Origin of the sequence: Paenibacillus sp. 2TAB26, assembly GCF_052115145.1 — a bacterium.
Lineage (GTDB): Bacteria > Bacillota > Bacilli > Paenibacillales > Paenibacillaceae > Pristimantibacillus.
The window spans coordinates 57,672-115,342 of record NZ_JBFRGC010000008.1 but is presented as its reverse complement, the minus strand read 5'-3'; the positions used below and the strand labels follow the sequence as shown (position 1 = coordinate 115,342).

Genomic DNA, 57,671 nt, shown 5'->3' with positions numbered 1-57,671 from the left:
CGCTTGGCAGCGATCTCGAGATTAGCGGTAGAATCTACAATGACAGGGCTTTTTCCTCCGAGCTCAAGCGTGACAGGCACAAGGTTTTTGGCAGCCGCCTCCATAACGATTTTGCCCACCGCGATGCTGCCTGTGAAAAAAATATAATCAACCGGCGCGTGGATGAGCAATGAGGTCGTTTCCTTCTCCCCCTCCATGACTTTAATGTAGGTGGGATCAAAGGTTTCATTTATGATTTTACTTATTAAAGCTGAAACATGAGGCGAGCTTTCGGATGGTTTGAGAATGGCACAATTGCCTGCGGCAATGGCTCCGATAAGCGGCTCGATGACAAGCTGGAATGGATAGTTGAAGGGACCAATTATTAAAGCTGTGCCGTAGGGCTCCTTCATAATACGGCTGGAAGATGGAAACAGATAAATCGGTGTTTTCACCTTCTGCGGCTTCATCCACTTTTTGAGATGCTTAATGACATGTCGAATGCTATTGGTTACGATTATAATTTCTGTCATATGGGTCTCTAGTTCGCTTTTGCGAAGGTCTTGGTAAAGCGCCTCGACGATTTCCTGCTCATGACGCTGTATGGCTTGCAGCAATCGTTGCAATTGATTCAGCTTAAAGCGCAGCTCCTTGGTCTGGCCTTGTTCGAAAAATGTTTTTTGCTCTAGCACAATCTGTTCAATATCTTCTGCTCTTAATGAACTCATTCCGCAACCCTCCTTACCTATCCACATATTAACAGGTAATGAAACGAACTTCCACTTGGATATTGAGTTAGCGATCTCATTTTTTTTGCATATTAACACACAAAGAAAAACAGGGTACCCGTCCTCTGAAAATCAAAGAGGGATATCCTGTTTAGATGGTATTAAAGTGCTTCTTTAATGATCTTTTTGTAATAAGAGACGGAAAGAATTCCGAATATGGAGTAAAGGATGGTATATAGCAGCATGACTATAATCATCGGAGTTAAAAGCTCTGTTCCAAAGAAAAACCATCCGGATTTGACTGCAAAGTAGCTGTGAAGCAGCCCAACCACTAAGGGAATGCCAAAGTTGAACATTTGTTTTATTTTTATGCCCCTTAACAAATCAGCCCTTGTGAAGCCGAGCTTTCGAAGGATGGTATAGTTCGGCTTTTCCTCTTCGCTTTCTCCCATCTGCTTAAAATAGAGAATATTGCCGGATGTGATAAGAAAGGTTAATCCAAGGAAAGCAACGATAAACATAATCAAGCCCATCGTTTGTTTTTGCTGGTTGCTTGTATTAAGCTGAGAATCATTTCTGTTGTGCTCAGAGAACTTCATCTCATTGAATAGCTGAGTCGCTTCTTTTAGATCAGAACGATCTTTCATATTAATTCCGATATGCAGGGTAGAGTGTTTCTGAATAGCCGGATCAAGATGATTATTTAAGCGCTCAAAAACAGAATCATCGACGATAACTACAGGCAATCCGCCGCTTTTAAACCACCAAGAGACGATGGGCTGCTCCTTAAGTCCGATATATTGTTGTGGAATACTTTGAGTAGGATTCACTAGCTGTACAGGCCCTGAGTCCTTCAAAGACATGAATTGTTTGAGCATGCTGCTGTAACCAGAGAGATAGACCTCGTCTTGAGACAGTTTAATACCGTCAACAGATTTTTCGCTGACAACGGGCAAGGTCATAATACCCGTAGCCCCATTCACGCTTACCACTTCAAGATTGTTATTCATAATACTCTTCAAATTGACGTCTACCTGAATGACAGGAATCATTTTTTCGGTATGCGCCAGCTTGTTTTTGTTTAGCGCTTCTTTAAACTGCTCCGCGTCCTGAACGTTCATAAATGCAAAATGTTCGGGAACATTGTTTTTGGCTGTTTTTTCGGCAGAGTAATAAGAGATATAGCTTAAGGACAATAAGCCGATAGCAAGCGCCGACACGGTCGTAATGATGGTGAGCAGCAGCGCATTTGATTTCATCCGGAACATAATAGACGAGAGAGATAAGGTTTCATTTATGTTAAGGTAACCGTTTTTCTGCTTTCGGATCACGTTGAAAATAAAGCTGACCGATCCTTTATAGAAAAGGAAAGTTCCAAGGATAACCGAGCCGAGTATGCCGATCATGGCAGCAAAGAGCGCGGTCATCGTCACAAATTTACCTCCGAACAGTTCGGAAGAAATATAATAGCCAAGGGAAATGAGCAGCAGTCCGGCAATGCCGATTAGCATTTCCAGAATAGACACTCTTCTTGCTTTGCCTTCTGTGACGGAATTCACTCTAAACAGCGATAATATCGTTTGTTTTTTTATAAATAAATAATTCATCAACATAATCAGAAGATAAATAACTAAAAAAATAATTATAGTTTGCTTGAATGCTTGGGTGGAGAAATGGAGCTCTGCGGCCACCTCAACACCGATCGTTTTAAATAAAATCATAATAATTAATTTGGACACAGAGAAACCGACCAGAACCCCCAGCAGGATGGAGCCGAAATAAAGAAAAAAGTTTTCCAGCGTCAGAATGCGGAAAATTTTGTTTTTGGTCATTCCGATAAGCTGAAATAAGCCGATTTCCTTGCTGCGCCTTTTAATAAAGATGGTATTGGCGTACAGCAGAAAAATAGAAACGATTCCAACAAGCAAATAAGAAGCAGTCTTAATGGCGGCAGCCCCTTTAACAGAGCCTTTCGCCTCATCCATGGCAGGATCAAACTGCAGGGTGACAAAGGCGAAATAAAGAGCAGCGCTAAACACGAGAGCAAACACATAGAGATAATAATTTTTTAGATTCTTTTTTAGATTGCGGAAAATGAGTTGATTAATGCTCATGGTGCACCCCGCTTAGTACACTTTGTGTTGCCATAATATCGTTGAAGAATTTTTGCCGCGTTTGTTCTCCCTTATAAAGCTGAGAATAGATTTGTCCATCCTTGATGAAGATGACTCTGCTGCAATAGCTGGCAGCTACCGGATCGTGAGTGACCATGGCGATTGTAGCTTGTCTTTTTTGATTTAAACCACTCAGCTTGTTCAGTAAATCAGAGGCGGATTTGGAATCAAGGGCACCTGTCGGTTCGTCAGCGAAAATAATGCTTGGCTCATGAATGAAGGCTCTTGCAGCGGATGTACGTTGCTTTTGACCGCCAGATATTTCATTGGGATACTTATTGCGGAGCTCATAAATGCCAAGCTCGGTCGCTACCGCCTGAAAATTACGCTCGGCTTCTTTTTTTGGCGTCTTCGTAATTGACAGCGGCAATAAAATGTTTTCTTTGACCGTTAGCGTGTCTAACAAATTGTATTCCTGAAAAATAAAGCCTAAACGATTTTTACGAAATTCAGCCAATTGTTTTTCTTTTAACCCAGAAATAACTTTCCCTTCGATTTTAATCGAGCCGCTGCTAATGTGGTCAATCGATGAAAGCACGTTAAGCAAGGTTGTTTTTCCTGAGCCGGATGCGCCCATGATGCTGACGAATTCCCCTTTTTCAATGCTAATATCAAGCCCGCATAATACTTCCTGCTTATTGAATTTATTTCCATAAATTTTATGAATTTTGGTTGCTTCCAGAATGAACATGTGATTAACACTCTCCCTAGGTCTATTACTTGTATTGTAAATCGAATGTCCGATTAGTTCCTTCGAATGACCGAACAAATAATAGAAGCATGTGACAATGTTGTCACATGCTTGTGATACGAACGAATTCATTTCGTTGCGGGAAAGTTAAGGTGAACGCTGTTCCTGCTCCAAGCTCAGATTTGACATGGACACGGATCAACAGCGATTGAGCTGCTTTTTGAGCTAAATACAATCCCATGCCTGTTGCGGCGCTGTCTTGGTGCATCGTCGTCGATGTAAAGCCTTTATCGAAAATGCGAGGCAGATCCTTCGGGTCGATGCCGCGTCCATTATCAATAATTTCGAGGATAGTCTGCTGATTCCGCTGATAGCTCTTGATCACGATATCAGATGGCGGGCTATATTTTACAGCGTTGGTTAAAATCTGTCTGATGATAAAGGAAAGCCATTTCGCATCGCTCAGCGCTTTCGGTTCATCCAATTGAATATCAAATCCGATCCCCTTCTGAATACACCATGATTGCAGCGTCTTGATTTCATCGAAGATGATCGTTTCCAAATCGGTGTTTTCGATATAGATATCATTTTCAATAAACGGTATGCGTCTCTGATGGAGCTGCTGGTCGAGCAGGAGGTGAATCCGCAGCCATTCATACGTCAAATGCGTTTTCATTCCTTCATCCTGTATACGGTCTATCATGAGACGCATCGCGGTTAGCGGCGTTTTTACCTCGTGTATCCAAGATAACAGCTCATCCTTCTCATGCTCCAAAATCATCCGATTGTTCATTGCAGCGTGCTTCAGCAGTTCCGCTTGATTCGTCATGCTTTTTTCGATCACTTTCTCAAACGGGCTCTCCGGCTCAGCCATGCTCGTAGTATCCAGGCTGATGTCTCGCTCCTCTAAGCTTCTGATGAACCTTGTTTCTTTATGATACCGGATGACGAAATGGATGATAAAAATAATCGAAGATAAATAAAAGAGATAGATCATCGATTGCAGGGGAATCGTTGAATCTACATAAGCACAAACAAGAATCAGCAGCTGCAAAATAATAAACAACAGAATCCAGCTGCGCCGTTCCACTATATATTTTCTAATCATAATCATGCGCCACTTCAACAGCCATATAGCCTTGTCCAACCTTCGTTTCAACAAAACGGCCCAGTTCAATTTCATCGAGCCTTTTGCGCAGCCGGTTCACATTCACAGTAAGTGTGTTGTCACTGACAAACCGTTTATCATCCCATAAGCTATTAATCAATTCTTCCCGGCTAACAATCTTATTTTTACGGTCAATGAGCATTTTTAAAATAAAGATCTCATTTTTGGTAAGCTCAATGGAGCCTTTATGATTAGAGACCAGATTTTTCTCATAATCAACCGTTGCGTCGCACCAAGTTTTGAGCTCGATATTTTCGGTATTGTAATTGTATACCCGCCGAAGAATTGCTTGTATTTTGACGATGAGCACATCGAAGTGAAAGGGCTTTTGTATATAATCATCCGCTCCAAGCTGCATAGACATGACGATGTCCGTCGGGTGGTCTCGCGAGGATAGGAAGATGATCGGGACGTTGGAGTGGGAACGTATCATTCTGCACCAATGAAATCCATCGAATTTTGGAAGCTGAATATCGATGATCACGAGGTCCGGCTTAATCGCGGTAAATTGCTGAATCACTTTCTCAAAGTCCGAAATGCCATGTACTTCATATGACCACTGGGATAATCGGTCTTTTATCTCGTTAAATAACGTTGTGTCATCTTCAATTAACAATAGTTTAAACATACAGTCACCGCTTTTTTAAAAGTTTATTACTATGAATTGTATAGGAAAATCCCTATGTATGCCATAAATGGCACGGAACAAAGTGCTGAATAGAGAGAGGGGATGAGAAAAGAAGGTTGTGCAACATTTTGTGCAAACGTTGTCATTTTAGGAGAAAAAGGTGAATTTACGTGTCGAAATAGGTAAAAGGTGAGAAAAACAATTGACAGCGCTTTATTTTGAGTATTAATATGGGAATCAGCAAACGCTTTCATTGCGCTTTTATGACTGGAACAGCTGTTGTAGAAGAAGCGGTTAAAAAGTTTGCATTAATTATGTTATTTGTGCAAACGCTTGCATAAAATCTATAGCTGTTTAGACAGAAGTCAGGGGGTGTTGTTTTAACGAACTTTGGTGTAGTCAGAAGGTGCGAGTTGATGATTGAAAGGTGCAATGATCATAATTTGAGGAGGTTCATCCAAATGGGCTTTGCTTTAAAAGGAAAGAAAATGATGTCTATCATGCTTATTGCAGCTATGATCTGGTCGATAGTGGGCGCAATACCGCTACATACGAACGCCGCGGCGCCAACTCAGGTTGTTCTTGTCGGCGACTTGCAGAAGGGGCTCGGTAACAGCGAGAATTGGGACCCCAAAGCCGAGGTAACCAAGATGAGCGATAGCGGCAGCGGTTATTATACGTTTAAGGCTACGCTGCCAGCAGGCACATATGAATATAAAGTTGCTCTAAATGGAGGCTGGTTGGAAAGCTATGGCTTTGGTAATTATACGAATCCAAGCGGTGTGGATAGCGGCGGCAATATTAAACTGACACTCTCCGAAGAGAAAGAAGTGACTTTTTATTATAACCACGATACACATAAAATTGCGGATTCTACCTATTACACCCAGGTAGCCAGCGACAAGCTGCCTAGGATTGTTGGGACTTTGCAGGTTCCGCTAGGGGAACCAAGTAACTGGGCACCAGAAACGGCGCTGTCCCTTTTGACTGATAGCGATATGGATGGCATCTACACGATAACGAAAGATGTACCCAAAGGGGATTACAAATTCAAAATCGTGCTTGGATCGACTTGGGATGACCAGACGTATCCAAAGGATGATCAATTGCTTAGTCTTCCTGCCGATCTTCCAGTAACGTTTAAATATAATGCGAATACAGAAGTAGTATCAGCAGATTTCAAAGCGCCAGTTGAACCGAGTCCGAGTCCAGATCCGGTTGACCCGAACCTCGATCCGATTCCGGCTAACCACCTGCGCATTCATTACAATCGGGCAGATGCTCTTTATGAGAATCAAGGAATATGGACATGGGAGCAGGTTGCCGCTCCTTCAACAGGCTGGCCGGGTGGCGCAACAGCTTTTCCAGCAGATAAGATAGACAGCTATGGTGCTTATGTTGATATTCCGCTAGCTGTGAATGCCAAAAAAGTGGGCTTCCTTATCGTTAATCGATTAGATGGAGCTAAGGATGGCGGCGATAAAGCGGTAGCGATAAGCTCCCCTGCAGTAAATGAAATTTGGATTAAGGAGAACTCCGATAAAGTATCTTATTTCGAGCCGGTAGAGCTCCCAGCTAATACCGTTCGTATTCACTATGTAAGAGACGATAAAAAACAGAGTGCTTACGGTTTATGGCTGTGGGATCAGGTGGCAACTCCTTCGACAGGCTGGCCAACGGGCGCATTCGCTTTTACAGAGGAACAGGTTGACCGTTATGGCAGCTATGTCGATATTCCACTTCAAGAGAACGCGCAAAAAATTAGTTTTATTGTCGTTAATCGCACCTTGGGCGATGCGGATAAGGATGGAGGCAATCGCTCCTTCAGTCTTGTAAATCGTTACAATCAGCTCTGGATCAAGAAGGGAGATAATAATGTATACGTGTCCCCTTACTGGGAACTGCCTACAGCCCTTGAATCCGCAGAGATCTTATCCGAGAGCAAACTCCTTCTCGGATTTACGATGACCGACGGTCTTGCAGCAGAGGAATTGAAGAATGCCATTACAATTACGGATAAGAACGGTACAGCTGTATCGATTAATCAAGTGGTGTTGAACGTTGATAAAAAAACAGCAAATGTCTCGGCAAACATTCAGCTGGATCAAACGCCGCTGAACGTAACTTACCAAGGGAGAACCGTATCCGCAGCTGCAGGCTGGAGAATGCTTGATGAGCTTTACAACTACGAAGGCAATGATCTTGGGGCGAGCTATCATTCTGGCAGCGTCGTTCTGAAGCTGTGGGCGCCAAAAGCAAGCGCAGTCGTAGCCAATGTCTATGATAAAGCCGATTCCACTAAGCTAGTTGGCAGTGCTAGTTTGACGAAAGGCGACAAAGGCGTTTGGACGGCAGCTATCGCGCCAACTGATCTCACAGGTCAAGGCATAACCGATCTGAAGGGGTATTTTTATCAATATGAAGTGACGAATGATGGGGTTACGAAACAAGTACTCGACCCGTACGCGAAATCGATGGCGGAGTTTAGAGTGAATACGAAGGGTGAAACCGGTCCAGATGGCGATGCAGTTGGCAAAGCGGCAATCGTTGATCTAGATGCAACTAATCCTGCCGCAGACTATGATTTTGCCAAAATTGACGGCTATGAGAAACGAGAGGACGCTATTATTTGGGAGGCGCATATTAGAGACTTTACGTCCGATCCATCCGTAGCTGATGATCTTAATGCGAGATGGGGCTCTTATAACGCGTTCAAGGATAAGCTGTCTTATATTAAATCATTAGGCGTTACCCATATTCAGCTGCTTCCAGTTATGGCTTGGTATTACGGTGACGAAGCTCAGATGGGAACAAGAGAACTGGAATACTCTGCACAAAACAACGAATACAACTGGGGTTATGATCCGCATAGCTACTTCTCGCCGGATGGAGCTTATTCGGAGGATGCGGCAGATCCTGAGCTGAGAGTAAAGGAATTAAAAGGACTCATTGATGCGATTCATGATGAAGGTATGGGAGTCGTTCTTGATGTCGTCTACACCCATATGGCCAAAGCAAGTTTCTTAAACGATATCGTACCTAACTATTACGCATTCCAAGATGCAAATGGCAACAATATCGGCGGATTCGGCAACAACCTTGCTACCTCTCACAAAATGGCGGAGAAGCTAATGGTTGATTCGGTTAAGTACTGGTTTGATGAATATAAAATCGACGGCATGCGCTGGGATATGATGGGCGACGCTACCTATGATTCCGTGCAGAATGCTTACGATGCAGCAGCGAGTATTAATCCGAATGCCTTGTTTATCGGTGAAGGCTGGGTAACGTTCGGGGGCGATGCTTCTGATCCTGCTTTGAAGGGCAAAGGCGCAGACCAAAAATGGATGGATAAAACAGACAGCGTAGGCGTTTTCTCCGATGAGATTCGTAATGAATTGAAATCCGGTTTCGGCTCGGAGGGCGAGCCAAGATTTATAACAGGTGGAGCGAGAAGCGTGGCTACGATCCTGAATAATATCAAGGGGCAGCCAAGCAACACGCCTGCTGATGACCCGGGAGACATGGTGCAGTATATTGAAGCCCATGACAACTTGCCGCTGTATGATGTTATTGCCCAGTCGATTAAGAAAGACCCGGCTATAGCGGCTAATGATCTGGAAATTCATAAACGGATACGTCTGGGCAACTTGCTCATTCTAACCTCTCAAGGTACAGCTTTCCTTCATGCTGGTCAAGAATATGGCAGAACGAAGCAGTGGCTTGGGGCAGGAGTGCCAGAGCAGAAATACCACGAGCTTAAAGATGCAGCCGGAACCTCATTTGGTTATTTCATTCATGATTCCTATGATTCCTCCGATGCAATCAATAAATTTGACTGGCAGAAGGCGACGAATGCTGAGCAATATCCAGTCAATCATGTAACGAAGGAGTACACAGCAGGACTAATTGAACTTCGGAAACATACGGATGCCTTCCGTTTAGGCGAAAAGGACCTCGTTGATTCCAATGTCACGCTCATTCCTGCGAAGGAAATGAAAGATAACGATCTTGTGATTGGCTACAAAAATAAAGCAACAGACGGCACCGGCAATTATTATGTATTTATGAATGCTGATCGTACAGCAAGAACGCTAACGTTATCAGAGGATTTAACTACAGGCACAGTGCTCGTAGATAATGATGAGGCGGGGATTTCGGCGGTTTCTGCGCCATCCGGCTTTGAACTGACGGCGAGCTCGATTACGCTTGAGCCGTTGACTGCAGTCATTATTAAGATGGAAGCGGCAGCGCCTGTGCTAAATGCGCTTGAGCTGGATAGCGCTAACTATCCTTTGCAGGTTGGAACGACCCATCAAACGGTAGTTTATGCGAAATACAGTGACGGCAGTAAAAGAAAAGTAACGAGTGGTGTTGTATATTCTTCGAATAAGCCCGATATTGCTTCTGTAACAACAGGAGGCCTTGTTAAGGCTAACAGCTTAGGAAATGCAACAATCACAGCTACTTACAACGGAATATCCGTGAGTGCTGTAGTTGCTGTAAAAACGGAATCAGTCAAACGTTATGTTCAAATCAATTACATTCGTCCGGATAAAAACTATCAGGACTGGAATATGTGGATATGGAACACCGGTGTGAAAAATGATCAAATCAACTTTGATAAAATCGAAAATGGCATTGCAACAGTCATGCTTGAAATTTCGCAGGATGCGACCAATGTGGGCTTCGTGCTTCGTAAAGGAACAGACTGGAACACGGCGAAGCAGGATATACCAGACGATCGCGTGATTCCGATCTCGCCAGGGGCTGCTTTTACGAAAGTAAATATAACGAGTATGGTAAATCAGCTGGATATTTTGCCAACTATCACCGGACCAGTTCTAAAAGATGGTGGCATTACCTTCCTGTACCGGGATGATGCTCTATTTGAAAAAGGACGCTCAAGTGATTTGACCGGGGTTAAGGTAAAGGTGAATGGTGCAGAGCATGAAATGGTTTATGATGCTGCGAAGGAGTGGTTTACTTATTCACTTGCAAATGTAGAAGGCGGCACATACGAATATACCTTCCTTGTGAAGAAGAAAGACGAAGCAACCGTTGAAATAACCGATCCCAAAAATACGACCAATGGCAAATCAGTCATTACGTATCGGAAGCCTGTCGTAACGATGACGACATCGGTTCATCCAGCTGCGATTTCGTATAATGAAAGCGCGGTGCTCAAATTACAGGCATCAGCATCAGAAGAAGTCGTATTTACTGAAGGGTATATGGATTTAACGGCAGTAGGTGGATTAGCTAAAGTGCCTTTCGACACCAAGTTGTTTGCACAAACGATTGCCGTGAAAGACACAGTTACAGCGGGAGTAAAAGAAATACCCGTTACACTCATCGATGAGTACGGCAACAAGCACACGCATACAGCCACAATAACGGTAAAAGCTAGAACCTTTGCTGGCAATCTCGACTTTGATTGGGATGAGGCGCGTATCTATTTCGCGCTAACTGATCGGTTTGCGGATGGGGATTGGGCCAATAATGCGGATGTAGATAAAGATCATCTTGAAGCCTACCACGGCGGTGATTTCCAAGGCATGATCGACAAGCTGGATTATTTGCAGGAGCTGGGCATTAATACGCTGTGGATCACTCCGATTGTCGATAATATCGATTTCAACAAAGGCGTAGATTTTAACACCAAGCAGTACGGCTATCATGGCTACTGGGCTAAAGATTTCACGAAGCTTGATGAGCATCTGGGTGATATGGATACGTTTAAGGAACTAATTAACAAAGCTCACGACAAGGGCATCAAAATTATGGTCGACGTGGTGCTTAACCATACCGGCTACGGCTTAAAAGCTGAGGATAACCGTCCAGGCATTACGCCGGAGGACAAAGCTCGCTTTGAAGGGATGCTCAGAACAAATGGCGTTCAAGCCAGCACCAATCCAATTGAAGGAGAACTGGATGGTTTGCCGGACTTCAAGACAGAGGACCCTGCCGTTCGTGAGAAAATGATTGAATGGCAAGCAGGCTGGCTGGAGCGTGCTAGAACGGATCGCGGCGACACGATTGATTTCTTCCGCGTGGATACAGTGAAGCATGTAGAGAGCACAACGTGGAAAGCGTTCAAAAATGCGTTGACGACTATCGATCCAAGCTTCAAGCTGATCGGTGAAAATTTTGGCGCTTCAATCGACGGTGACGGCGGCATGCTGCGCAGCGGCCAAATGGACAGCTTGCTCGATTTTAGCTTTAATGACAGAGCCAAAGATTTTACAGATGGGAAGATTGATGCTGTCGATGCTTATCTAGCAGACCGGGAAACGAAGCTGGATAACACAGCAATGATGGGGCAGTTCCTAAGCAGCCACGATGAGGATGGTTTCCTGTCTGAGTTTGTGAAAGGAGACAAAGGCAAGCTGAAAATCGCAGCAGCCCTTCAAATCACGGCGAAAGGCCAGCCCGTCATTTATTACGGCGAGGAGCTTGGCCGCTCAGGTCCTAATGCTCGTGACTTGAAAGCAGGCTTGTTAAGCGAAAACCGTTCAGATATGCCATGGGATCAGTTGACGGCAGAACAAGCGCTGCATGATCACTACGAGAAGTTGCTCAATATTCGGGCGAAATTCTCGAAGGTTTATGCCAAAGGCTTGCGTACCAAGCTTGCTGGATCGGATGCATTGGCATATTTAGCATTTAATAAACAATTTAACGGCGTAAATATTGTAACGATCATTAACACTACCGTAGAGAGCAAGCAGGTTACGCTGGAAGTTCCTTTCGCAGCTGGAGCTAAGGCAAAGGATGAGTACAGTGGAACACTTTACACGGTGAAGGATAATGGACAGGTGACGGTTGAATTGCCGGGCAGAAATGAAGGAGGAACGGTTATTTTGAGTGAGGTTGCGGATAATGTTCCAACCCCTACAACGCCGAGTACACCACAGCCAGCAGACGTCCAAGTAATTGATAATGACATCTTGCGCAGCGGCAAGGATGGTAAAGTATCGGTGCAAATAACCGATGGAAAACATTCGGTACAATTGCCGCTTGATGCAGCAGCTGTATTGGCAGGCAATAACTTGGAGCTGAGGGCAGCTGGCATTACAATGACGCTGTCAAATGAACTATTGGCTTCTATTAAAGGACTTGTGTCTGTGAGTGAAGCGGATGGGGCTCGTATCGTAGTCGAGGCAAAACCGTTGAAGACAGCAGATGCGGACGCTTTGGTTGACCGAACCCAGGATGTTCAAGCTAAGCTGAAAGCGGGCTCTCTGGTTTATGATTTCAACTTAAGCATCGTAACGAAGGCTGGAAAAGTGATTCCGATTACGAAATTTGAGAAGCCGATCCTACTCAGCTTCCAGCTTAACCCGAACGCAAATCAAGACATCGTTGGTATCTATTATGTGAGTGATGATGGCAAGCTGGAATACATCGGTGGCACGCTTAAGGGCGAGATGATTACGGCGGAGGTATTCCATTTCAGCAAATATGCGGTTCTTGAGTACGATAAATCATTTACGGATGTGCCAACGAGTCACTGGGCTAACGCAGCGATTAAATCACTGGCTGCAAAGCACATTGTTTCGGGCATTAATGAGAAGCAGTTTGCACCACAAGCTAACGTAACGAGAGCAGAGTTTGCAGCTATGCTTATCCGTGCTCTTGGAGTGAAAGCAGAAGGCACGGCAAGCTATAGCGATGTAGAAGCGGGCAAATGGTATTCCGCTTATGTGGCGACAGCTAGCAAGCTGGGCATTATAAAAGGCCGCAGCAATTCGGCGTTTGCGCCAAATGAAACGATAAGCCGCGAGGAAATGGCTATCATGATCATGCGAGCGTATGAGGTTAGAAAGGGAGCAGCTGCAGCTTCGGCGGCAGAGGAAACAACATTCACAGACCGCAGCAAAATTAGCAAATGGGCGGAAGCATCGGTTGCGGCAGCTGCTAAGCTAGGGCTCGTTCAAGGCAGAGCAAACGATACATTTGCGCCGAAAGGAAAAATGACACGTGCAGAAAGCGCACAGGTCATCTATAAGCTTTTAGGGAAATGAGCATTTCTTCAATGTAAGGGTTAGAAAGATAGCAAATCATTATGTTTAACATGATGTAGTTGCTGAAACAGACAAAAGCCGGGCTTCTCCTTCTGGAGACCCGGCTTTTTTGGCTTTGTTGTATTGCCGAGTAGAGCAATCAATATCTTTACATCATGACTATAGTTACAGTATACTGTAACTGATATAGTGAACTGTAAATGGTATGGTTGTCGATAATGAGAAAGAGGTGAGACGATGGACACATTCACAGCGAAACAAGTTTCGGAAATTCTCCAGCAGGAAGATTCAGAGATGAATTTGAGAACCGTTAGGTATTATACCCAGATCGGGATCGTTCCCCCGTTAGAGCTTGTTGGAAACAAAAGAGTTTATACGAGCAACCATGTTAGTTACTTTCGTGCGATTCTCACGTTAATCCATAGCGGAGAAACGCTGGCTGCTATCCAAGAAAAGCTGAAGGAGCTCTCTATAGATGAGATTTCCAAAATTGGCGAGAATCTTCAGCTGTATCGCTCCAAAAAAATGCTAACCAACGATACCCATGTTATAAATGAGGACGTCATTCTTTCGATGAGCCCACGTATATCGGCGGAACTCCGTGTGAAAATGGTAGAGACGATCTCTCAAATGCTGAAGGGAGAAGTGAAGTGATGATCAAAACAAGGTTCACCAAATCCGTTATGGAAAATGAAGAAGGCATGAACCATCTATGGCTTCAGCTTTCTCCAATCCGTGATGCGGATGATGTTCGTGTTCAGCTTACGCTGCCAAGCGGCATTCATCGTCTGCACAATTTGAGCGGATATGAGGAGACGGATATTCAAGAGATCGTCGTATCCAATCCGATGATAATAAATAACATGATCGTTGAGCTATTTACGACAAGCCCAGTATCGTGCGGAGTGAAGACTATCATTGTTGATCACTTATAATGAAAAAGAAAAGCCTATTCGAATTGAACATGAAGTGCCATTAAGGATCGTATCTGAGGATGAAATGGACGGCTTGGTCGTTGATGAAGAAGCCGCAGCGTTTATGAAAGAACATCTGGCTCTGAAGAAATCTAATGAGCCATCTGAATATGAATTTATTGATCATTCCCAAACAAAAATCATTAGAATCGAATCGAATGAATATGCCGAATGGGAGAAAAAGTACCGAATTGAAGGGCTTGCACCACGTTAGGCATCCAAAATAATTAATGAGATAAACATTAATTAATCATACGTTTTCTGCCGAGCCAATACTGTTTCTTCAGCTCCGCCTTGTTCAGCTTTCCGACGGACGTTCTTGGGAGAGAAGCAACGATTTCCAATCTCGTTGGAATTTTAAATGGAGCAATTTGCTCATGGCAACATATTTTCAGATCAGCTAAAGTCAGCTCTGCATCGCCCTTAAGGGACACCACCGCAGTTACTTCTTCGCCATCCACTAATAAGGGCGTTCCAATTACAGCAACCTCACGAATAGACGCATGCTTGCTAAGTGCCTCCTCTACTTCTGAGCAGTAAACATTTGCACCGTCAACAATAATGATATCTTTTTTTCGATCCATGAGATACAAATAACCATCCTCATCAAACCTGCCTAAGTCACCCGTATAGAGCCACCCATCCTTCAGGGCATGGTTTGTTTCCACTGGATTATTCCAGTAGCCAAGCATGATTTGTTCTCCTTTGCATATAATTTCGCCAGTTTCTCCTTGTTCAACATCTTGGCCGAGCTCGTCAATAATACGAATTTGAAATGCTTTTTGCCCCCAATACGGCATGTTGGCTGGACTGCCAACGGATATTAATCGATTTAGCTTTCCTTCATGGAAACATTGGTTTATGTTTAAAAAACTAATAAATTGTCCGCTTTCTGTTTGAGAATATACTTCAGTAATTTGTGCATTCGGAAAAATAGTTAACGCTTGATGAAATACATTTTCGCTGATGGGCGCGCCGCCGCAAGAGATGCCTTCGATGGATTGCAGGCTGCGGGATTTGATATTTTCCATAAGGACAATATCTCGAAATAATAGCCCCACAGTACCCAAAAACTTAATTTGCTCCCGTTCAATGATATCTACGATTTCTTCAGCTCGAACGGGATATTCATTCGGATAAATAAGGCATCCGCCTTCAAATAAGGTCGTCCACAAAACAAACTGGCCGGTTAAATGGGCTTGATTCATCACGATCGATTTTTTAGAGGTGTTATGCCCGCCGCCCCTCTCTAGGTTCATAAAGGACCAATTGCGAATATGGCGATGAGAATGCATGACACCTTTGGATCGTCCTGTCGTACCTCCTGTATAAATAATAAGCGCCACGTCATCTGGTGCAGCTTCATGCCAATCCACGAGAGCGGGACAATGAACCATAAAGGACTGCAATGATAGGGGGGACTGATCTAAGGTGCATGAAATGAAATGCGCAATTGGCAGTGAAGATAAGGCTTCTAATAGCTGAGATTGTTCGGAGCTGTAGACTAGCGCAGTGGGAGCAGCATCTTGAACAATATTTTTGATTTCATTTGCGGCTAACCCGGGAAAAATCGTTACAGGAATGGCGCCAATGGCAACCGCAGCAAGTTCGGCAATAGCAAGCTGCGGTGATGGAGAACTAATCATTGCGATTCGTTCACCTGGCGTGATTGCGAGATTATGAAATCCTTGAGCGACACGGTTAACCTTATTAAATAACTGTTCATAAGTAAGGGTTTCATTCTTATCCTTCATTGCTTTTTTTGTTGGGTGCATCTGAGCAGTCTTCGGCAATATTTTGGAAAGCAGCATATCATAACCTCCCTAATTAAAATAAGATCAATAAAACCTATGGATTTATTGTGCTATTCAACCGTAACAGGAAGAAGCTGGGGCAGCAAATTGATTTTCCTTATGGAAAAATAATGTTTTTTTTATAAAATGACCAACCGATTGATTCGTGCAGCTACTTATATACCATACGACTGCCAAAGGAGGTGCCGCATGACAGCAAATATCCTGATCGATGAATCGCTTCTGCAAAGCTATTCGAGAAAGATATTCGGCTTTGCTCTCTCGAAAACGGGACATGAACAAAATGCAAAGGATTTGTCCCAAGAAATATGGTTAGCGCTCTATCGCTCGCTTCAGACAGGCAAGCAGGTGGACAACATGGACGCATGGGTTCACACGATCTGCTGCTACACATGGAGCAATTATTTGGCGAAGGAAAAACGGCATTGGAACCATGCAAATATCGATTATATATCATCCCTAGAGAACGGAAACAGAGAGCTTTTTACGGCGGATATGGAAGAGCTGCTGGAAAATATGCGGCTTGAAATCGCTTATTTGTCTCGTCTCCATCGTGACATTACGATTCAATATTATTATGAGAGGCAGAGTGTCGAGCAGATCGCGAAGCATTTGCAGATTGCGGCAGGGACGGTGAAGTGGCATCTCTTTGAAGTGCGTAAAAAGCTGAAGGAGGCAATGAAAATGGAGCAAGCTGCTGATCGATTAAGCTATAAACCGGTGAGGATGATGGTTGGCCACTGTGGAACACCAGGTCCAAATAATGAGCCGAATTGTTATTTCAACGCCATGCTAACATCGAATATCTGTGTTGCAATTTATGAAAAACCTTTGACCATTGAAGAGATCGCGCGCAAAATTGGGGTTGCCAGTGCCTATGTCGAAGATGAGCTTCAGAAGCTGGAGAAATCGGATTTAGTGCGGCAAGTAGGCAAAGGGAAGTACCAGACGAACTTTATTATTGAGACGATGAGAAGCTTGTCTGCGGAAACGAGTTATTTTAAATCGAAAGCCGAAGAGCTGGCGGAAGAAATTTACGCATGTGTAGCGGGAAAACTGGAAGAAATACGCACTTTAGATTTTCATGGGACGCATTTGAACGAAACGTTCCTTCTATGGGCTTTAATCCCTTATGCTATTTGGACGCAGTATTATCAAGTGAAAGATGAAGCCTATTATGTGCAATATCAGCCGGATGAAAGAAAAGATGGCGGGAAATATATTGTGACTGCTTCTATTCATTATAGCGATGAGGAGTATCGGAGCAGTTTGCCTAACCATGAGATTGTTCGCAAATATGCAACGAACGGCATTAAAACGCGCAACAGCCATAACCATGGCGGGCTTCAGATGGAATCGTGGTGGTCGGGTATGACGTGGAGAGACTTTAACGCGCCCGATCTGGATGACTTATCAAGGGTCGTAGAGCTTATAGAGAGCGGAGCTTCACACTCGGAATATGATCGAATCATAATTAGCAGACTCGTCGAAAAGGGTTTTGTATCCATGGAGAGCGGCAAGCTTGAATGTTTGGTTCCATACTTTAATGCCTCCCAGCATAAAGCGCTGAATCGTATATTGGATCAAGCATTTCATGAGAACAACTTCAAAAAGAAAGTAGATCAAATCTATGAGGATATGATATCCGTATGCAGAAAGGATGCGCCATCATTTATATCGGATAAAGAGATTGTGTACAAAGCAATGAATGATGGGATGACGCTTGTTTTTGCAGTAATGGAATATTTGGAGCGCAAACATTTTTTGGCAGTGCCAGCGGATACCGAGAAAAAACGACTTACTACAATGGTTTGGCAATTTCCTTCCAGCAACCAGTAGTTGATTAAAACAAAAGAGGCTGTTCCAAAAGTAGAGTATTCTACTTATGGAACAGCCTCTTGTTAAGACGGATAATAAATGACCATACTGATTCTCACAATACAATCACCTGAATTGTGATACACATGGGGAGTATCGGCTGTAAAACGTATGGAATCGCCCGTTTTCACTGTATATTCTTCATTATTTACACGAACGGTAAGCTCACCCTCAAACACGGTTAAAAACTCCTGTGTACCTTCTCTATGTGATTCAGAACTCAAATAAGCGCCTATTTCCATATCAACGGAATACATTTCAAATCGTCTGCCTTCTTCAAAGGGGAAAAACGGATAAAGCAGAAATCTACCGTTATCTTCTGTTAGTGTTTGTATTTCATTTTTGCGAACGATGACTGTATCGGATTGCGGCTCGTTAATGAGGGAAGTAAATGAAACTTTTAAACCATTAGCTATTTTCCAAACGGTTCCAATAGTAGGGTTGGATTCGCCGCGTTCGATTTGTCCTAACATCGTTTTGCTGACCCCTGTCATTTCTGCTACCTTATCAAGACTAAGTTTTTGTAGCTCCCGCAGGTGTTTTAGGTTATTGGCAAGTACATAATTGATGTCTTCCAAAATAATTAGCCTCCTCGATTGTGCTATATAACGTTCGTATTGTATAATCATAACGTACATGCGTTAAAGAGTACATCTTGATCAAGTATAGCACACGAGAGGCGGATTTAAATCATGGCTTTAGCTCCTTTTTTGATTTATGTTATTGTGAATACATTTACGCCAGGGCCAAATAACATCATGGCGATGTCTAATGCGAGCCGATATGGAATGAAGAAGTCTATTCGTTTTCTGTTTGGTGTAGCAACTGGTTTCTTACTATTAATGCTCTTATGTTGTTATTTTAATCTGCTATTATATAGCTTCGTTCCTAAAATGAAATTTGTCATGAATATATTAGGAAGCCTGTATATGACTTATCTTGCATTTAAAATAATGAAGAGTAAACCACACCGTAGTGATGGAGATAATCATGGGCAGCTGAATTCATTCTTATCGGGCATGCTGCTGCAGTTCGTTAATTTTAAGGTGATATTATACGGGATTACAGCGATTTCGACGTTCATCATGCCATTTTACAAATCAAATATAAGCTTATTATTGTTTTCGATGTTCCTTGCCTTTGTAGGACTGGTAGCCACATCCTGCTGGGCTGTTTTTGGTGCATTATTTCAAAAATTTCTCGCTGCACATGAGAAAAAGTTCAATATATTCATGGGATTATTATTGATTTATAGTGCAATTACCATGCATTTGTAGGGGATTGTTCAGACAGAAGGGCAGGATAGTTGAGCTGAAAAAGGAGCTGTTTGGCTTTGGCAGCAAGCTTTCTTATGGTTAAGTTAACGGAGCACTACAGCTTAATAAAACAGCGGCAGTCAGGACTTATTTTCTCGTCCAGATCTGCCGCTGTTTGTATTATGAGGATCTAATCCATTTTAAAAATTCGATAATTGCTGCAGCTCTTAGCTTCTACTCCTTGCCATGACGTATGAATAGCCACACGCCGAACAAGATAAGTACGCCGGCTGCCATTTGATAAGCCGTTAGTGCTTCCTTTAATAGAGCCCAAGCGAGCAAGGAGGCGATGACGGGTTCACCCAGTACAGCCATGGAAACGGCTGCTGCGCTCATATGCTTCAGCAGCCAATTGAACAAGTAATGCCCGAACAGCGTCGGTACGATCGCAAGCAGCAAGAAAATGCCCCATTCCTGTGGGCTGTAGCCTGTGAAGGAATTGCCGCGAACGAGATTGTAGACGGCGAGTGAAGTCGCAGCAAGTGCGAATACCCAGAAATTATAAGTAAATGCGCTCATATCCTTACGCAATTCCTTGCCGATCATCATATGAACAGCAACAGCAGCTGCGCCTAGAAAGGACAAAACGTCGCCGATCAACGCATCCCTTGAGAGGGAAAAGTCTCCCGATGCAATAACGATGGAGCCGATCAGCGCGATCCCCATCCCCCACAGCATCATGCGATTTGCTTTAATACGGAACAGCCAGTAGGAGCCGAGCATAACCATAACAGGCTCCAATGTCAAAATAACGGTAGAGCTTGCGACCGTGGTCAGCCGCAGAGAAGCCATCCATAACAAGAAGTGCAGCCCGAGCATGACGCCGGAGAGGGTGAGCAGTCTCCACTGCTTGGCACTGAGCTGGAACATTTCCGTGCGGTATTTAAAGACGAGCGGCAGCATGATCAGGTTAGTTAGATAGAGCCTGTACATGGCGATGACGGCAACGTCAGCATTTGACCAACGAACGAAAATGGAAGAAAAGGATATAGCGATAATACCAATAATGTATAACAATTCATAAGTAGCTAAAGACTTGGTGCTGCGGTTCATCGTTGTAATTTCTCCCATACTTATAAACCCCCTGAGTCCATTTGCAGCATCTGCGATGGAAGGATCAGGGGGCTTTATTATATTTATGACCAAACATAAACAGCTCTTGCGGCTATCCGGCTTGTCCAGCTGAAGTTTTCCCAGCCTTCTCGAGTTCTGCGTCAAAATACTGCTGAAGCTCCGTCACTTTTCTTACATCCTCGAATGAGGCTTTGCCTGCTAAATAACGTTCCGCGAAAACTTCCCATTGTGGAACGATCTTTTGCGCGTTCATAGAGCGAATCGCGTTTTTAACCATTCTGCGTTCCTTTGCATTCGTGTACATATCCTTGAACTGCTGCTTAAGCTCGAAATCCAGCTCGCCAAAAATTTTGCGGAATACCTCAGCCGTCATACGAGCATCGTCGAGTGCCCGGTGCGCCGAGCCTTCAGCTGTGATTTCAAGATCAATGAGCGCAGCTTCGACGCTGACATCGTTCGTTACGTTCTTATATCGAATGTAACCCTTCAAAAGGTCGAAATAATCGGCAGCCATCCAGAAGCTGTCATCGAGCTTATGCATGCGCGTATCATAGACGATCCTCTTCAAATCTTCGCCGCCCCAAGTGAACAGCAGGAAGGAGTCGCTTTTTTTGAGCCATGCGGTGAAATCCCCGATTACTTTCGGAAAACGGCTTGCTACGTCGATGTCTTCCTGTGGAATGCCTGTTTTTTTCTTAATGAAGCTGTTCAGCTTGGAGAAATAAATCGGTTTAATCAATGCGGAAAATTCATCTACCTGTTCAAGTGAACTATTGAGACGAACCGCGCCAATTTCAATAACCTCCATAGGTAATTCGCTTGCAAATTTTCGTCCGTTAAATTCAATATCCAATATAATGTAGTCCAAAATCTTAACCTCCGATAGATAGCCTGTGTTATTCATTCTATCAGAAAAAGTTATCCAGATGGAAACTACAATATGGTAGAACGCCGCAGCAGGTTTATTTTTTTGATTTCATCACATAAAAGACAATCGTGCCAATAAGAATGACGAGGATCACAGGAAGCAGCCATATGCCAAGCTTAGAGGCGCCTCCGGAAGCTACTTGAATGGCAGCCCATTGCACATAAGCGAATAAGGCTACAATCTCAAGCTTGATCCAGCTTAGCAGAAGGATGGAGGTTTTGTATTGGTATGGAGCATTTTGCTCTGTAATGGTGGTCATGTAATTGAATTCATGTGGAATTTTGCGTAAAAGCGCAAGCCCAGCAAATAATAGGAATGAGATTATCGGTAAAATGACGAGTGCTGCTTTGCTTCCCCATCCGTCAGCCTCGCCGCTCCCGTTAAAGTGAATGGCAATCGTTTGCGGAAGATCAGGCCATTTTACAATTAAATAGATGACGGACGAGAGCAGGAGTAGAACCGATATTCCATCATGCCATCTTTCAAGATTTGATTTTGCAATAGTAAGCCTAGGTAAATTCGCCATAGTGGCAGCACCGCCTTATCTCTAGTCATGTGCATACTCATTAATTATAGCGTATGGCGTTGCGGATAGTAACCTTTTTTACAGTAATTTTCCAAATAAGAAACTCCAGCCTAGGCCGGGGGAGGGCTAAGGCTGGAGTCGCTAGATCACTTATTTGTTTAAATATAAGATTTTATAAGTTTGATATTTATAGAAGGCTTATATTTCTCCGTCAAAGCTGCTTCAGCTTCCAAAGGACGCCGAAGGCGTTTTAGCTTGAGGCTCTTAGTTTTTTAAGAGCGTTTCATACGGCGGGAATTCAGCCAAAGCGGGATACGGAACACTAAGTTGATCAGCAGGACAACGAATACGAGCACGGCTGCCGCTTTTTGAGCAATCTCCTGAGCGTCGCCAACAATGGCTTCGGATTGTACATACCACAGATGAACGGCAAGTGTAGCACCAGGCGAGAAGAGACTGAAATCCCACATTTCACCGGATGTCGTAACACCAGCAGTTAGGATGATTACGGCGCTTTCGCCGAATGCGCGACCGGCAACAAGGCAGATCCCTGTGATGATGCCGTTAAGCGCAGCTGGAATAAGTGCACGAGTAATAGTCTGCAAATGCGTACCGCCAAGTGCAAAGGAAGCGCTCTTCAGCTCTTTCGGTACAGCGCGAATGGACTCCTCTGTTACGCGGGTTAGTACAGGCAAGTTAAGAAAAGCTAGACTGACTGCACCGCCAAGGATGGTCAAGCCAATCTCGAAGTATTCAACGAATAGAGCGATACCGAACAAGCCGAAAATGATAGACGGTACGGAAGCGAGTCCTTCCACGCAAATGCGTACGAAGCCGATTAGCTTATTGTCAGGCGCAAATTCGGCCAAATAAATGCCAGCTGCCATTCCGAGCGGAATAGAGATGAGCAAAGAGATAAATAAGATGTAGAAGGAGTTAAGAAGAGTAGGGCCGATACCGCCGCCTTCTTCAATTTCGCTCGGCAAGCCGAATATGAAATCCCATGTTATTTTTGGAAGACCGTCCTGCAGAATTAGAAAAAGAAGGCCAAATATAAAAGCGATGATTAAAATGCCTAACGACCAAACAACACCTGTAAACAGACGGTCTTTAAAGCGGTTAAGTCCTTTTTTGCTGCTAAAGGGGTTTGCTAATGGGTTCATATCTAATGCTTGTTTCATACTTGCGACCCCTTTCTTTGAAGCCAGCGAATGGCAACGATCATAAGCAGCGAAATAACGAGGAGCAAGAAGCCCATTAAGTAGAGCGCATAGTTCCAAGTTGAATCAAAAGGAACATTCGAAATTTGCATAACGATGTTGCTCGTAAGAACGGAGGTAGGCTTGAGCAAGCTGTCTGCCAATTGAGGCGTATTGCCAATAACCATAACGACAGCCATCGTCTCGCCGACTGCACGCGCCATGCCGAGAATGACGGCATACATGATTCCGCTTTTGGCCGAAGGAAGCAATACTCTCCATACGGTTTGAAAACGAGTAGCGCCTAGCGCATAGGAAGCGTCGCTGAATTTGGCTGGTACAGCGCTAATCGCGTCATCACTTATACGGCTTACAGTAGGCAGAACCATAATTGTAAGCACGAGCGCTGCCGCAAGCAGTCCATCGCCCATTCCGCTTCCGGTAACATTTCGAATCAGAGGAATAAGAACGGTCAAGCCTAAATAGCCATAAACGACGGACGGAATTCCGACGAGCAGGTCAAGAACCGGACGGAGCATGTTTTTAAGCCACGGCGGAACAAAGACAGACAGAAATACTGCAATGATTAAGGAAATAGGGACGCAGATTAATAGCGTCAAAGCGGTCAGGGCAAAGGTGCCGAATATGAAAATAAGCGCGCCGTATTGCTCATTTTCGGGATTCCATTCCGTGGAAAAGAAGAAATCTGCTAGTGAAATGTTGCCGAATGTCAAAACGCCGGTACGGAACATAAGCAGCAATATGAGTAAGAGGATGAGGCAAACAAAACCGGCTGCTGCTATGCACAAGTAACGAAACATACGATTCGTGAAAAACAAGCGCGATCTCCGGTCAAACGGCTTGCTGCTGCCAGTCAAGATCGCGCTGCCGAGCTCAGAAGAGAGACGCGGCTGCCTTGCAGCATGAGTGGACTCCAACATAAATTATAGGCTCCTCTGTGCGAAACCCGCCCTAGCTGTTTCTAGAGCAGCTAAGCTTGTTTCGCAATAAAATATAAATGGGGATAATGATTCATGCGATGAAAGAAAAGAACGATCGACTTAAGCGCTCTTGTGCGCAAGCCGACCGCTCCTCTTGTTTTTAACTATTTAATAGCTGAGATCGGAATGAATTTAAGCTTTTTAAGGGAACCATTTTGGAATTTTGTGCTTTGTACGTATTTAATAAATTCCTTTGTAGCGCCAGTTGGCTCGCCTTTTGTCATATAGTAGCCATAGCCCCATACATTGTATTTCCCGTTAATAACGTTAGCTTCAGTTGGTTCGATGTTGTTGATTTTTACAGCAGTCATTTTGTCTGTTACATAAGCAAGGTCCATGTAACCAATAGCGTTTGGTGTTGTTTCAATTGCGGACTTCATGTCGCCGCTTGTTTTTACTTCTTTGTAGTTGTCGCCTTTGCTCATGAAATCTGTTCCATCAAGCGCTTTGTCTTGGAAGTTAACACGAGTACCGGAACCGAAAGTACGGTTTACAACGATGATATCAGCATCCTTGCCGCCAACTTCTTTCCAGTTTTTGATTTTACCAGAGAAGATGCCTTGCAAGTCTTTAGTCGTTAGGTTTGTTGCAGTTACGTTTTTGTTAACAACAGCTGCGAAAGGAATGATAGCTACTTTATGTGCAACTTGGCCTTCGAATTTTTTGAAGCCTGGAACATCTTTGGATGCGTCCCAGTCAACTGCTCCGATGTCTGCGATGCCTTTGCGTACAGCTTGCGGTCCAGTAATCGATCCAGCAGCGGAAGCTGAGATTTTTACTTTTGGATTCAATTTTTTGAACTCGCTTGATGCTTGAAGTGTCAACGGCAGAAGAGCAGAGGAGCCGTTGATGACAATTTTGCCGCTAAGCTTGCTAGCTGCGGTAGCCGTAGGTGTTGATGCAGGAACGGAACTGAAGCCGATAACAGCGATAAGCGCTGCGATTGTTAATTGTTTAAACCATTTCATTAGGAATGACCTCCATTAATTAGTTTGTGATGTTTTTCCATTTGCCTTGAACGGATACTGCCAATTGACCATCAATAAGTGCTGCGAAATCGGAACTGCCCGATACGACTAATTCTGTTGCGCTGTCCGATACGGTTTGCACAAGTTTGTTCGTACCTGTAGCACTGTCAATCTCGTAGATTGCGTTAGTGCTGTTTCCGTCAGCTGTAAGCAGATAGAGCTTGCTTCCGCCTTGAACTAATTGGTAAACGTCTTTGTCAGCGAAGAGAGGCGTGCTTGCTTTGCCTGTATTGTCCACCGTTACGAGCTGACCAACGCTTGCTTCGTCTGAGCTTACGCTAACATAGCTTACTTTGGAGCCGTCTGCTGCCAGCTTAAGGAAAACTTTATCCGTTGCTTCTTTTGTCAGCTGTACAGGTTTATTATCACCAACTGTAGAATTATAGAAGTAGATTTGCGGCTCAGTGCCTGTTGCATCAATAGCAACATCATCAAGCTCAACGTCTTTGCTGCTGTCTGCCGTTACTTTCGGCTGCTTGAAGACGTAGAAAGCGAATTTAGTGCCGTCTGCAGATACTTCAAGGTTTGCCTTGTAATCTACTTTATCTTCCAATACTTTGGATACTTTGCCGTCAGCTATAGCAAGCTTAGCGATGACAGAGCTTTTGTCGCCTTGTAAGAAGAAGATGGAAGAACCGTCTTTTGACCATTGAAGCTCATTTTTGATCGAGTTGTCCGTACTTACTTGTTTCGCTTGTTTTGTGCTCAGATCGATTGTGAATACTGCACCGTTTGCATCGGAGTAAGCTACACTTTTGCCATCAGGAGACAAAATAAGATCGGAAGTGTCAGAGGATGCTAGAAGCAGCTCATATTTTCCAGTAACAGCATCAACTAAGAAATCTTCGCGGCCTTCGCCAGCCGTGTTCGATACGATAAGCTGTTTGGAGTTAACCCAGATTGCATGCTCAGCGCTATCAAGCAATTGAACCGTATGTATGTTGTTGTCTTCGTAATTGCCGCCAAGTGCCTCAACGAATGCAGTAGGCTCGATGAAAGTGGAGTAAGCCACTTCAATAGCTGGATGTTGAAGTGCAGTTGCAACACCGTTTATGTTCATTGTTTTTGCAGCGATTTTTAGCTTCAGCGTTTTGTCGCCAAACTTTACAACTACCGTATGATCGCTGTTGATGTGAAGAGTCGCGCCGATCGCGTTTGTCATGTCCCGAACAGAAGCGAGTGTAACGCCGCCGTCTACAACGGTACGAACAGTTACTGGATTAGCATTTACTAGAAAGCTTGCTGTGTTGATTTGTGCAGCTTGCTTTACTGAAGCGGTTTGTGCGAATACCGGAGTAACTGCTGATGCGCTAATTGCTGCTGCGATCATCGAGATTGCCATTGCTTTTTTCATTTGCATGGAATTGGGTCACCTTTCTCAAATGGGTATTTTTTTTTATTAATACAATCCAAGGCATACTCGGTCAGTATATACGGTTGGCTTGATCCCTCCCAGGCAGCGCTAGATCAATACATTTTGTAACGAATCGTTTATTTCTACCTGATCATAACAATCAATTATCATCCCAATATTTAGAAATTGTATCGAATTTGTAAAGATAGGAAAATTACCACCTAAATCCAATTCTCCTTCTTTTAAGAAGGAAATAGTAGAAATTTACCCCACTATAAGAAGAAAGTGCACCATGGTCTTTTTTGAACGAGGTTTATAATGGGGGTATGCTCGCAAATCTATTCACTTATAGGAGGACCAATCAATGAACATTTCAATCGGAGGTTATTCATTCAACAACACGTATTTAGAAGGAAAAATGGATATTTTCGGATATTTGGAAACGGTAAAATACCGGTATCGGATGGATGTGGTCGATTTGTGGAATGGCTTTTTTATAGATCGCAGCAGCAAGCCTATTATGAAGCTGGCCGATGAAAGCTATATTCGCAAAATACGTGAGGCGCTCGATGAAAAAGAAATGCGGGTCGTTAATTTTGCGATCGACGGTGCTCATTTGTGGGACCCAGACAAGGAAATGAGACAGCATTTGTATGATAATGCTCTCCTTCATTTGAAAGCTTCCGTTATTTTAGGTGCAGAAACCGTCCGTATTGATACGGGAGGCAGCTACGAGGATTGGGAAGCAATGAGCGACGAGCAATTTGAATATACGGTAAAAAGATACCAGGAATTTTCCCAATATGCGGCTGACCATGGCTTTCTAATTGGACCAGAGAACCATATGGGTGCGTCACTAAATCCAAATGAGATGAAGCGTCTCGCAGAGGCAGTTGATCATCCAGCCTTTGGTTTTCTTGTTCATTTAGGCCGTTGGAAGGAGAATCAAGCAGAAGGAGACAGCATCGTTGCGCCTTGGGCGTATCATACCCATTTTGACGAAGAAACTGCTGACGGTACTCATGCTTTGGAGACGATCCATATGCTGCAAGAATCAGGGTACAAGGGATATTGGGGAGTAGAATATAATGCGCCAAAAAATCAATACGTAGAAACGGAGCTGCTTATTACGAAGGTGAAGAAGCTTCTGATCGAGGCAGATCAGCAATCAGGCAGAGGGGCTCAGCACTATGAATAAAATACGAATTGGCATTATAGGCGTAGGACAAATTGGAAAAATGCATATCGAAAAATATAAAAATATCGCTGGCGCTGAGCTTGTTGCTGTATGCGACTTAAATGAAGTGGAAGCTAAACGAGTTGCTGAGCATTATGATATCCCTCATGCCTACTCTGATTTTAGAGAGCTGCTGAAGCGTGATGATTTGGACGCGGTCGACGTGTGCCTGCACAACAATTTCCATGCACCGGTAACGATCGCAGCGCTGCAGGCGGGCTTGCATGTCTATTGTGAGAAGCCGATTGCAGGAACCTATTCAGATGGCAAGGCTATGGTCGATGCTGCGAAGCTATGTGGAAAACAATTGCATGTGCAGCTCTACACGTTATATGGTAAAGATACGAAAGCTGCCAAAACATTAATTGATGGCGGCATGCTGGGCAAGCTGTACCATGCCCGCTCGTCAGGCTTTCGCCGAAGAAATCGACCGTTTGTTGATGGTTATGGCACGCCTTATTTTACGCGCAAGGAAACAGCGGCAGGCGGCGCGCTGCTCGACATGGGCGTCTATCACATTGCACAGCTGCTCTATTTATTAGGCAACCCGCAGGTTGAAAGAATTTCAGGGAAAGTTTATCAAGAGAYGGATATGCTGCAAGAGAGAAGGGAACAAAGCGGCTTTGATGTAGAGGAGCTGGCTACAGGCTTGATTCGGTTCAGCGGTGGTTTGACGCTTGATATCGTAGAAGCGTGGGCTGTTCATCTTGGCGGCTTCGAGGGCAGCAGTATCGCCGGTTCCAAGGGTGGCGTACGCTTGCCGAACGAGCAGACAGGACCGGGGGCTCAGTCCTTCAGCTTCCATAACACGGTTTGTGATATGGATATGGACAGTACGCTGGACCTTGATATGATGGACCTGCGCAGGAATCGCTTATATGAGAATGAGGATGCCTACAGCTCATCTCAGCATCACTGGATCGCAGCTCTGCAAGGCAGAGTGCCACTACTGCCAACAGCGGAAATCGCGCTGAATACGATGCTCATTAGCGAAGGCATTTATATGTCAGAGGAGCTTGGACGTGAGGTTAGCGCGGACGAAGTTATTGTACGCGCACGTACTTCTGCTGTAGAGCTTTAAAGAAGTGCTAAGCTAAAGAGCAAGACGAGGGACTTGGATATGAATCAGAATCAGAATCGTACATTTCATTTAATTAAAGCGTTTAACTTTTTTGTATATGGCGCGATTGCCGTCTACAGTACGTTTTTTGTTGTTTATTTGCAATCCATTGGAATGTCTACGCTTGAGATTGGTGCGTTAATGGCCGGCGGCCCGATTGTTTCCATCATCGCGAACCCGCTATGGGGTTATTTGAGCGATCGATTCCGCAATGTCAGGCTAATTCTGATCGTAATGCTTATTGGCAGCATGCTTGTCATGCAGCTCGTCTTTTTATATCAATCGTATACGATCATTTATGCCTGTATGCTGTTCTTTTTCTTTTTTCAAATGCCTTTATTTTCACAGAGCAACAGTCTCATTCTGAACAGCATTGAAGGAACGAACCATAAATTCGGCGCTTTTCGCTTGTTCGGCTCACTCGGCTGGGCGTTTATCGCTTTGGTGGCTGGTCCTGTGATCGGGCAAATTGGCATTGAGCGTCTCTGGATTATTTATTCGGTCATGATGCTTATCTCGCTTGCTTTTGCTTTTACGCTGCCAAAGGGCGAGGCGAAGGGTGCAGCCCCTGCCGGCAAAGTGAATTACCGTTCGATGTTCGTGAACCGTTCCTTCTTGTTGTTCTTAATCATAGGTCTAGTGATCTCCATTCCTAACTCTATGAATACGACATTTATCCCGCTGTATATTAAGGAATTGGGCGGAGAGGCTTCCTTAATCGGTTGGTCGGCCTTCTGGTCATCCATATTTGAAATTCCAGTCTTCTTGCTGCTTGATCGGTATTTGAAAAAAAATACAAAAACGATGGTATTATGCCTCGTTGTCATCAGTATCCTATTCGCCTTGCGCTGGTTCCTGATGTCAAACGCAGACACTGCTCAGCAAATTATTTATATCCAAGTGCTGCACTGCTTAACATTTGGCGGCTACTATTATATTGGCACGCAGCTGGCCGTACAGCTTGTGCCTGCTGAATTCAGAGCATCCGGACAAGCGCTTTATGCCCTTACTTGGGGAGGCTTGTCAGGTATTGCGGCGGGCTTTCTCGGAGGCTGGGTGTTTGAGCAAATGGGTCCGCAGGCGATGTATCAATTATGCAGCGTCATGGCTGCGCTCGGGATTGTTGGCTTCTTCTTGTTGTTTGCGCGGCTGCGCAGAGAAGTGGGCACGAGCAGCAAAATAAGCTCTCATGCTGGATAACTGCAACCTTTCTTGTCTTATGGTCGTTCGAATAAGAGAATGGACATCATCTTATAGGAGAGGTGAACGACCATGAGGAAACGACGGAGTTTAGCCATAACAGCAGTCGCGGTCATGCTTTCTACATCTATTGCAGCACAAGCCTTCGCGGCGGCTCCATTTGGCGATATCGCAAACATTGGCAGCAAAGTAAAGATTGAAGCTTTGCAGCAGCAAGGAATTATTAAAGGAGTGAGCGATACGGCATTCCATCCAGAGGATCATTTGACGGCAGCACAAGGCATTTCTTTGATCGTGAGAACGACGCAAATTAGCCTAGCAGCCATTGATTTTTCTAGTGCGCCTACCGCTGATGGTTTCTATACAAAGGTGAAAAACGATGCGTGGTACGCGGAGGATTTCATCATTGCACACTACAACGGTTTGGACATCCCGGCTGATATTGATCCGCAAGCGCCACTTACGAAAGAGCAGTTCACGCATTATCTTGTTCAAGCGTTAGAGCTTACCGGTCAATATCCGACGATCAAAATGTTTATTAATATCCAGGACGAAAAGGATATTACGACGGCATATCAAGGAACCATTCAGCGTTCACTGCTATACAAGATTGCGTCTCTAGATGAGAAGGGCAACTTTGATCCAGCGCATGTTTTAACCCGTGCTGAAGCGGCAGGAATGCTGTATGATACACAAAGCTTTATTGAGGCGCATAAGGAAAAGGCGGAACCCGAGCAGGGAGCAGCTGAATAAAAAATGAAATAGGGAAAGGCAGTTAATTGGGGGTTATTTCAGCCTCCTTAACTGCCTTTTTATTTTAAAATTATTTTTTCCTAGCAACGCGATAATTCCAAGCGGAGTAATAAGATATAAAAGGGTAATCTTTATTTATATCACATTTTATTTTGAAAAATTAATAAAAAATGTAAAAAAACCTTGAAATTAATTCAAGGCTGTAGTATCTTCTGTATAGGAAACTTTTGGGAGGTGAACGGTAATGGAAAAGATGGCAATGCAAATGATGATGAACATGTGCATGGATGAAATGATGTGCAAGATGAAATCCATGAATATGATGATGGACATGATGATGGAAATGAAAATGATGGACAACATGGATATGAACATGATGATGATGAAGATGCAGGAATGTGACGAAATGTCCACGATGATGATGCAAATGATGCGTGACATGGAGCAAGTATCGATGTAATCATCTATGAATCTGACCATTCATAGAGGTTAGAATAATCGGCAGAGCTGTTCGCGGCATGCCGTCGTATATCGTTTTTACCTACATAGCTAAGCAGAGCAGCCAACTGCATGCAGGCTTTTTTTTATTTCTAGACCTTCACCATTGCGCCTCGAACCTTTGCCTTATAACGCATAGTGGGCTTTCAGCTTGCTGGCGATCATAACCCGTTGAAGCTTAAACTCCCAAACCTTTTCTCTTAGCTGAATCTGCTGCTCCGAATTATGTGCATTCCGAAGCTGCTCGTAAATATCAAGCATTTTACGATTGATTTGATCGAAGCGAAGCCATAGATCGACACGAATGCCATGTTCGATTTCAAGGCGGATATGGTTATCTTTGGCGCGCAGGTTTTGAAGGATTTGTTGCTGCCACTCTGCATCTCCGATCATTACAGCAAAGTTATAAAGATCCAAATAATCATCAACCCATTTTGCTGCAATTTGTTTCTCGGAATAAGTCATGCTGGTCAGCTCCAATCTCCGTTTTGTTTATATACCTAGTATTATACTAGGAATTAAAGGGATTGCAAGCGATTTGTAATTATTGTGTTTTTGTCCTATTCGGTTAGGAACTGGTTTTATGTTTAAATGCTGCAAAAACAGCGAAGCCATTATTTTTATATACGCAGTCGGAATGAACAAAACCAGCCTCACTCAGCCATCTAAGCTGATCCTCTACAGTGGCATTAATGTCGACGCTTCGGCGCTGGATGGCCGCTTCGATTGCGCCTGTGGTTAAACCGCTTTGCCGGATGGCTGTTGTCCATTGCGACATATAATATTGATCCCAATAAGCGGTTGTGCCCGCTGCTTGATCAGCATTAACGAAGCTGCCGCCTTCTTTTAAAAGCTGATGAACGGAATGAAATAAGTCGCGTTTTGCTGGATGCGATAAGTGATGGATGGACAAGGAGGAGATGATGGCATCGTATTTTTCTGTGTAAGGGTAGCTTGAATAATCAGCAGCTATATAGCTGACTGATGGGTCAGCTCCGAAGCGAGATTGCGCCTCCTTTAGCATTTCTTCGCTCAAATCGATAAGAGTAAGATTGGCATTTGGGTATTTTTTTCGAATCATAGATGAGAAAAGCCCTGTTCCGGCACCTAAATCGAGTATGCGCGGGGCATCGCTATCACAGTGAACCAAGTTGGTTGCTATGCTGTAAAAATCATCAAAGCAGGGGATCAGTTGGCGGCGCTGACGGTCATATTCAGGCGCGACAGCATCAAACTGTTTTTTCACATTTTCATTCACAATAATGCCTCCTCGAATAGTGGGCTGAGTGCTGATTTTTCATTTTCACTTGAGTTAAACAGTATATTATAGATGATTGTTTCATAATGGAAATATATAATATAAATATACTCTATAGTTTTAAGCTATGAATGAATCGATTTCAATCCGTTAAAAAATGGGTATTGCGTATCCGAGTTTTTGATGGTACGATTGGTAAAATTTTAAGATCACTGATGAACACATATGGCAAGTTAAATAGCTTTTACATTCGATGACGAGAAAGAGTACGTTATGGGCCTGATCGAACAGAGAGTTGGGGCAGCTGAAAACCAACGTTCGGGTACTAGCGGAAAGCCATCTCCGAGAAGCAGGCTGAACGAGAGTAAGCTCTGCCGCATTTCCAGCGTTAACGGGAACATGTATTGCTAGATACATGAGCAGAGTGTCGCGCTTTTGGCGTGAAACTAGGGTGGTAACACGGGTAGAGACTCGTCCCTTTATAGGGATGGGTCTCTTTTTTTGTTTTTTATCCATATTTTAGGAGGAAAAGTAATGGAGACTTGGTCGATGAGCAAAATGATTTCACCAATGGTGCAGCAAATTCCGCCTTCGGGCATTCGTAAATTTTTTAGCTTGGCTGAAGGCAATAAGGATATTATTTCGCTTGGCGTTGGAGAGCCTGACTTCGTTACGCCTGAGCATGTAAGAGCAGCTTGCGTCCGTGCGCTAGAGCAGGGCAAAACCTCCTACACTTCAAATGCAGGGCTTATTGAGCTTAGAGAAGAAATCGCCAACTATTTATACAATGGGTTCCAAGTGAAATACGAACCATCGAATGAAGTGCTTGTTACCGTTGGAGGCAGTGAAGCCATTGATCTTGCACTGCGGGCGTTAATATCGCCAGAGGATGAAATTATTGTTCCTGTTCCTAGCTATATTGCCTACGCGCCGATCGCACAGTTAAATGGCGGCAAGGTCATTGAGGTTGAAACGTTCGCTGAGGATCATTTCAAGCTAACGGCAGAAGCCTTGAAAGCCGTCATTACTCCGCACTCGAAGGTGCTTATTTTAAACTATCCCAACAACCCGACAGGGGCTATCATGACCTATGAAGAGTGGCTTYCTGTTGCTAAGGTCGTGGAAGAAAATAATCTAATCGTTATATCCGATGAAATTTATGCGGAGCTGACCTACGATGCGAAACATGTAAGCTTCGCTTCACTGCCAGGCATGCGGGACAGAACGCTGCTTATAAGCGGCTTCTCCAAAGCTTTTGCAATGACAGGGTGGAGAATCGGTTATGCTTGCGGTCATCCGGAGCTGATCGCAGCGATGCTCAAAATTCATCAGTATACCGTCATGTGCGCACCGATTATTGGTCAGGTAGCGGCGATAGAATCACTTCGCAATGGATTAGATGAAAAGGATAGGATGATTGAGGCTTATGCGCAGCGCAGACGGATGTTTGTTAAGGGCCTAAGGGAAATTGGTCTGCCCTGCCATGAGCCGCTGGGCGCGTTTTATGCTTTCCCTTCTATTGCGCATACGGGACTTACTTCCGATGCATTTGCGCAAAAGCTATTGTTTGATGCCAGTGTTGCTACAGTGCCTGGGCATGTGTTCGGCCTTGGAGGAGAGGGCTTCATTCGCTGCTCCTATGCATCCTCTGTATCAAGGCTTAACGAAGCGCTTGAGCGTATGGATCGCTGCTTGAGGACACCCGGTATGTCTGGGAAATAAAGAAGGGAGCCAGCAGAGGCTCCCTTACGGCCCAAACGAGTGGATCAATCGCTTGGAAAATAAATACTGATCGAGGTGCCTTCACCAATCGCAGAACGCACCTCGATTCGGCCTTGATGTGCTTCTACGATCATTTTGGCGATACTCATGCCAAGGCCAGTACCACTGCTTGATTCTTCTGTATTCGTCCCGCGGTAATATCTTTCGAACAGCTTGTTGACAGTGGCCTCATCCATGCCTCTCCCGTTGTCGGAGACGCGGATGTAGGCATCATCATTCAGCATGCCGCAGGTTACCGTAACGGTTATGCCTGTAGGATTATGTTTCACGGCGTTCGAAAGCAGATTATCCATTAGCCGCTGCATCCACTTCGGATTGCCATAAAGGCTGACAGGCAGCTCGTCTCCCTCATAAAGGAAGTCTACCTCGGAAAGCGTAGCATCGTTCACATATTTGAGTACTGAGCGTCTAACCAGCTCGCCGAGCTCAAATTCATGTCGATCCATATGGACGGTTCCATGCTTTATTTGATAAATATGCGAGAAGTCATTCATAAGCTCCAGCATATAGCTGCTTTTTTCACGAATCATTTTGCCCATGTCCTGAAGCTCTTCATCACTCCACTGCGCAGGGGAGCTTTCCAATATATAGCCGTAGCCTTGAATGGTAGAGAGCGGCGTGCGCAAATCATGCGAAATGCCAGTCATCCATTCCTCTCTCGTTTTCTCAAGCTGGCGCCGATCCTTCTCCGTTTGCGCCAGCCGCTCGGCCATTTGGTAGAAAGCCGCAATCACTTCCCGGTAAAGGCGGTAGCGAATACGCAGCTTGCCACTGCGGCGGAATACCTTTTTGCGATCCTTTGGCGTAAGCACCTCATCATACCGTCCATTGCCCATCCGCTCGAACCAACCGGCGAATAGGATGAGCGGCTGACCATAGCGATAGCCATGCCAAATGGAGATAGCAAGGGAGAGTAAGAGCAGCGAGCCGCCTATCCAAATGAAGATACGTATAGCTTCCGATAGGATGGGCTGCTTCGTATACGTTATTTGTTCGTTTGGCGTGTGCAAAATCCAAGTCAAATCACTATTTTCAGGCTGGTACACAAAGATGTTCGTATCATAATCACCAGGCTTTTGCTGCATAGTCAGCACTTCCAACGGCTCATATACATCGATAGCTGAAGTCTGATCTCCAATCGTTTGAACACTTTTGCCAGCTTGGTCTACGATTAGCAAATAGCTCTTCGTTTTCCTTAGCTCGGTGAGCAGGTCATTCTTATATGCCTCATTTACTAGACCATTCTGCTGATATGCCATATACCATGCAGTCAGCTTCTCTTGCTGCGGATTTTTGTAACCAAGAAGAAAGAGCAGCGGAGTAGAATACGTCAGATCGAGCTCGTTATCGACGGTATAGATGCCGGATTTTTCGGATTGCTGGATGGCTAAAAGCTGCGTAATCGAATAAGAAGTCGGCTGCTCTTTCGGCGAATGGACGGAATAAATAACCTGCCCTTTGGAGTCCACGACTTGCAGCCACATATCACGCTCTTCAATGAGCTCCTTCCAGTGCGTCGACATCTTAATCTCTTTTTTCGAATAGTCGGTTTCCGCGACAATGGAGCTAAGCGCGCCGGCGGGAAAGTTCCGTTTGAGATCCTCGTTCGTAATTTTATTAATAAGGACAAGAAACAGCACGATCATCGCAACGAATATGAGAATCGAATATACGACGAGCTGATATGTAAAATGAAAGGCCATTCGGCGTTGAACCTTCATAGGCTTACAGGCTCCCTAACTAATTTGTAGCCGAGACCACGAACGGTAAGCAGATGCGTCGGTATACTGGGATCATACTCAATTCTCTCGCGAATTCGCCTGATGTGAACCATAACCGTGTTGTCGTCCCCTAATCCGTCAATGCCCCATACCGCTTCATAAAGCTGACCTTTCGAGAAGACGATGCCGGGGTTTTTGCAGAAATACAGCAGCAGCTGAAAAACCTGTGCAGGGCATGATACCGGCTGATTATCTACTAATAATTCCCCAGCTGCTTCATTTAACTGAAAACGGCCATAACGGTAGGTTTGATGGGGGGTAGAGGCAGCAGATATTGACGAAGCAAATGTTGAATGCGGTGGAGGTGATTCCGCCTCTTCCATGCGGCGCAGCCTTGCTTTAATGCGAGCGGCAATCTCCAATGGATTAAATGGTTTTGTGATATAGTCATCGCCGCCCATCGCAAATCCGGTCAGTATATCGAGATCGGATGCTTTGGCGGTTAAAAATAAGATATGCGGATTGCCCAGCTGTCTAATTTTTGAGCAAAGCTCAAATCCGCTGCCGTCAGGCAGCATCACATCCAGCAGCACGATATCGGCTCCGTAGCGAGCGATCGTATCGAGAGCTTCTTGGCAGGTTCCTGCTGTATGGATATGCTGGAAGCCTTCCTTTTGGAGCACCAGCTGCAGCATTTTTACAATAGAAGGTTCATCTTCCACTATGACAATTTTGTTCATGTTCATCACCCCGTTTTATGCTAGCACACCAACCTTAACATCTGTTGAACAAAATTGAAAAAAATTAAGCTGCTGTTATGATTCCGTTTGTTCGCTGTTCAATTGGAATCCTTATGATTGGGTAAGAGGTGATGGGAATGATAAATCAAAATGAAACGGGACAGCGAATTCGCGTTATTGATGCGATTAGAGGGTTCTGCTTGCTTGGCATCTTGCTGGCGAACATGCTTATTTTTCAATATGGCATTTATGGGAAAGAGGAAATGCAGCTATTTAATCCTACTTCTACTGATGAAGTGACGCATCAAGTTCTCAAGGTAGCGGTGGAAGGCAGCTTTATGCCTATCTTTATGTTTTTGTTCGGCTACAGCCTCTTTAAGCTGCGCGAAGGACTAGTCGCCAAGGGGCTTAAGCCAGCGAGGTATATGGTACGGCGCTTTTTTATGCTAATAGGGCTTGGGCTTATGCATAGCATGCTCCTTTGGGAGGGCGATATTCTACTTGCATATGGGATCGCCGGTTTTTGCTTATTGTTGTTTATCAAACGGAAGCCAAAGACGCTTATGATATGGGGAGTAATTTTGAGTGTCTTAATGGCTGGCATAAGCTTCGGAATGGAGAAGGATAAACCAGAAGAGAAAGCTCGCATGCAGGAATATGTGGTAGAATCCAAAATGGTGTACGGGGAAGGGACCTATCAAGAAATTATGAACTTCCGCCAAGATGAGGATCCATTAGAAATACCTGCGGCAGTCATGGCGGTGCTTGTAGTTATGATTCCATTTATGCTGCTGCCAATGTTTTTGTTTGGAATTGCAGCTGCGAATAAGCAATGGTTCCATAATCCGAAGCGAGAGAGACGCAGATATGCGTGGATCGGCGGTATTTTGCTGCCGCTGGGTCTATTATCGAAAGGCGTGGCAGTGCTTCAACCAGAGTGGGCTTGGAGCGGCGTATTATTGAGTTTGGGCGGACAATTGCTGGCCTTTGGGTATATTTTTGGTCTTGCGTTCGTCATGTCCTTTTTATCTAAACGATCCTATATCATTATGGCATTTGAATCGGTAGGACGAATGTCTATGACCAACTATTTAATGCAGACGGTGATTTGTACCACTATATTTTATGGATATGCGTTGGGCTGGTTTGGAGAAATCGGTGTGCTTAACGGCGTACTGCTTGGCATAGCCATTTATGCCGTTCAAGCCGTTGTGTCCAGCTTCATCCTGTTCTGGTTCAAAAATGGCCCATTTGAGCGACTGCTTCGCATTGCAACATATTGGTCGTTTAGCGGAAAAGCTCGCGTTTCGAAAAAAGCAGCAGATGCACAGGCTGCGGATCATACTTATTTTAGCGCTATGAACTGAATATCATGCGAGAGGGAGCTGCCTGCAGCGAATGTGAGCAGCTTTTGGCCTTCTTCCACTAAAGCATCATGATCTGCTGCGCTTAACTTCTCAAATGATTGCATGATGAGTGCAGCGGTTTCGTTGTTTTGTTCTATTTTCCACGTGCCGCGGACGAATCCGTCTATTAAAAACGTAGAGCGAATAATGCCGTTAATTGTGAACACGAGCGGTTTATACTTTTCATCCAAAATGCGGCTGCGGTCAGAGTAGGAGAGCAGCATATTATCGAACTCGGATAGAAAGCGCGGCGGAGCTATCGTGTCGCCGGGCGGCAAGGGAGCATCCGGCAAATCAAACAGCTCATTGCCCTTCTCATCGGAGAAGGTACGCAGGCTTGGACGCAGCTGTTCTATAGTCTCGCGGAGCTTGCTTAGCCCAGACCAAACTTGCATATCCTTAATGGTTGCGGGGCCAAAGGAGCCAAGGTAACGCAGCAGCATCGTCTTGAGGGAAGGAGAGTTCGCAAGCGATTGACCAAGCCAAGCTTCCGCAGATGTATGTGTTGCTTGACCACTAAGTCCCCATACACCGCGAGGCGGGATTTGGACGAGCGGGACGAGAGTACGAATGGCAGCGCTAAGGGCAGATGGGTCAACATTAGGCCACTCTAACGCGAGTAGATGGCCGAGTTCGTTGAATGTGCGAGGCTGCTCCTCCACTAAAGCGCGACCAGCTTCACGGATAGCTTCGAGGTCTACGTTTTGCAGCATCTTTCCGTATGTACTAAACATGCCTTTTTCTAAAGCAGGTTGAAGCAAGGGCCTCATTTCCAAACCGTCACGCGCACTGACCAGATGAATCGTAGAGCGCATGAGAGCAATGCGCACGACTTGACGCTCCGTGATGAGCCTAGAGAGCTGCTCCTGTCGGAAGTTCTCAAGCCGTGTCCATAACGCGAAATAGGGCGGGTTAGGCGCTTGTGACTGAATGGCAACCAAATGCTGGATGGCCTCCAGCACGGATATATTGGATCTTCGCAGCAGCATTTGCCGCTCAAGCAAAGCTCTGTTTAATTGGCGCGTTCCTAAAATAGGTCCTGCTGCATTCTTTGCTCGCTTAGATGAAGCCATGCAATGAATCCCCTCTCTATTTACGATTCGGTTATTTTTCATTGTTCACTTTATTATACAAAAAATCCCCCTCGACCGGTGCGAATGAAGCCTCGGCGAGGGGGATTTTCTTTTAACAGGTGATTAGTTCACTTTAGTAAAGCGGCCTTCAATTTTTGCCGAGATAGTACCGGTTGTGGATTTCGCATTAATATATGTGATCGTAGCGTCAAGATCTACAGGACCAGCCTCACGGTTTGTTCCTTTCAAGAGCACCGTGTAGCCGTCGCCGCCTGTTGCCATAAAATCGTTTACGACAATCGTATAGGCTGCTGCGTCATCTAGAACAGTGCCATCGGCTTTCTTGATTTCAACAATCTTTTGGCCGTCTGGCTTGCTATCGTCATACTTATATGTGAAACCGGAAATTTGGCCAATCTTCGGGCTTGTTCCTGCCCATTGCTGATTCATCAGCTCTTTCATTTGCGCGCCAGTCAGCGTCATCTTAATGAGCACATTGCCGAAAGGCTGTACGGAGAACATGTTTCCGTAAGTGACATTTCCTTGTGGAAGATCATTACGAATTCCGCCTGAATTCATGAATGCAAAGTCCGCTTTCATTACTTCGCGCATGCCATCGGCAATTAGGTTTCCTAGCGCTGATTCGCCGGAAGCGTTAGTTGTACGTGTAATGGCAGCATCCGTTTTAGTAACCGGTGCGTTCATAACTGGAGCGTTCAGCTCTTGGTACGATTTGATCATTTGTGCAATTTCTGCATCCGGCGTAACGCCTTCGCGTTTCACTTCAACGACTTCGCCTTTAGCGGAAATAACATTATGCGTTGCACGATCGATAACTAGATCCACATCAGAGAATGCCGTACCATAAGAAAAGGCTTCAATGACAAGTTTGCCGTCGATCATTTTGTTCAGGCCGCCATGGTTGTGGCCTGCGAAGATGACGTCTACATCATCATCAACGTTGTTAGCCAGATCGACAACTTCGCCAGTTGGAGCGTCGGCTTTGCCATCGAATGGATCATGCGCCAAAATAACGATGGTGTGCACGCCCTTCGCTTGCAGTTCTTTCACTGCTTTGTTAACCGCTGGAGCTTGCTCGATAAAGTTAAGGCCTTTAATGCTTTCAGCTTTTACGATAGAAGGCGTAATATTCGTTACGACCCCGATAAAACCGACTTTAACTCCGCCAACTTCAAGTACTTTGTAGGCGTCAAGCAGCGGCTTGCCGTTTGCATCCACTACGTTTGCAGCGACATAAGGGAAGTTTGCACCGGCGAAATCCTTGCCCGTTTTCGGGTTTTTGCCTCCGTTGATTAAGCGGAGTGCCTCAGCTGCGCCAGCGTCAAACTCATGGTTGCCGAGTGTGCCGATATCGAAGCCGAGACGGTTCAAGAAATCGATCGTCGGCTCATCCTGCAGCATCGCGGATACCGGTGCGCTAGCACCAACCGCATCGCCAGCATGCACAAGCAGCGTGTTCGGATTCGAAGCTTCGCGTTGTTTCAAATATGTGGCCAAATAATCCGCGCCTCCGAGTGTCGACACGACTTTGCCCGCTGCATCTTTTACATCTTTTTTGTAATCCAATTGTCCGTGGAAATCGTTAATGCCCAGCAATTGTACCGAAATATCGCTGATCAGCGTATGAACGACTTTCACCGCCTCCGCACGAGTCGATGACGCTTTAGGGACAAACTTGCCTTCGCCGCGTCCGTTCATAACCCCGCGGTCAACTACGATATTCACGCCAGCTTTTGCCCAAGCACTAATTTGAGCATCGTCGGCCATTTTTTTGCTTTCCGCTACGATCGTCTCTTTGCCTGCTTTGAGTTTCAATGCGTTGCTTGCCATTACTGCCATTTGCTCACGCGTAATTTTGTCGTTCGGAGCAAATTTGCCTTTGGAAACTCCGTTAACCAAGCCGTTCTCGCTTGCCGCTGCAACGGATTCCGCATACCATGCAGTCGCTGGAACATCGGTGAACGAGCCTTTGCTTTTCGCAGTCAATTTCAAAGCTTTCACGAGCAGTGTCGCGAATTCCGCGCGGGTAACGTTCGTGTTTGGCTCAAAAGTGGTATCGGTTTTGCCTGTAACGATTTGTTTTGCAACCAGCTCATTAATAGCAGGGGAAGCCCAGTGAGAAGCTGGTACATCAGTAAATAGCTTGTTTAGGTCGAGGGAGAAGATGCCGAAGCCCTTTTCATCGACTTTATCCAAGTAACGGATGTTGTTCGTCGTTTTAGCATACTCCGCCGCTTTTGGAGATGAAGTGAATGTAACCTTTACATCGCCCATAACTGGAGCAATCGACCAGTTGTTATCGATCGATGGGTTGATTTGCTTATTGGTGCTAATGTAATCCATTAAGATTTGGCGGTTTTCGTCCGGTGCGTCAATAATATATTTACTTCCTTTAACGCCTGGGAAGTTGCCGCCGCCGCCAGCACGGTAATTGTTAGTAATAACGATGAAATCTTGATTTGGATCTACCGGCTTGCCTTTGTAGTTTAACTTAATGATCCGGCTGGAAGCTGCATCATTAATCGTACCATCAACTTTATATTTAGCTGGTTTGGTAACGTCAACTTGGTAAGTTACGCCATCGATCACATCAAAGTTATACACTTGGAATGAAGGATTAAGCAGTTCTTGCTCTTCCGATTTGCTTGGATCGATTTGATTGAATTTGCCAGCAGACATTTCCAGCCATTCTTTCACAACAGAACCCTTAACCATGATCGCTTTAAGCGTGTTGTCGTAGAGATAGAGATCGCCTGCACTCTTAATCGCGAGCGGGCCGGCTTTAATTTCTGTGAATTCCTCAACGCCATTGCGTCCCGCCTTGAATGGAGCGCCTACGGACAAGATTGGCGTGTCCTTGTATTCTGGCAGGTTTTTCTTAATATAGTTTTCAACATACCATTTCTGTGCGTTCGTTACGATCTGAACAGAAGGGTCGTCTTGTACGAGCGCAAAATAGCTGTGAATCGGCGCTGTTGTTGTTCCGATAGGGTTGTTTGCGTATTTAATCGTTGCTTCGTGGTCACCATTCACGGCGTCGATGATCGCTTGATCGATTTCAACAAGCGGTTTCTTCGCTGCGCTATCGTAAATCGCTTTCGTGGAAGACTGGGAGCCAGCAACTTTCCATTTGCCATCCTGTTTCTCTAGCGACAAATCAATAATTCCTAGATTGCTTCCGCCGTATCCAGCTTGCACGGCTGGCACTCCATTAATCGTGCCCTTCGCATTGTCAACGCTTGCATATACTTTGCCAGAAGCATCCTTAAATAAAGCGTCGAGCGATTTCTCGTCAACTGCAGGGAATACTTTATGAGTATGAGAGAATGTAATTGCATCAATACCAGACACCTTGCTTAGAAGCAGTACAGCATCCTCCGCGTTAGTATTTGCTTGAGAGTTGGCATTAAAGCCCGTGTGCGCCATAGCAATAATAATGTCTGCGCCTTCCGCTCTCATTTTAGGTACAAATTTCTCAGCAGTTGCGGCAATATCCTTCGTAATGACTTTGCCTTCAAGCCAAGTTTTGTCCCACTGTGTAATTTGCGGAGGTACAAAGCCGATAACACCGATTTTCAGCGTCTGCTCCTGACCGGATTCATCAACGACTTTTTTCGTAATAATTTTGTAAGGCTCAAAGCGGTTCACATCGTTATCCGGATTCGAGTCCTTATCATCGATATATACGTTTGCGCTCACATAAGGGAAATTGGCGCCTTTAAGAGCGTTGTCCAAATAATCTAATCCATAGTTGAATTCATGGTTGCCAAGGGTAGCAACGTCGTAGTCAAGTTGATTCATGGCCTTATAAACGGGATGAATCTCTTTGTCTTTAATTGGAGCTACGACAGCCTTGTAAGTGCCAAGCGGCGTGCCTTGGATAAGGTCACCGTTGTCAACAAGGAATGTGTTCTTTGATTCTGCTCTAGCCGCTTTAATCAGATTTGAAGTTCTAGCAAATCCGACCGTATTGGAAACGGCATCTTTGTAATAATCGTACGGCACAAGATTGGTGTGAATGTCTGTTGTTTCCATAATTCTGAGTTTCACGCTGGACCCTGCATCCGCTGCTGCTGCGAACATACCGTTAAACGGCATCGACAGTACGAATAAAGTCAATGACGAGACAGCGAGCTTTCGTAAACCCTTTTTCCCCTTAAGCTGACCTTCTTGCATTCTACCAATCTTCCTCTCATGTCATAAATGTTAACATAAACATAATAGAGCAGAAGCTACTAAATTCCAATACTATCGTTTCGGAATTTAATAGAACCAAGCTTATAATAATGTATATTTTGAAAAAAGAACAAGAACAAAAAATGGAAGGCTTTGTATCGAAAAGCGTTCCACTTAGCAGCTTGTTTATGTTATTTTTATAGGAACAAAACCATTTCATAGAGAAGAAGGAGTGAAACGTATGACAACGCAAACAAAAGACTGGATATTGCACTCCGTCATTTTTAACTTGAAGCATGAACAAGGCTCTGCGGAGGAACAGCAGTTTTTGGAGGATGGCGAGCGGATTCTTACTTCGATTCCGTCTGTAAAGAACTTTCAAGTGTATAAGCAAGTAAGCGGGAAAAATGACTACCGCCATGGCTTCGCCATGGAATTTGCGAATCAGGCTGATTATGATGCTTATAACGAGCATCCGCTGCATGTGCAGTTTGTAAATGAACGTTGGGTGACAGAAGTAGAAAAGTTTCTTGAAATCGATTACGCGAAGTAGGACATTCCATTGAAGATTTAGCTAATACGACATATAATGAGCGGTATAGACTACACATTTTCGAACAAATACGAACATAATGGGAAGAGGGACTAAGGGATGAAAAAGCTTAGAGTGCTTCAGCAGTTGACGGATGCCGGCGTCGTGGCGGTATTGCGTGCGGACTCGCCTGAGGAAGTTGTGGAAATGTCACGCCGTGCAATTAAAGGCGGTATCAAAGCAATTGAAATTACGATGACAGTACCATTTGCACTGCGTGCCATCGAGCAATTATCCAAAGAGTATTCAAGCTCCGTATCACCTGATGCTGACAACTTTGCTATTATCGGCCTCGGCACAGTACTAGATCCAGAAACGGCACGCGCTGCTATATTGGCAGGGGCGGAATATGTCGTTTCTCCAGCGCTTAATCCGGATACGATCAAGCTTTGCAATCGCTATGCGGTTCCTATTTTGCCGGGTACAATGACCATTCATGAAATTCAAACGGCATTGGAGCTGGGCGTTGATATCGTGAAGCTGTTCCCAGGCAACCTATATTCACCAAGTGTGATTCCTTCTATTAAAGGGCCGTTGCCGCAGGCTAACGTTATGCCAACCGGCGGCGTATCGCTCGACAACCTAAAGGACTGGATCAAAGCGGGCGCGGTAGCGGTCGGTATCGGATCCGATCTAACGAAGGACGCTGTAAAAACGGGCGACTTCTCGCTCATTGAGCAGAAAGCCGCTGCTTATATCGCAGCTTACCGCGAAGCAAAAGGACTTTAATCAAATACCTGACGGAGGCTGCCTCTGTCAGGTTCTTTTTTTTGAAATGTAAAAAAGGATATCATTTTCTCATAGTTACGTGACTAGTTTAGAGGGGGAAATCCAGCCAATGCTGAAACGAGAGCAAATTCGAATTCGTGATCCTTACATACTCGTAAATGAGCAAGAGAAATGTTATTACCTATACGGGACAACGGATGAGAATGTATGGTCAGCTCCAGGGACGGGGTTCGATACGTACAAAAGCACTGATCTTGAGAATTGGGATGGGCCTTATCCAGCCTTCAGGCCAGCGCCTGGTTTTTGGTCGGATCATCATTTTTGGGCGCCAGAAGTGTATGTTTACGATAACAGCTACTATATGTTTGCTTCATTTAAGTCAGAGGATAAGCGGCGCGCAACACAGGTTTTAATATCGGAAAGCCCTCTTGGGCCTTTTGTCCCACTTACAGATAAGCCCGTCACTCCATCGGAGTGGGAATGTCTTGACGGTACGCTGCATATCGAAGCAGATGGAACGCCATGGATGGTATTTTGCCAAGAATGGGTGCAGGTGAATGATGGTAAAATGTGCGCCATTCCATTGACCGCAGATTTAAAGGAAGCGGCTGGAGAGCCGATCACGCTTTTCTCCGCGTCGGAAGCAGCTTGGGCCATTCCATTTGGCGATGATCATAACAACTATATAACAGACGGTCCTTATCTATATCGTAATCAAGCAGGGGAGCTGCTTATGCTTTGGTCAAGCGGTTCGAAAAATGGCTACGCTATTGGGATCGCCCGTTCAGCCAGCGGAACGATTGAAGGGCCATGGACGCAGGATGCGGAGACGCTTTTCCCGCAGGATGGTGGACACGGCATGTTATTCCGCTCATTGGAAGGACAGCTTATGCTTGCCATGCACGCACCCAATAATGAGCCGGATGAAAGAGCAGTATTTATTGAAATCGAAGAGGAAAACGGTACGCTGCAGCGAAAAGTAAAAGCACAGTCCTTATAACCAATTTGGGAGCTTTGCTTGATTCTGAACAGGAATAGCGTTATAACAGAAACAGGGTCAAAAAAGAGAAAACACAATTGATTAAAGGAGTCGTTCAATTAATGGATTATCGTATTGAGAAGGACACAATGGGCGAGATTCAGGTTCCTGCGGATAAGCTATGGGGCGCACAAACGCAACGCAGCTTGCAAAACTTCAAAATTAGCGGTGAGCGCATGCCGATCGAAGTGGTGTATGCGATGGCTTATATTAAAAAAGCAGCCGCGCAAGCCAACGAGAAGCTTGGCGTTTTGGATGCAGCAAAATCAGCGATTATTGGTGAAGCGGTAGACGAAATCGTTTCAGGCAAATGGGATGAGCATTTTCCATTAGTCGTATGGCAAACAGGCAGCGGCACGCAAACGAACATGAACGTGAATGAGGTTATTGCTAACCGTGCGAACAACTTGCTTGCAGAACGCGGAAGCGAAGTGCGCATCCACCCGAATGATGACGTAAACCGCTCACAAAGCTCGAATGATACATTCCCTGCAGCGATGCATATTGCTGGCGTAATTGCGCTCGAGGATCGCTTGCTTCCATCTCTTGATCTACTGAATGGCACGCTTCGCGCGAAAGCGGAGAAGTTTAACGATATTGTAAAAATTGGACGTACTCATCTTCAAGATGCTACACCAATTACGCTGGGCCAAGAAATCAGCGGCTGGTACTCCATGCTGGACAGAACGCGCGCTATGTTAGTTCAAAGCGTAGAAACAATGCGCGATCTAGCGCTTGGCGGTACGGCAGTTGGTACGGGCCTTAATGCTCACCCTGACTTTGCAGTCGCAGTAGCGCAAGAAGTAACGGCGCTTACGGGCAAAACATTTGTAACGGCAGAGAACAAATTCCACTCGCTTACAAGCCACGACCAAATCGTATACACGCATGGTGCCGTAAAAGCGCTGGCGGCTGATTTGATGAAAATTGCAAACGATGTAAGATGGCTGGCAAGCGGTCCACGCTGCGGCATTGGTGAAATTTCGATTCCTGAGAACGAGCCGGGCAGCTCGATTATGCCAGGTAAAGTTAATCCAACGCAAAGCGAAGCTTTGACGATGGCAGTATGCCAAGTGATTGGCAATGATACGGCTATTTCGATGGCAGCAAGCCAAGGAAACTTCGAGCTAAACGTATTCAAACCAGTTATCATCTATAACTTCCTGCAATCAGTAGCCCTTCTTGCTGATGGCATGGTTTCATTCAACGACAACTGCGCGGTTGGCATCGAGCCAAACGAAGCGGTAATCAAACGTAATCTAGATCAGTCGCTTATGCTGGTCACAGCGCTTAATCCGCATATCGGCTACGAGAATGCGGCTGCCATTGCCAAAAACGCTCACAAAAAAGGACTAACATTGAAGGAGTCGGCTATCGCGAGCGGCTTGCTTACTTCAGAGCAATTCGATGAATTTGTTCGTCCCGAGAACATGATCGGAAAGCGTTAATAAACAGCGAAATAAGAAAGGATCAGCTCTTGTCTCATGGGACAAGGTGCTGATTCTTTTTGCTGTACAGAGGTTCATGTAATGATATGGGCTTTTTATGGTATGATACGAGGGGCTGCAATCGCAGCAATACTATTCCAAAAAAGTAGGTTTGTCTCATGCATTTATTATCTGTAGAACATATAACGAAGAGCTATGGCGAGAAGCTATTGTTCGAAAATGTAACATTTGGCGTAGAGGATGGCGACAAAGTCGGCATCATTGGTGTGAACGGCACAGGGAAGTCCACCTTTCTTAAGGTGATTGCGGGCCTAGAACAAGCTGACTCAGGCACAGTGTCGATCGGCAACCGGGTAACGGTTAGAATGCTGGCGCAGGACCCGGTATTTGCTCCGAACGAAACGACGCTGGAGCATGTGCTTGGCGGAGATTCTCCTCAGCTAAGAGCTGTGCAGGCTTATGCTGCGGCAATGGAAGCGATTGAGCTTAATCCAAGCGATGTAGCGCTGCAAGATAAGCTGATTAAGGCAAATCAGCTTATGGATGAATTTGATGCATGGCAGCTGGAGAGCGATGCGAAGATGGCGCTGTCAAAGCTTGGCATTAATGATTTTGAAGCGAAGGTAGAGACGTTGTCCGGCGGCCAGCGCAAGCGTGTCGCTATGGCAGCTGCTTTATTGCTTCCTTCCGATGTGCTCATTCTGGATGAGCCTACGAACCATATCGATAATGATTCCGTAGCTTGGCTCGAAGGCATGCTGCAAAAACGCAGAGGCGCATTGCTCATGATTACGCATGATCGGTATTTCCTTGATCGTGTCAGTAACCGCGTCATCGAGCTCGATAAAGGCCAAGCCCATTTCTATCAAGCAAACTACAGTCGTTTCCTTGAGCTGAAGCTGGACCGCGAGGAGCGGGAAGCTTCGACGGAATCGAAGCGTCAAAATTTACTGCGCAATGAACTCGCTTGGATCAGACGAGGAGCTAAAGCAAGATCGACGAAGCAAAAGGCGCGTATCGATCGCTTTGAGGCGCTTAAGGCAGATGCACCGAAGCAAGCGGGCGGGAAGATGGACGTATCGGTAGCTTCGACTAGGCTGGGCCGGAAAATCCTTGAAATGGAAAATGTGAAAAAAAGCTTTGGTGATCGGACCCTTATTCGCGATTTCAGCTATATTGCCGTTCCAGAGGACCGAGTAGGCATCGTCGGACGCAACGGAAGCGGGAAATCAACGCTAATGAAGCTGATTACAGGGCAATTAACGCCAGACGAAGGAACCGTGGACCTTGGTACAACAGTCAAGCTGGGCTGGTTCTCGCAAGAGCATGAAGAGATGGATCAGTCTTTGCGAGTGATCGAATATATCCGCGAGGGCGCTGAGCAAGTAAAGACGGCTGATGGCTCGACCATATCGGCGGGACAAATGCTGGAGCGTTTCCTATTCTCCCCTACGATGCAGTGGACACCGATTTCGAAGCTGTCCGGCGGCGAGAAGCGCCGCTTGCAGCTATTGCGCGTGTTAATGAATGCACCGAATGTGCTGCTGCTCGATGAGCCGACGAATGACTTGGATATTTCCACACTTACAGTGCTGGAGGATTATCTTGACGATTTCCCGGGCGTGGTGTTCGTTGTCTCTCATGATCGTTATTTCCTTGATCGGACAGTAGACAAAATTATCGCGTTCGAGGGCAATGGCGTTATTGCACATCACACTGGCAACTATTCAGATTACCAAGCGTTTGTTGAGAAATACGGCGCTGGAACTACGCCATCAGCGGTTGCAGCCGACACAGCCGTTGCAAAAGCGGCTTCGAGCGCAGAGGTGAAAAGTACAGAAGCGGCTGCGAAAACCGCGGTTAAGGGACGTACACTCAAAATGTCCTATAAGGATCAAAAGGACTTTGAGCAAATTGATGGCTGGATTGAGGCTGCGGAAACCGAGATCAGTGAAATCGCCTCACGCATGGAAGCTGCAAGCAGCGATTCTGCTCGTCTCCTAGAGCTGGCAGCAGAGCAGCAGCAGCTGGAAGAAAAGCTGGAGAAGCTAATGGACCGCTGGGCAGAACTGAATGAATTGGCTGAGCAAATCGCTGCCCAGAAGTAAACGAAACCGATTTAACCTAGTTGAAATAGAAAGGCGGCATTGTTCATGAGCAGCAATGAGATTCGTAATATTTATTGTATCGGTCGAAATTATAAACTTCACGCTTTGGAGCTTGGCAATGAGGTGCCTGATAAGCCGCTCGTGTTTACAAAGCCGTCGCATGCCATTGTTCCAATGGCAGGCAACACCGTAGATCTTCCCGGTAATGTAGGCGAGGTGCACTTTGAGCTTGAAATCGTACTGCGGATTGGCCGTGGGTATGAGCCGGGCATCGATCCAGAACAATGCATTGACGGCATGGCGCTTGGTTTGGACTTAACACTTCGTGACGTTCAGTCCAAGCTGAAGGCTAAGGGACAGCCATGGCTTGCGGCCAAAGGGTTTAAAAACTCAGCTCCGCTTGGTGAATGGCTTCCTTATCCAGGTGCAGCGGCTCTTGCTGAAAACGAGTTTGTGCTCTTGCGAAATGGCGAAGAGGCGCAGCGCGGCAAAGCCAGCGATATGTTATTCAGCGTATCGGAGCTGATTCAATTCGTAGGAGAGCATTACGGGCTTGGCGCCGGCGATCTTCTATTCACAGGAACGCCAGCAGGGGTGGCTGCTTTGCATGATGGTGACCAGCTGCAAGCATTATGGGCAGGTACAGCTGTAGGCAGCTGCAGCGTAAAGTTTGTATAAGATCAATTGATTATCATTTCGCGGCAGCGAGTTTGTTTAGCGAACATCCATAGATTTGTATGAAAAGACAGTTCTTCCCTACTTGGAAGAACTGTTTTTTTATGCAACAATTTATTTAGGGGAGTGTGAGTGTAAGATGAAAGTCGTTTGGATTGAGGATGAGCAGCAGCTGCTTCAGGAATGCGCTGATTATTTGCGGAAAGAATCGGTGGAGGTTTATGGCGCTTCCTCATTGACCGAAGCGGAGCCGCTCATTAAGCAGATGAATCCGGATTTGCTGCTAGTAGATTGGATGCTGCCCGGTGGAGCGAGCGGAATAGACATTTGCAAGCGTAATGAAAAAGAGTGGAAGCTGCCCTTCATTATGGTAACAGCCAAGGGTGATGAATTCGATAAGGTGCTGGCACTGGAGCTTGGCGCGGACGATTATTTGACGAAGCCGTTTGGGCTTCGTGAACTAAGTGCGAGAATTAAAGCGGTTATGCGCAGAGCAAGCAAGCATGGCGAGCCATCCCTTCCTGCGCCTGATGAATCGATTATTTATAGAGGACCGCTCATGCTCGATCAGCAGCGCTTCACAGCTGTGCTCAATGAGCACAAACTTGACTTGACCCGTACTGAATTTTTGCTGCTGTGGAAGCTCGCGGCAAATCCAGGCAGAGTGTTTACACGAACACATTTGATGGATGAGGCGCTTGGCGACGGTTTTCTCGGTTATGAGCGAACGCTCGATTCACATATTCGCAATTTGAGGCGTAAGCTGGAAGGCGGCGATGAGAAGCGTGAGCTCATTCAAACCGTGTATGGAGTTGGCTATCGTTTTACGGAGGAAGTACTGTGAAGAGCTATAGCAGTATAAGCATGCAGCGTGAGAAGCTTAGATTAGTTTACATATGTATGATTGCTGTCATTGTTGCATTTATTTGTACCTTATGGATGATGAACAGCATCGATCGGACTGAGCTTAAGAAGACGCAGCTGTTTTGGAATGGATACGCTAAGCTTTTTTATGAGACGACGGGAAGCTGGATCGGTCTTGAGGATCGGCTTCAGCATGATCGTTACATGATTTCCGGACACAAGTCGCTGTCCATTATCGTTTATGACAAAGATGCAATAACCGAGATAGCCACGCTGGTCATTAAGCAAAATACGGATAAAGACGAGCGGAAAATAGCCGTACTCTCAAATGGCTCGATTGTCGGGTATACGCAGGTATCGACTACAGCTCAGAAACTTATAAGTATGAGAATGGTATTGCCGCCGCTGTTGCTCGCTATGTTGATATACAGCATTGGATTATGGGTTATTCAACGCTCGCACAATGTTTCAAAACAAACGGAGCGGCGAATAGCGGCGTTAATTTGGGAGCGAGCCTCTTTATCAGAAAATCATCGTATAGACGGGGACAAGCAGCTCACGGATGCGCTCGATCAAATAGATGGGCTTGTGCGGCGTGTAGAACGTCTAGAAACGGTTAGGCGAACGATGGTAGCTGACATTGCTCATGAGCTTCGAACGCCGATTGCAGTCATGCGGACGCAGCTGGACCATGCCATTCAGGAGGGACTGCCGCTGCCATTAGCGCGTACTGTGTCGCTTCATGATGAGACGCTGCGTCTCACTAAGTTAGTTCGAGATTTACAGGAGCTGTCGCTAGCGGAATCTGGCCATTTGTCCTTAAGCAAAAGCTGGTTTTCACTTACCGCGCTAGCTGCGGCGGTTGCTGAGACGCTAGTCGTTCAATCGGATGAACATACGATACAGGCAACGGTACATATGGAGCATGATATTCGTATTTATGCGGATGAAGCAAGGATCAGGCAAATTATTATTAATTTGATTGGGAATGCGCTGCAGCATGCACGCCATGAGCTGCGAATCGAGCTCAGCTTAGAAGCTGGATATGCGGAATTGACGATTATCGATGATGGTTTGGGAATTGAAGAGGAGGAGCTTGCTTTTGTTTTTGACCGCTTTTACAGAGGAGCTGGGCAAGCTAGAGCAAGCAAACGCGGCTCAGGGCTGGGCCTTGGGCTCGCCATAGCGAAGCAATTCGCGCATGCCCACAGCGGAACGCTTGATGTGTCGAGCAGTTATGGCAAAGGAGCTGCGTTTACGTTAAGCCTCCCCATCATAAAAGACTAGCCATCTGCACAAGTTCTGCATATTTGCTCCATTAAGAATGCATATCGATTTGATAAAGTGATAGCATTCAATGGAACAAGGGGTGAGATTTGAAGAGATGATAAAGATAAAGGAATTATGTAAGACGTATGGCAAGGGAGAAGCAGCGGTCAGAGCGCTGAGGGACGTATCTTTTACAATTACTAAAGGAGAAATGGTATCCATTACGGGTGCCTCCGGTTGCGGCAAATCAACGCTGCTGCATATTATGGCTGGCATCGAGTCCAGCGATAAAGGTGAAGTATGGATTGGAGACGCGCCCATCCATTCATGGGAAGACGAAAAGATCGCTAAGCTGCGGCTTGCGAAGATGGGGTTCGTGTTTCAATCCTATCATCTCATACCGGTGCTGAATGCTTGGGAGAATACGGCGCTGCCGCTTATTGCCGCAGGCAGTGATGCCAATAAGGCCAAAGAGAGAGCGCTTGAAGCGCTCAAAGAGGTTGGGCTGTCTGATAAAGCTAATCAATATCCTAATCAACTATCAGGCGGTCAAAATCAACGAGTTGCTATCGCTAGAGCTATTGTGGGGCGACCCGATATCATTTGGGCAGATGAGCCTACAGGCGCGCTTGATACGGAAACGGCGGATCAAATCATTGGGATGCTGGAGATGCTCAATCGCCATTACAACACAACGATCGTTATTGTGACGCATGATCAACAAGTAGCTAACCGAACATCACGCACCATTCGATTGCAAAACGGACGTGTTATCCATGATGGGGGCGTTTCGTCATGCTAACGTCTAGTCTTGTATGGCGAATGGCGCTGAGTCATCTGAGAAAACAATGGAAGCAGACGTTGATCACGATAATGGCTGGAGCCATCGGGGCCATGCTGATTGCCATTAGTGCTGTAAACTATGAATCGGTCGAGCGAAGCGGGGCAGCTTGGATTGAGAAGCATCTAGGCCCGATCAACTGGAAGCTAACGCCGGAGAAGCTTAATTCTGACGGTTTCTCCGCGGAAGAGGCTGCATTTTTAGTAGACTTCTCACGAAAAAGCGACTATACGATTCTTCCCTATGTAAAGGCGGAAGCGGCTGTTTTTGCTGAGGCTGCAAATACGGGTGAGCAATCCATTCTGAAAAATATGCTGTTTATGGGCTTCTCTATGGAGGAAGCTGCTAGGTTTGATCCTGCCTATGAAAACTTATGGACAAATGGCTTGGCTGACGATGAGCTTATTATTAACCGTGACATAGCCAAGCTTCTGCATGTTGACGTCGGTGACGCGCTTAAGGTTACTGTCTCAGGCAAAGATGAGTTATTTCGCATTCGTGCGGTAGTAGAGCAGCGAGGACTCACTGGCTACCAAGAATATGGTGCATTTGCCGGTACAATAATCGGTACGGAGCAAGCTGTGCGTCAAATGTCTGGCCAAGCTGGAGATGGCTATGAGGCTATACTGGCGGGAAACTCTGATCCATCTGTAAACTTGGGCGGCATGTTTTTTGTTTCAGGCCACACCTACAATGTAGAAAATTTGAAAAGCAAATATAAAAATGAAGTCGATGATATGAACTATTCGATCATTATTGGAATGATCAGTATTGTAGCCGTTATATCGAGCATGCTGTTTATGCGGCAGGTGCTGGTCATGATTGGCGACTCCAGGCGGGAGATGTACGGTATTCTACGAGCAATCGGATTCTCGCGAGACAATATATCTGCGATGTTCATGGTTGAAGCGCTCTTGCTGTCAGTAGCCAGTGCGATGCTTGGTACGCTGATTGGGTTGTCTGGCGGTTATGGATTGATTCATTTTTTTTATAGCTTCTATGCTGCGGACCTGTCTCAAATGGCTGGACTCGTTGTGCCGATTACAGCTCATGTTTCGATCCTAACAGCAGTAACTGTATTTGCTGCAACCTTGTTGTTTCTTCTTATCATTTCTGGATTAACAGCTCGTAAAGCAAGCAGATTCAATATTGTTGAAGCGCTGCGAGGGCCTTCAGCGGACGGCGGGACCTTGCGAGCGAAAGGGTGGAAACGAACACGAAACCGCTGGGTAATCGCTGCGGGTTTATCCGCTACTTGTGTTCATTTCATATTTGCATTTATCGATCCGCCTGAATTAACGAATGACAACATGCTTACCATTGTGCTTACTTGGATAGCATCCGTGTTTACAGTGTTATTTATCGTGCTTAATGTAGTGGGGAAAATGACTGTCCCGCTGCAAAAGCTGCTGCGGCTTATTGGTGTTCCGCCGATATCCATGCTCCTTGCTGTTAAATACCCGAATCAACATAAAGGACGAACGTACACAGCAGCGCTTTTATTTGCACTTGTTATGATGTTGATTACATTTTTGGTTGGGATTACGCAGCTTATACAGGCTAGCGGAAATGTAGATCGCATAAATCAAACTGTCTTAGGTTTTGGTGGTTATGCTGTATACCAATCTGAGCTGGAGAAGGATAAAATTGAAGCGGTTGCCGCTGCTGACCCGTTGATAAAGGAGCATATAAAGGGGAAAGTTGTCGTGGAGCCTTATATGCTTAGTATGCAGGAGAACGGCATAGCTCAAGCTATTATACCCGTTACGAAGGAGCTCCTGCTTAATAACAACTTTGCATTAAATGCGCGATCGCCAGCGTTCTCAAGCGATGCTGAAGCGTGGCAGGCTGTACTGAATGACCCTGCATATGTGATCCTGCCTGACTATTACAAAGAGAAGAGCTCTCTTTTTCCTAAGCCATTATTAAATCTGAAGGCAGGCGATAAGATTACGCTTCCTGTATATAAGAGCAAGCTCCGATCGAGAGAAGAAGCTTGGGTTCCGGCACAGAAACGAGATTTCATTATCGCTGGTTTTTTAAATAACGACGCAGCTTCCGGGTTAATAGATTTCTATGGTACAACCTTGATGAACAAAAAAGTTGTAGATGAGCTGCGTCCGCTTGGTCATAAATGGCCCAACCAAACCGATCTTGGCTTCGTTTTATTTCAATTTGATTATAAAGACATTAAGCTGGCTAAGGAGCTGGAGGAAAGATTTGCACTTGAAGGCGTACTGGCCTTTCATGTTCCTTATGTGCAAAATACAGCGGAGCAATTGATTAATAAACAAATTGGCTATGGATTCATTGGTTTTACGGTTATATCCGCTCTTATTGGTTTACTAGGTCTTGCGATTATTTTGTTTAGAGCCGTGCGCGAGCGGAGCAAACAGATCGGAATGATGCGCTGCATCGGCGTTCCCGGCAAGTCCATATTTTGGATGCTGTTTATCGAAGGTTTTGTTATAAGCTTGATGGGTTTGTTGTCAGGCTTAGCGATAGGCCTTAGCGGGGTTCATATGTTTGTCGAGAGTGTGAAAGAGGATTTGAAAGGCGATAAGTCGGCTCTCCTGTATGAGTATCCATTCGATATTGTTTTTCCCATTATAGCTGGCTTGCTGCTGGCCTCTCTGCTCATTAATATTACGCCAGCAAGGGCAGCACTCAAGCTCAAAGCGGTTGATGTTCTCAAAATGAGCAGCGATTAAAATGGATGTATCAGGCTAGAACACTAAGCAAATAAAGGAGCTTCGACAGTGAGTATACTGCCGAAGCTCCTTTTTGCATAGGACGAGCAACAATTATTTTCCATTAAAAGCGGTTAGCATCCATACATGCTTCTCAAGTGTCGTATGAATAGCAAGGAGCATGTCGGCTGTTGTTTCATCGTCAGCCTTTTGTGCGGCCTCCATGCCGTCTTTCAGTTCACCGATTACGGTTGTAAAATCTTTAATCAATTGCTCAACCATCTGTGTCGCATCTTCTTTATTGGATGCTTCTTCAATGCTTGAAGTTTTCAAATAATCTTTCATGGTTGCGATAGGCGTACCCTTCACGGCAAGCAAGCGTTCAGCGATTTCATCGACATGAAGCGCAGCTTCTTCATAAAGCTCTTGGAATTTTGCATGCAAAGTGAAAAACTGGGAGCCCTTTACGTACCAGTGATAATTGTGCAGCTTGATGTAAAGTACGCTCCAGTTGGCGATTTGGCGATTCAAATGTTGTTGTACAGTTGTAGGTGTTGTCATAATGATCATCCTTTCTGATGGTAGTTTGCGCTATTTGCAGTCAGTGAATACAAAAATGGAAAGGTTGATTGCAAATTCTGAATTAAATTAGACTAACTCCTTGTTTATAATTATTACAAACTAGAAGATGTCTGTCAATATGTATACACCATTTTGTTAGAGTTGAAACATCGTATTGTCATTGAAGCTCATTTTTTTTTATTACGGAATGGAAGAGGCCATCTGACGGAACAAAATAGAGCGCTTACAAAATAATGATTGACAGAAATATACAGGATAAAATATAGTATGAATTATTAAATGAAACGTTTAATCAATTATTTATTAAATTCATATATCTCCTAATTTAAACTCTTTGTTCATAAGTGTTTAACGTAGATGAAACGTTTAATTATTGTAAAGGTGGTTCGTCATGAGTCAGGAACGAATAACGATTAAAGATGTTGCTAAACGCGCAAAAGTATCGATTGCTACGGTATCCAACGTACTGAATGGAACAGGCAGAGTAGCGCCTAACACGGTTCAGTCGGTTCAAGCAGCTATCGCTGAGATGAATTTCACGCCAAGCATGTCCGCTCGCAATTTAAAGGATAAGAAATCATCGCTAATAGCGGTCATTGTCCCTTTCTTGGAGAAAGGCAGACTGCATGACAATCCGTTTTATTGGCAGCTTGTTACGGGCATTGAAGAAGGGGCACGGAATGAGAAGCTGCATGTCCTTCTTGTTGGGGTAGAGCCGGATGAAACCTTTTCATTCGTTCGTGAGCGCCATTTGGATGGTTTGATCATTATTGGCGTATTTGAGGGTTCACCGATATACGAGCGAATTTTAGAGTTGAATGTGCCTTGTGTGTTTATGGATAGCTATTTAAAAAACAATGAGCTGTACCAAGTTGGGTTGGATGATGAGCTTGGGGGTTATATCGGAACAAAACATCTGCTATCACTTGGACACCAGAACATCGCATTATTGACCGGGACACTGCTGGAAGAAGGCGTTAATCATAGACGGTGGCTCGGCTATAAGAGAGCGCTGGAAGAAGCAGGGATGGCCTACCAAAGCGACCATGTTTTCGAGGTTCCTACCTCCTCCATTAGCGGTTATCGCACGGCATCTCAAATCGCTTCAAGAGGACAGGAGCTAACGGCTGTATTCGCTTTATCGGATGTTCTCGCTATTGGATTAATTAAAGGCTTGCATGATCTCGGTATCGTTGTGCCGCGTGATGTATCCGTAATGGGTTTTGACGATAATCAAAACAGCCATTATATGGTGCCCGGCTTAACGACCGTTCATCAGGATATTGTGCTCAAAGGACAGACGGCTGTGAAATTGCTGACTGCACAAATGGATAAGGATGCTGCTATCGATCGAAAGGTCGT

The 57,671-nt window shown here is 45.2% G+C and carries 46 protein-coding genes and 1 other annotated feature (2 of these 47 cut by a window edge); of the genes, 25 read left to right on the top strand and 21 right to left on the bottom strand.

Annotation, left to right across the window (positions count from 1 at the left end):
* The 5 genes from AB4Z50_RS10550 to AB4Z50_RS10530 form a co-directional block, all read right to left on the bottom strand.
* Nucleotides 1-734, bottom strand: partial view of an aldehyde dehydrogenase gene (locus AB4Z50_RS10550; RefSeq protein WP_441878625.1) — the 5' portion only. It extends 685 nt beyond the left edge of the window; only the first 734 of its 1,419 coding nucleotides appear in the window; it begins with the start codon at nucleotides 732-734; its stop codon lies beyond the left edge, outside the window.
* 134 nt (nucleotides 735-868) lie between these two features.
* Nucleotides 869-2,821, bottom strand: coding sequence for an FtsX-like permease family protein (locus tag AB4Z50_RS10545; protein WP_441878623.1), 1,953 nt, complete (start codon nucleotides 2,819-2,821; stop codon nucleotides 869-871).
* Nucleotides 2,811-3,572: an ABC transporter ATP-binding protein gene (locus tag AB4Z50_RS10540; RefSeq protein WP_441878621.1), complete on the bottom strand. Its 762-nt coding sequence runs from the start codon at nucleotides 3,570-3,572 to the stop codon at nucleotides 2,811-2,813. The genes AB4Z50_RS10545 and AB4Z50_RS10540 overlap by 11 nt, the downstream gene beginning before the upstream one ends.
* 103 nt (nucleotides 3,573-3,675) lie before the next feature.
* The gene (locus tag AB4Z50_RS10535) at nucleotides 3,676-4,680 is read right to left on the bottom strand and encodes an ATP-binding protein (protein WP_441878619.1); all 1,005 of its coding nucleotides are present in this window, start codon (nucleotides 4,678-4,680) and stop codon (nucleotides 3,676-3,678) included.
* A complete protein-coding gene (locus tag AB4Z50_RS10530; protein WP_441878617.1) occupies nucleotides 4,673-5,368 on the bottom strand; it encodes a response regulator in 696 nt (231 codons plus the stop codon). Before AB4Z50_RS10530 ends, AB4Z50_RS10535 begins: the two co-directional genes overlap by 8 nt.
* 218 nt (nucleotides 5,369-5,586) lie before the next feature.
* Between AB4Z50_RS10530 and AB4Z50_RS10525 the strand changes: the two genes are divergently transcribed.
* The 5 genes from AB4Z50_RS10525 (at nucleotide 5,587) to AB4Z50_RS10505 (ending at nucleotide 14,583) form a co-directional block, all read left to right on the top strand.
* Entirely contained in the window at nucleotides 5,587-5,709 is a 123-nt protein-coding gene (locus AB4Z50_RS10525; protein ID WP_441878615.1) for a hypothetical protein, read from the top strand.
* A 120-nt stretch (nucleotides 5,710-5,829) separates the two neighbouring features.
* Nucleotides 5,830-13,395, top strand: coding sequence for a pullulanase (locus AB4Z50_RS10520; RefSeq protein WP_441878613.1), 7,566 nt, complete (start codon nucleotides 5,830-5,832; stop codon nucleotides 13,393-13,395).
* 237 nt (nucleotides 13,396-13,632) lie between these two features.
* A complete protein-coding gene (locus AB4Z50_RS10515; protein WP_441878611.1) occupies nucleotides 13,633-14,049 on the top strand; it encodes a MerR family transcriptional regulator in 417 nt (138 codons plus the stop codon).
* The gene (locus AB4Z50_RS10510; protein ID WP_441878609.1) at nucleotides 14,049-14,330 is read left to right on the top strand and encodes a hypothetical protein; all 282 of its coding nucleotides are present in this window, start codon (nucleotides 14,049-14,051) and stop codon (nucleotides 14,328-14,330) included. Before AB4Z50_RS10515 ends, AB4Z50_RS10510 begins: the two co-directional genes overlap by 1 nt.
* Nucleotides 14,314-14,583 (top strand): hypothetical protein, encoded by a 270-nt coding sequence (locus AB4Z50_RS10505; protein ID WP_441878607.1) that lies wholly within the window; start codon nucleotides 14,314-14,316, stop codon nucleotides 14,581-14,583. The genes AB4Z50_RS10510 and AB4Z50_RS10505 overlap by 17 nt, the downstream gene beginning before the upstream one ends.
* Nucleotides 14,584-14,611: 28 nt before the next feature.
* On the opposite strand, the gene AB4Z50_RS10500 is transcribed toward AB4Z50_RS10505, so the two are convergent.
* Nucleotides 14,612-16,180, bottom strand: a complete 1,569-nt coding sequence (locus tag AB4Z50_RS10500; RefSeq protein ID WP_441878605.1) for a class I adenylate-forming enzyme family protein — start codon at nucleotides 16,178-16,180, stop codon at nucleotides 14,612-14,614.
* 192 nt (nucleotides 16,181-16,372) lie between these two features.
* Between AB4Z50_RS10500 and AB4Z50_RS10495 the strand changes: the two genes are divergently transcribed.
* A complete protein-coding gene (locus AB4Z50_RS10495; protein WP_441878603.1) occupies nucleotides 16,373-18,022 on the top strand; it encodes a sigma-70 family RNA polymerase sigma factor in 1,650 nt (549 codons plus the stop codon).
* Nucleotides 18,023-18,084: 62 nt separating this feature from the next.
* On the opposite strand, the gene AB4Z50_RS10490 is transcribed toward AB4Z50_RS10495, so the two are convergent.
* Nucleotides 18,085-18,690 (bottom strand): helix-turn-helix domain-containing protein, encoded by a 606-nt coding sequence (locus tag AB4Z50_RS10490; protein WP_441878874.1) that lies wholly within the window; start codon nucleotides 18,688-18,690, stop codon nucleotides 18,085-18,087.
* Nucleotides 18,691-18,753: 63 nt separating this feature from the next.
* Here AB4Z50_RS10490 and AB4Z50_RS10485 point away from each other — a divergent pair, with 63 nt between their 5' ends.
* A complete protein-coding gene (locus AB4Z50_RS10485) occupies nucleotides 18,754-19,338 on the top strand; it encodes a LysE family transporter (RefSeq protein ID WP_441878601.1) in 585 nt (194 codons plus the stop codon).
* Between the two features lie 213 nt (nucleotides 19,339-19,551).
* Here the strand turns inward: AB4Z50_RS10485 and AB4Z50_RS10480 are convergent, their stop codons facing one another.
* From AB4Z50_RS10480 to AB4Z50_RS10450, 7 genes are all read right to left on the bottom strand, one after another.
* A complete protein-coding gene (locus AB4Z50_RS10480) occupies nucleotides 19,552-20,430 on the bottom strand; it encodes a DMT family transporter (RefSeq protein WP_339209500.1) in 879 nt (292 codons plus the stop codon).
* Between the two features lie 112 nt (nucleotides 20,431-20,542).
* Nucleotides 20,543-21,319 carry a 3'-5' exonuclease gene (locus AB4Z50_RS10475; RefSeq protein WP_076268796.1) on the bottom strand — a complete coding sequence of 259 codons (777 nt, stop codon included), beginning with the start codon at nucleotides 21,317-21,319 and terminating at the stop codon, nucleotides 20,543-20,545.
* Between the two features lie 94 nt (nucleotides 21,320-21,413).
* Complete coding sequence (locus AB4Z50_RS10470; RefSeq protein ID WP_441878599.1) at nucleotides 21,414-21,905, bottom strand: DUF1648 domain-containing protein; 492 nt, start codon at nucleotides 21,903-21,905, stop codon at nucleotides 21,414-21,416.
* Nucleotides 21,906-22,177: 272 nt separating this feature from the next.
* Nucleotides 22,178-23,068: a phosphate ABC transporter permease PstA gene (pstA, locus tag AB4Z50_RS10465; protein WP_441878872.1), complete on the bottom strand. Its 891-nt coding sequence runs from the start codon at nucleotides 23,066-23,068 to the stop codon at nucleotides 22,178-22,180.
* 14 nt (nucleotides 23,069-23,082) lie between these two features.
* Nucleotides 23,083-24,045 (bottom strand): phosphate ABC transporter permease subunit PstC, encoded by a 963-nt coding sequence (gene pstC / locus AB4Z50_RS10460; RefSeq protein ID WP_076268798.1) that lies wholly within the window; start codon nucleotides 24,043-24,045, stop codon nucleotides 23,083-23,085.
* A 164-nt stretch (nucleotides 24,046-24,209) separates the two neighbouring features.
* Nucleotides 24,210-25,073, bottom strand: coding sequence for a phosphate ABC transporter substrate-binding protein (locus AB4Z50_RS10455; RefSeq protein ID WP_076268799.1), 864 nt, complete (start codon nucleotides 25,071-25,073; stop codon nucleotides 24,210-24,212).
* Nucleotides 25,074-25,092: 19 nt separating this feature from the next.
* Nucleotides 25,093-26,493, bottom strand: coding sequence for a stalk domain-containing protein (locus AB4Z50_RS10450; RefSeq protein WP_441878596.1), 1,401 nt, complete (start codon nucleotides 26,491-26,493; stop codon nucleotides 25,093-25,095).
* Nucleotides 26,494-26,851: 358 nt separating this feature from the next.
* Here AB4Z50_RS10450 and AB4Z50_RS10445 point away from each other — a divergent pair, with 358 nt between their 5' ends.
* From AB4Z50_RS10445 to AB4Z50_RS10425, 5 genes are all read left to right on the top strand, one after another.
* A complete protein-coding gene (locus AB4Z50_RS10445) occupies nucleotides 26,852-27,685 on the top strand; it encodes a sugar phosphate isomerase/epimerase family protein (protein WP_441878594.1) in 834 nt (277 codons plus the stop codon).
* Nucleotides 27,678-28,805, top strand: a complete 1,128-nt coding sequence (locus tag AB4Z50_RS10440) for a Gfo/Idh/MocA family protein (protein ID WP_441878592.1) — start codon at nucleotides 27,678-27,680, stop codon at nucleotides 28,803-28,805. Before AB4Z50_RS10445 ends, AB4Z50_RS10440 begins: the two co-directional genes overlap by 8 nt.
* A 39-nt stretch (nucleotides 28,806-28,844) precedes the next feature.
* A complete protein-coding gene (locus AB4Z50_RS10435; protein WP_441878590.1) occupies nucleotides 28,845-30,044 on the top strand; it encodes an MFS transporter in 1,200 nt (399 codons plus the stop codon).
* 72 nt (nucleotides 30,045-30,116) lie between these two features.
* Nucleotides 30,117-30,797 (top strand): S-layer homology domain-containing protein, encoded by a 681-nt coding sequence (locus AB4Z50_RS10430; protein ID WP_441878588.1) that lies wholly within the window; start codon nucleotides 30,117-30,119, stop codon nucleotides 30,795-30,797.
* Between the two features lie 244 nt (nucleotides 30,798-31,041).
* A complete protein-coding gene (locus AB4Z50_RS10425; protein ID WP_441878586.1) occupies nucleotides 31,042-31,257 on the top strand; it encodes a hypothetical protein in 216 nt (71 codons plus the stop codon).
* Nucleotides 31,258-31,421: 164 nt separating this feature from the next.
* On the opposite strand, the gene AB4Z50_RS10420 is transcribed toward AB4Z50_RS10425, so the two are convergent.
* Nucleotides 31,422-31,760: a hypothetical protein gene (locus AB4Z50_RS10420; protein WP_076268806.1), complete on the bottom strand. Its 339-nt coding sequence runs from the start codon at nucleotides 31,758-31,760 to the stop codon at nucleotides 31,422-31,424.
* Between the two features lie 103 nt (nucleotides 31,761-31,863).
* Nucleotides 31,864-32,553 (bottom strand): class I SAM-dependent methyltransferase, encoded by a 690-nt coding sequence (locus AB4Z50_RS10415; protein ID WP_441878584.1) that lies wholly within the window; start codon nucleotides 32,551-32,553, stop codon nucleotides 31,864-31,866.
* Nucleotides 32,554-32,797: 244 nt separating this feature from the next.
* Nucleotides 32,798-33,035 (top strand) — a binding site (T-box leader).
* Nucleotides 33,036-33,087: 52 nt separating this feature from the next.
* On the opposite strand from AB4Z50_RS10415, the gene AB4Z50_RS10410 reads away from it, so the two are divergent.
* A complete protein-coding gene (locus AB4Z50_RS10410; RefSeq protein ID WP_441878582.1) occupies nucleotides 33,088-34,275 on the top strand; it encodes an aminotransferase class I/II-fold pyridoxal phosphate-dependent enzyme in 1,188 nt (395 codons plus the stop codon).
* A 44-nt stretch (nucleotides 34,276-34,319) separates the two neighbouring features.
* Here AB4Z50_RS10410 and AB4Z50_RS10405 read toward each other — a convergent pair whose 3' ends face one another.
* Both AB4Z50_RS10405 and AB4Z50_RS10400 read right to left on the bottom strand, forming a co-directional pair.
* Nucleotides 34,320-36,056: a sensor histidine kinase gene (locus AB4Z50_RS10405; protein WP_441878580.1), complete on the bottom strand. Its 1,737-nt coding sequence runs from the start codon at nucleotides 36,054-36,056 to the stop codon at nucleotides 34,320-34,322.
* Entirely contained in the window at nucleotides 36,053-36,802 is a 750-nt protein-coding gene (locus tag AB4Z50_RS10400) for a response regulator transcription factor (RefSeq protein ID WP_441878578.1), read from the bottom strand. The genes AB4Z50_RS10405 and AB4Z50_RS10400 overlap by 4 nt, the downstream gene beginning before the upstream one ends.
* A gap of 131 nt (nucleotides 36,803-36,933) precedes the next feature.
* Here AB4Z50_RS10400 and AB4Z50_RS10395 point away from each other — a divergent pair, with 131 nt between their 5' ends.
* Nucleotides 36,934-38,163: a DUF418 domain-containing protein gene (locus AB4Z50_RS10395; RefSeq protein WP_441878576.1), complete on the top strand. Its 1,230-nt coding sequence runs from the start codon at nucleotides 36,934-36,936 to the stop codon at nucleotides 38,161-38,163.
* Here AB4Z50_RS10395 and AB4Z50_RS10390 read toward each other — a convergent pair.
* Entirely contained in the window at nucleotides 38,142-39,275 is a 1,134-nt protein-coding gene (locus tag AB4Z50_RS10390) for a winged helix DNA-binding domain-containing protein (RefSeq protein WP_441878574.1), read from the bottom strand. The two genes, AB4Z50_RS10395 and AB4Z50_RS10390, sit on opposite strands and share 22 nt — an antisense overlap.
* Before the next feature lie 123 nt (nucleotides 39,276-39,398).
* A complete protein-coding gene (locus tag AB4Z50_RS10385) occupies nucleotides 39,399-43,472 on the bottom strand; it encodes a bifunctional 2',3'-cyclic-nucleotide 2'-phosphodiesterase/3'-nucleotidase (RefSeq protein ID WP_441878572.1) in 4,074 nt (1,357 codons plus the stop codon).
* A gap of 241 nt (nucleotides 43,473-43,713) precedes the next feature.
* Between AB4Z50_RS10385 and AB4Z50_RS10380 the strand changes: the two genes are divergently transcribed.
* The 10 genes from AB4Z50_RS10380 to AB4Z50_RS10335 all read left to right on the top strand — a co-directional run bounded on the left by AB4Z50_RS10380 (nucleotide 43,714) and on the right by AB4Z50_RS10335 (nucleotide 55,748).
* Nucleotides 43,714-44,025, top strand: a complete 312-nt coding sequence (locus AB4Z50_RS10380; RefSeq protein WP_076268814.1) for a Dabb family protein — start codon at nucleotides 43,714-43,716, stop codon at nucleotides 44,023-44,025.
* 99 nt (nucleotides 44,026-44,124) lie between these two features.
* Nucleotides 44,125-44,793 carry a bifunctional 2-keto-4-hydroxyglutarate aldolase/2-keto-3-deoxy-6-phosphogluconate aldolase gene (locus tag AB4Z50_RS10375; RefSeq protein WP_441878570.1) on the top strand — a complete coding sequence of 223 codons (669 nt, stop codon included), beginning with the start codon at nucleotides 44,125-44,127 and terminating at the stop codon, nucleotides 44,791-44,793.
* Nucleotides 44,794-44,902: 109 nt separating this feature from the next.
* Complete coding sequence (locus AB4Z50_RS10370; RefSeq protein WP_441878568.1) at nucleotides 44,903-45,793, top strand: glycoside hydrolase family 43 protein; 891 nt, start codon at nucleotides 44,903-44,905, stop codon at nucleotides 45,791-45,793.
* Between the two features lie 101 nt (nucleotides 45,794-45,894).
* Entirely contained in the window at nucleotides 45,895-47,280 is a 1,386-nt protein-coding gene (gene fumC, locus AB4Z50_RS10365; RefSeq protein ID WP_076268818.1) for a class II fumarate hydratase, read from the top strand.
* Between the two features lie 158 nt (nucleotides 47,281-47,438).
* On the top strand, nucleotides 47,439-49,388 hold the full coding sequence (locus AB4Z50_RS10360; RefSeq protein WP_441878566.1) for an ABC-F family ATP-binding cassette domain-containing protein: 1,950 nt from the start codon (nucleotides 47,439-47,441) through the stop codon (nucleotides 49,386-49,388).
* A gap of 45 nt (nucleotides 49,389-49,433) precedes the next feature.
* A complete protein-coding gene (locus AB4Z50_RS10355) occupies nucleotides 49,434-50,066 on the top strand; it encodes a fumarylacetoacetate hydrolase family protein (RefSeq protein ID WP_441878564.1) in 633 nt (210 codons plus the stop codon).
* A 136-nt stretch (nucleotides 50,067-50,202) separates the two neighbouring features.
* On the top strand, nucleotides 50,203-50,907 hold the full coding sequence (locus AB4Z50_RS10350) for a winged helix-turn-helix domain-containing protein (RefSeq protein ID WP_441878562.1): 705 nt from the start codon (nucleotides 50,203-50,205) through the stop codon (nucleotides 50,905-50,907).
* The gene (locus AB4Z50_RS10345) at nucleotides 50,904-52,214 is read left to right on the top strand and encodes a sensor histidine kinase (RefSeq protein WP_441878560.1); all 1,311 of its coding nucleotides are present in this window, start codon (nucleotides 50,904-50,906) and stop codon (nucleotides 52,212-52,214) included. Before AB4Z50_RS10350 ends, AB4Z50_RS10345 begins: the two co-directional genes overlap by 4 nt.
* Before the next feature lie 97 nt (nucleotides 52,215-52,311).
* On the top strand, nucleotides 52,312-52,998 hold the full coding sequence (locus AB4Z50_RS10340) for an ABC transporter ATP-binding protein (protein WP_441878558.1): 687 nt from the start codon (nucleotides 52,312-52,314) through the stop codon (nucleotides 52,996-52,998).
* Complete coding sequence (locus AB4Z50_RS10335; protein ID WP_441878556.1) at nucleotides 52,992-55,748, top strand: ABC transporter permease; 2,757 nt, start codon at nucleotides 52,992-52,994, stop codon at nucleotides 55,746-55,748. Before AB4Z50_RS10340 ends, AB4Z50_RS10335 begins: the two co-directional genes overlap by 7 nt.
* 93 nt (nucleotides 55,749-55,841) lie before the next feature.
* Here the strand turns inward: AB4Z50_RS10335 and AB4Z50_RS10330 are convergent, their stop codons facing one another.
* Entirely contained in the window at nucleotides 55,842-56,288 is a 447-nt protein-coding gene (locus AB4Z50_RS10330) for a Dps family protein (protein ID WP_430055183.1), read from the bottom strand.
* A 412-nt stretch (nucleotides 56,289-56,700) separates the two neighbouring features.
* Here AB4Z50_RS10330 and AB4Z50_RS10325 point away from each other — a divergent pair, with 412 nt between their 5' ends.
* Nucleotides 56,701-57,671: the 5' portion of a LacI family DNA-binding transcriptional regulator gene (locus AB4Z50_RS10325; RefSeq protein WP_441878554.1), read on the top strand. It continues 49 nt past the right edge of the window; the window shows 971 of its 1,020 coding nt (coding positions 1-971); its start codon is at nucleotides 56,701-56,703; its stop codon lies beyond the right edge, outside the window.

Coding starts and splice junctions, on each gene's coding strand:
- AB4Z50_RS10545 (WP_441878623.1), bottom strand. CDS start 2,821: ATGAGCATTAATCAACTCATTTTCCGCAATCTAAAAAAGAATCTAAAA.
- AB4Z50_RS10540 (WP_441878621.1), bottom strand. CDS start 3,572: ATGTTCATTCTGGAAGCAACCAAAATTCATAAAATTTATGGAAATAAA.
- AB4Z50_RS10535 (WP_441878619.1), bottom strand. CDS start 4,680: ATGATTAGAAAATATATAGTGGAACGGCGCAGCTGGATTCTGTTGTTT.
- AB4Z50_RS10530 (WP_441878617.1), bottom strand. CDS start 5,368: ATGTTTAAACTATTGTTAATTGAAGATGACACAACGTTATTTAACGAG.
- AB4Z50_RS10520 (WP_441878613.1), top strand. CDS start 5,830: ATGGGCTTTGCTTTAAAAGGAAAGAAAATGATGTCTATCATGCTTATT.
- AB4Z50_RS10515 (WP_441878611.1), top strand. CDS start 13,633: ATGGACACATTCACAGCGAAACAAGTTTCGGAAATTCTCCAGCAGGAA.
- AB4Z50_RS10510 (WP_441878609.1), top strand. CDS start 14,049: ATGATCAAAACAAGGTTCACCAAATCCGTTATGGAAAATGAAGAAGGC.
- AB4Z50_RS10500 (WP_441878605.1), bottom strand. CDS start 16,180: ATGCTGCTTTCCAAAATATTGCCGAAGACTGCTCAGATGCACCCAACA.
- AB4Z50_RS10495 (WP_441878603.1), top strand. CDS start 16,373: ATGACAGCAAATATCCTGATCGATGAATCGCTTCTGCAAAGCTATTCG.
- AB4Z50_RS10490 (WP_441878874.1), bottom strand. CDS start 18,690: ATGATTATACAATACGAACGTTATATAGCACAATCGAGGAGGCTAATT.
- AB4Z50_RS10485 (WP_441878601.1), top strand. CDS start 18,754: ATGGCTTTAGCTCCTTTTTTGATTTATGTTATTGTGAATACATTTACG.
- AB4Z50_RS10480 (WP_339209500.1), bottom strand. CDS start 20,430: ATGAACCGCAGCACCAAGTCTTTAGCTACTTATGAATTGTTATACATT.
- AB4Z50_RS10470 (WP_441878599.1), bottom strand. CDS start 21,905: ATGGCGAATTTACCTAGGCTTACTATTGCAAAATCAAATCTTGAAAGA.
- pstA (WP_441878872.1), bottom strand. CDS start 23,068: ATGAACCCATTAGCAAACCCCTTTAGCAGCAAAAAAGGACTTAACCGC.
- pstC (WP_076268798.1), bottom strand. CDS start 24,045: ATGTTGGAGTCCACTCATGCTGCAAGGCAGCCGCGTCTCTCTTCTGAG.
- AB4Z50_RS10455 (WP_076268799.1), bottom strand. CDS start 25,073: ATGAAATGGTTTAAACAATTAACAATCGCAGCGCTTATCGCTGTTATC.
- AB4Z50_RS10450 (WP_441878596.1), bottom strand. CDS start 26,493: ATGCAAATGAAAAAAGCAATGGCAATCTCGATGATCGCAGCAGCAATT.
- AB4Z50_RS10445 (WP_441878594.1), top strand. CDS start 26,852: ATGAACATTTCAATCGGAGGTTATTCATTCAACAACACGTATTTAGAA.
- AB4Z50_RS10435 (WP_441878590.1), top strand. CDS start 28,845: ATGAATCAGAATCAGAATCGTACATTTCATTTAATTAAAGCGTTTAAC.
- AB4Z50_RS10430 (WP_441878588.1), top strand. CDS start 30,117: ATGAGGAAACGACGGAGTTTAGCCATAACAGCAGTCGCGGTCATGCTT.
- AB4Z50_RS10425 (WP_441878586.1), top strand. CDS start 31,042: ATGGAAAAGATGGCAATGCAAATGATGATGAACATGTGCATGGATGAA.
- AB4Z50_RS10420 (WP_076268806.1), bottom strand. CDS start 31,760: ATGACTTATTCCGAGAAACAAATTGCAGCAAAATGGGTTGATGATTAT.
- AB4Z50_RS10405 (WP_441878580.1), bottom strand. CDS start 36,056: ATGAAGGTTCAACGCCGAATGGCCTTTCATTTTACATATCAGCTCGTC.
- AB4Z50_RS10400 (WP_441878578.1), bottom strand. CDS start 36,802: ATGAACATGAACAAAATTGTCATAGTGGAAGATGAACCTTCTATTGTA.
- AB4Z50_RS10395 (WP_441878576.1), top strand. CDS start 36,934: ATGATAAATCAAAATGAAACGGGACAGCGAATTCGCGTTATTGATGCG.
- AB4Z50_RS10390 (WP_441878574.1), bottom strand. CDS start 39,275: ATGGCTTCATCTAAGCGAGCAAAGAATGCAGCAGGACCTATTTTAGGA.
- AB4Z50_RS10385 (WP_441878572.1), bottom strand. CDS start 43,472: ATGCAAGAAGGTCAGCTTAAGGGGAAAAAGGGTTTACGAAAGCTCGCT.
- AB4Z50_RS10380 (WP_076268814.1), top strand. CDS start 43,714: ATGACAACGCAAACAAAAGACTGGATATTGCACTCCGTCATTTTTAAC.
- AB4Z50_RS10375 (WP_441878570.1), top strand. CDS start 44,125: ATGAAAAAGCTTAGAGTGCTTCAGCAGTTGACGGATGCCGGCGTCGTG.
- AB4Z50_RS10370 (WP_441878568.1), top strand. CDS start 44,903: ATGCTGAAACGAGAGCAAATTCGAATTCGTGATCCTTACATACTCGTA.
- fumC (WP_076268818.1), top strand. CDS start 45,895: ATGGATTATCGTATTGAGAAGGACACAATGGGCGAGATTCAGGTTCCT.
- AB4Z50_RS10360 (WP_441878566.1), top strand. CDS start 47,439: ATGCATTTATTATCTGTAGAACATATAACGAAGAGCTATGGCGAGAAG.
- AB4Z50_RS10355 (WP_441878564.1), top strand. CDS start 49,434: ATGAGCAGCAATGAGATTCGTAATATTTATTGTATCGGTCGAAATTAT.
- AB4Z50_RS10350 (WP_441878562.1), top strand. CDS start 50,203: ATGAAAGTCGTTTGGATTGAGGATGAGCAGCAGCTGCTTCAGGAATGC.
- AB4Z50_RS10340 (WP_441878558.1), top strand. CDS start 52,312: ATGATAAAGATAAAGGAATTATGTAAGACGTATGGCAAGGGAGAAGCA.
- AB4Z50_RS10335 (WP_441878556.1), top strand. CDS start 52,992: ATGCTAACGTCTAGTCTTGTATGGCGAATGGCGCTGAGTCATCTGAGA.
- AB4Z50_RS10330 (WP_430055183.1), bottom strand. CDS start 56,288: ATGACAACACCTACAACTGTACAACAACATTTGAATCGCCAAATCGCC.